Annotated in this window: 52 protein-coding genes and 3 pseudogenes (1 of these 55 running past the window's edge); 24 read left to right on the forward strand and 31 right to left on the reverse strand. The window is 71.0% G+C overall.

Annotated elements, in window-relative coordinates:
- On the forward strand, window positions 1–345 hold the 3' portion of the coding sequence (locus ABD785_RS02635) for a PLD nuclease N-terminal domain-containing protein (RefSeq protein ID WP_344821643.1). 51 nt of this gene lie to the left of the window's left edge; only the last 345 of its 396 coding nucleotides appear in the window; its start codon lies off the left edge, out of view; it ends in the stop codon at window positions 343–345.
- 13 nt (window positions 346–358) lie between these two features.
- Here the strand turns inward: ABD785_RS02635 and ABD785_RS02640 are convergent, their stop codons facing one another.
- A complete protein-coding gene (locus ABD785_RS02640) occupies window positions 359–1279 on the reverse strand; it encodes a serine hydrolase (RefSeq protein ID WP_344821646.1) in 921 nt (306 codons plus the stop codon).
- Window positions 1280–1389: 110 nt separating this feature from the next.
- Between ABD785_RS02640 and ABD785_RS02645 the strand changes: the two genes are divergently transcribed.
- Window positions 1390–2484 (forward strand): NAD(P)H-dependent amine dehydrogenase family protein, encoded by a 1095-nt coding sequence (locus ABD785_RS02645; protein ID WP_344821650.1) that lies wholly within the window; start codon window positions 1390–1392, stop codon window positions 2482–2484.
- Here the strand turns inward: ABD785_RS02645 and ABD785_RS02650 are convergent.
- Window positions 2473–3252, reverse strand: coding sequence for a tyrosine-protein phosphatase (locus ABD785_RS02650; protein ID WP_344821654.1), 780 nt, complete (start codon window positions 3250–3252; stop codon window positions 2473–2475). The genes ABD785_RS02645 and ABD785_RS02650 overlap by 12 nt on opposite strands.
- A gap of 88 nt (window positions 3253–3340) precedes the next feature.
- Between ABD785_RS02650 and ABD785_RS02655 the strand changes: the two genes are divergently transcribed.
- Complete coding sequence (locus ABD785_RS02655) at window positions 3341–3556, forward strand: DUF5302 domain-containing protein (RefSeq protein WP_344821658.1); 216 nt, start codon at window positions 3341–3343, stop codon at window positions 3554–3556.
- Between the two features lie 56 nt (window positions 3557–3612).
- On the opposite strand, the gene ABD785_RS02660 is transcribed toward ABD785_RS02655, so the two are convergent.
- The 4 genes from ABD785_RS02660 to yczR form a co-directional block, all read right to left on the reverse strand.
- Window positions 3613–4359, reverse strand: a complete 747-nt coding sequence (locus ABD785_RS02660) for a hypothetical protein (protein WP_344821661.1) — start codon at window positions 4357–4359, stop codon at window positions 3613–3615.
- Between the two features lie 19 nt (window positions 4360–4378).
- Window positions 4379–4780, reverse strand: a complete 402-nt coding sequence (locus ABD785_RS02665; protein WP_344821666.1) for a hypothetical protein — start codon at window positions 4778–4780, stop codon at window positions 4379–4381.
- Complete coding sequence (locus tag ABD785_RS02670; protein ID WP_344821668.1) at window positions 4770–5129, reverse strand: hypothetical protein; 360 nt, start codon at window positions 5127–5129, stop codon at window positions 4770–4772. Before ABD785_RS02670 ends, ABD785_RS02665 begins: the two co-directional genes overlap by 11 nt.
- Window positions 5130–5200: 71 nt before the next feature.
- Complete coding sequence (gene yczR, locus ABD785_RS02675) at window positions 5201–6640, reverse strand: MocR-like transcription factor YczR (RefSeq protein WP_344821672.1); 1440 nt, start codon at window positions 6638–6640, stop codon at window positions 5201–5203.
- A gap of 293 nt (window positions 6641–6933) precedes the next feature.
- On the opposite strand from yczR, the gene ABD785_RS02680 reads away from it, so the two are divergent.
- Window positions 6934–9282: a Tex family protein gene (locus ABD785_RS02680; protein WP_344821674.1), complete on the forward strand. Its 2349-nt coding sequence runs from the start codon at window positions 6934–6936 to the stop codon at window positions 9280–9282.
- A gap of 53 nt (window positions 9283–9335) precedes the next feature.
- Here ABD785_RS02680 and ABD785_RS02685 read toward each other — a convergent pair whose 3' ends face one another.
- A complete protein-coding gene (locus ABD785_RS02685; protein WP_344821678.1) occupies window positions 9336–10094 on the reverse strand; it encodes a hypothetical protein in 759 nt (252 codons plus the stop codon).
- Window positions 10095–10142: 48 nt separating this feature from the next.
- Window positions 10143–11342 (reverse strand): MFS transporter, encoded by a 1200-nt coding sequence (locus tag ABD785_RS02690; protein ID WP_344821680.1) that lies wholly within the window; start codon window positions 11340–11342, stop codon window positions 10143–10145.
- A 177-nt stretch (window positions 11343–11519) separates the two neighbouring features.
- On the opposite strand from ABD785_RS02690, the gene ABD785_RS02695 reads away from it, so the two are divergent.
- The 3 genes from ABD785_RS02695 (at window position 11520) to ABD785_RS02705 (ending at window position 12992) form a co-directional block, all read left to right on the forward strand.
- The gene (locus tag ABD785_RS02695) at window positions 11520–12530 is read left to right on the forward strand and encodes a CHAP domain-containing protein (protein WP_344821682.1); all 1011 of its coding nucleotides are present in this window, start codon (window positions 11520–11522) and stop codon (window positions 12528–12530) included.
- Window positions 12531–12696: 166 nt separating this feature from the next.
- Entirely contained in the window at window positions 12697–12822 is a 126-nt protein-coding gene (locus ABD785_RS02700) for a hypothetical protein (RefSeq protein WP_344821684.1), read from the forward strand.
- On the forward strand, window positions 12822–12992 hold the full coding sequence (locus ABD785_RS02705; RefSeq protein ID WP_344821687.1) for a hypothetical protein: 171 nt from the start codon (window positions 12822–12824) through the stop codon (window positions 12990–12992). Before ABD785_RS02700 ends, ABD785_RS02705 begins: the two co-directional genes overlap by 1 nt.
- Before the next feature lie 63 nt (window positions 12993–13055).
- Here ABD785_RS02705 and leuE read toward each other — a convergent pair whose 3' ends face one another.
- The 11 genes from leuE to ABD785_RS02760 are packed head-to-tail and all read right to left on the reverse strand — an operon-like array spanning window position 13056 to window position 24934.
- Entirely contained in the window at window positions 13056–13715 is a 660-nt protein-coding gene (gene leuE, locus ABD785_RS02710) for a leucine efflux protein LeuE (RefSeq protein WP_344821689.1), read from the reverse strand.
- A gap of 29 nt (window positions 13716–13744) precedes the next feature.
- Window positions 13745–15829 (reverse strand): hypothetical protein, encoded by a 2085-nt coding sequence (locus ABD785_RS02715; protein ID WP_344821691.1) that lies wholly within the window; start codon window positions 15827–15829, stop codon window positions 13745–13747.
- A 54-nt stretch (window positions 15830–15883) separates the two neighbouring features.
- Window positions 15884–16705, reverse strand: coding sequence for a hypothetical protein (locus ABD785_RS02720; RefSeq protein ID WP_344821694.1), 822 nt, complete (start codon window positions 16703–16705; stop codon window positions 15884–15886).
- Window positions 16706–16723: 18 nt separating this feature from the next.
- Window positions 16724–18022, reverse strand: a complete 1299-nt coding sequence (locus ABD785_RS02725) for an MCE family protein (protein ID WP_344821696.1) — start codon at window positions 18020–18022, stop codon at window positions 16724–16726.
- Window positions 18022–19065 carry an MlaD family protein gene (locus ABD785_RS02730; RefSeq protein ID WP_344821698.1) on the reverse strand — a complete coding sequence of 348 codons (1044 nt, stop codon included), beginning with the start codon at window positions 19063–19065 and terminating at the stop codon, window positions 18022–18024. The genes ABD785_RS02725 and ABD785_RS02730 overlap by 1 nt, the downstream gene beginning before the upstream one ends.
- Window positions 19062–20141, reverse strand: coding sequence for an MCE family protein (locus ABD785_RS02735; RefSeq protein WP_344821700.1), 1080 nt, complete (start codon window positions 20139–20141; stop codon window positions 19062–19064). The genes ABD785_RS02730 and ABD785_RS02735 overlap by 4 nt, the downstream gene beginning before the upstream one ends.
- Window positions 20138–21163, reverse strand: a complete 1026-nt coding sequence (locus ABD785_RS02740) for an MlaD family protein (RefSeq protein ID WP_344821702.1) — start codon at window positions 21161–21163, stop codon at window positions 20138–20140. The genes ABD785_RS02735 and ABD785_RS02740 overlap by 4 nt, the downstream gene beginning before the upstream one ends.
- The gene (locus tag ABD785_RS02745) at window positions 21163–22215 is read right to left on the reverse strand and encodes an MCE family protein (RefSeq protein WP_344821704.1); all 1053 of its coding nucleotides are present in this window, start codon (window positions 22213–22215) and stop codon (window positions 21163–21165) included. Before ABD785_RS02745 ends, ABD785_RS02740 begins: the two co-directional genes overlap by 1 nt.
- A gap of 2 nt (window positions 22216–22217) precedes the next feature.
- On the reverse strand, window positions 22218–23276 hold the full coding sequence (locus ABD785_RS02750) for an MlaD family protein (protein WP_344821706.1): 1059 nt from the start codon (window positions 23274–23276) through the stop codon (window positions 22218–22220).
- Complete coding sequence (locus ABD785_RS02755; protein WP_344821708.1) at window positions 23273–24136, reverse strand: ABC transporter permease; 864 nt, start codon at window positions 24134–24136, stop codon at window positions 23273–23275. Before ABD785_RS02755 ends, ABD785_RS02750 begins: the two co-directional genes overlap by 4 nt.
- 6 nt (window positions 24137–24142) lie before the next feature.
- Window positions 24143–24934, reverse strand: a complete 792-nt coding sequence (locus ABD785_RS02760; protein ID WP_344821710.1) for an MlaE family ABC transporter permease — start codon at window positions 24932–24934, stop codon at window positions 24143–24145.
- Window positions 24935–25187: 253 nt separating this feature from the next.
- Here ABD785_RS02760 and ABD785_RS02765 point away from each other — a divergent pair, with 253 nt between their 5' ends.
- From ABD785_RS02765 to ABD785_RS02775, 3 genes are read left to right on the forward strand one after another with little or no spacing between them, the layout of a single operon-like run.
- Window positions 25188–27425 (forward strand): FdhF/YdeP family oxidoreductase, encoded by a 2238-nt coding sequence (locus ABD785_RS02765; RefSeq protein ID WP_344821712.1) that lies wholly within the window; start codon window positions 25188–25190, stop codon window positions 27423–27425.
- Entirely contained in the window at window positions 27425–28219 is a 795-nt protein-coding gene (gene fdhD, locus ABD785_RS02770) for a formate dehydrogenase accessory sulfurtransferase FdhD (protein WP_344821714.1), read from the forward strand. Before ABD785_RS02765 ends, fdhD begins: the two co-directional genes overlap by 1 nt.
- A gap of 31 nt (window positions 28220–28250) precedes the next feature.
- Window positions 28251–29432, forward strand: a complete 1182-nt coding sequence (locus tag ABD785_RS02775) for an acyl-CoA dehydrogenase family protein (RefSeq protein WP_344821716.1) — start codon at window positions 28251–28253, stop codon at window positions 29430–29432.
- On the opposite strand, the gene ABD785_RS02780 is transcribed toward ABD785_RS02775, so the two are convergent.
- Window positions 29426–30142: a gamma-glutamyl-gamma-aminobutyrate hydrolase family protein gene (locus tag ABD785_RS02780; RefSeq protein WP_344821718.1), complete on the reverse strand. Its 717-nt coding sequence runs from the start codon at window positions 30140–30142 to the stop codon at window positions 29426–29428. The genes ABD785_RS02775 and ABD785_RS02780 overlap by 7 nt on opposite strands.
- Window positions 30143–30735: 593 nt before the next feature.
- On the opposite strand from ABD785_RS02780, the gene ABD785_RS02785 reads away from it, so the two are divergent.
- The gene (locus ABD785_RS02785) at window positions 30736–31866 is read left to right on the forward strand and encodes a globin domain-containing protein (RefSeq protein WP_425547717.1); all 1131 of its coding nucleotides are present in this window, start codon (window positions 30736–30738) and stop codon (window positions 31864–31866) included.
- Here ABD785_RS02785 and ABD785_RS02790 read toward each other — a convergent pair.
- The 5 genes from ABD785_RS02790 to ABD785_RS02810 all read right to left on the reverse strand — a co-directional run bounded on the left by ABD785_RS02790 (window position 31751) and on the right by ABD785_RS02810 (window position 37003).
- Window positions 31751–32842, reverse strand: a complete 1092-nt coding sequence (locus tag ABD785_RS02790; protein ID WP_344821722.1) for an MBL fold metallo-hydrolase — start codon at window positions 32840–32842, stop codon at window positions 31751–31753. The two genes, ABD785_RS02785 and ABD785_RS02790, sit on opposite strands and share 116 nt — an antisense overlap.
- A gap of 49 nt (window positions 32843–32891) precedes the next feature.
- A complete protein-coding gene (gene thyX, locus ABD785_RS02795) occupies window positions 32892–33614 on the reverse strand; it encodes an FAD-dependent thymidylate synthase (RefSeq protein ID WP_344821724.1) in 723 nt (240 codons plus the stop codon).
- A gap of 37 nt (window positions 33615–33651) precedes the next feature.
- Complete coding sequence (locus ABD785_RS02800) at window positions 33652–34446, reverse strand: putative protein N(5)-glutamine methyltransferase (protein WP_344821726.1); 795 nt, start codon at window positions 34444–34446, stop codon at window positions 33652–33654.
- Between the two features lie 188 nt (window positions 34447–34634).
- Entirely contained in the window at window positions 34635–34781 is a 147-nt protein-coding gene (locus ABD785_RS02805) for a GPGG-motif small membrane protein (RefSeq protein ID WP_344821728.1), read from the reverse strand.
- 68 nt (window positions 34782–34849) lie between these two features.
- The gene (locus ABD785_RS02810) at window positions 34850–37003 is read right to left on the reverse strand and encodes an anthranilate synthase component I (RefSeq protein ID WP_344821730.1); all 2154 of its coding nucleotides are present in this window, start codon (window positions 37001–37003) and stop codon (window positions 34850–34852) included.
- Window positions 37004–37277: 274 nt separating this feature from the next.
- On the opposite strand from ABD785_RS02810, the gene ABD785_RS02815 reads away from it, so the two are divergent.
- From ABD785_RS02815 to ABD785_RS02830, 4 genes are all read left to right on the forward strand, one after another.
- Window positions 37278–37850, forward strand: a complete 573-nt coding sequence (locus ABD785_RS02815) for a VOC family protein (protein WP_344821732.1) — start codon at window positions 37278–37280, stop codon at window positions 37848–37850.
- Window positions 37851–38495: a carboxymuconolactone decarboxylase family protein gene (locus ABD785_RS02820; RefSeq protein ID WP_344821734.1), complete on the forward strand. Its 645-nt coding sequence runs from the start codon at window positions 37851–37853 to the stop codon at window positions 38493–38495. It abuts the gene before it with no gap.
- A 71-nt stretch (window positions 38496–38566) separates the two neighbouring features.
- Window positions 38567–39088 (forward strand): hypothetical protein, encoded by a 522-nt coding sequence (locus ABD785_RS02825; RefSeq protein WP_344821736.1) that lies wholly within the window; start codon window positions 38567–38569, stop codon window positions 39086–39088.
- Window positions 39081–39743, forward strand: coding sequence for a class F sortase (locus ABD785_RS02830; protein WP_344821738.1), 663 nt, complete (start codon window positions 39081–39083; stop codon window positions 39741–39743). Before ABD785_RS02825 ends, ABD785_RS02830 begins: the two co-directional genes overlap by 8 nt.
- Here the strand turns inward: ABD785_RS02830 and ABD785_RS02835 are convergent.
- Window positions 39703–40308: a TetR family transcriptional regulator gene (locus tag ABD785_RS02835; RefSeq protein WP_344821740.1), complete on the reverse strand. Its 606-nt coding sequence runs from the start codon at window positions 40306–40308 to the stop codon at window positions 39703–39705. The genes ABD785_RS02830 and ABD785_RS02835 overlap by 41 nt on opposite strands.
- Window positions 40309–40359: 51 nt before the next feature.
- Here ABD785_RS02835 and ABD785_RS02840 point away from each other — a divergent pair, with 51 nt between their 5' ends.
- The 4 genes and pseudogenes from ABD785_RS02840 to ABD785_RS02855 form a co-directional block, all read left to right on the forward strand.
- Entirely contained in the window at window positions 40360–41169 is an 810-nt protein-coding gene (locus ABD785_RS02840) for an Fpg/Nei family DNA glycosylase (protein WP_344821742.1), read from the forward strand.
- A 10-nt stretch (window positions 41170–41179) separates the two neighbouring features.
- Complete coding sequence (gene pgm / locus ABD785_RS02845) at window positions 41180–42805, forward strand: phosphoglucomutase (alpha-D-glucose-1,6-bisphosphate-dependent) (RefSeq protein ID WP_344821744.1); 1626 nt, start codon at window positions 41180–41182, stop codon at window positions 42803–42805.
- A 5-nt stretch (window positions 42806–42810) separates the two neighbouring features.
- Window positions 42811–43071: pseudogene (locus ABD785_RS41270) on the forward strand (transposase); the annotation flags it as partial.
- A 107-nt stretch (window positions 43072–43178) separates the two neighbouring features.
- Window positions 43179–43424 (forward strand): annotated as a pseudogene (locus ABD785_RS02855) (hypothetical protein); the annotation flags it as partial.
- Window positions 43425–43768: 344 nt separating this feature from the next.
- Here the strand turns inward: ABD785_RS02855 and ABD785_RS02860 are convergent.
- The 4 genes and pseudogenes from ABD785_RS02860 to ABD785_RS02875 form a co-directional block, all read right to left on the reverse strand.
- A pseudogene (locus ABD785_RS02860) lies at window positions 43769–44437 on the reverse strand (aldo/keto reductase); the annotation flags it as partial.
- Between the two features lie 300 nt (window positions 44438–44737).
- Complete coding sequence (locus ABD785_RS02865; protein WP_344821748.1) at window positions 44738–46579, reverse strand: SpoIIE family protein phosphatase; 1842 nt, start codon at window positions 46577–46579, stop codon at window positions 44738–44740.
- Between the two features lie 58 nt (window positions 46580–46637).
- Complete coding sequence (locus ABD785_RS02870; protein WP_344821750.1) at window positions 46638–47342, reverse strand: GAF and ANTAR domain-containing protein; 705 nt, start codon at window positions 47340–47342, stop codon at window positions 46638–46640.
- 48 nt (window positions 47343–47390) lie between these two features.
- Window positions 47391–48707 (reverse strand): NAD(P)/FAD-dependent oxidoreductase, encoded by a 1317-nt coding sequence (locus ABD785_RS02875; protein ID WP_344821752.1) that lies wholly within the window; start codon window positions 48705–48707, stop codon window positions 47391–47393.
- A gap of 99 nt (window positions 48708–48806) precedes the next feature.
- On the opposite strand from ABD785_RS02875, the gene ABD785_RS02880 reads away from it, so the two are divergent.
- Window positions 48807–49100, forward strand: coding sequence for a GlsB/YeaQ/YmgE family stress response membrane protein (locus ABD785_RS02880; RefSeq protein WP_344821754.1), 294 nt, complete (start codon window positions 48807–48809; stop codon window positions 49098–49100).
- 106 nt (window positions 49101–49206) lie between these two features.
- Window positions 49207–50889, forward strand: a complete 1683-nt coding sequence (gene bluB / locus ABD785_RS02885; protein ID WP_344821756.1) for a 5,6-dimethylbenzimidazole synthase — start codon at window positions 49207–49209, stop codon at window positions 50887–50889.
- On the opposite strand, the gene ABD785_RS02890 is transcribed toward bluB, so the two are convergent.
- Window positions 50837–52072 carry a M20 metallopeptidase family protein gene (locus tag ABD785_RS02890; protein WP_344821758.1) on the reverse strand — a complete coding sequence of 412 codons (1236 nt, stop codon included), beginning with the start codon at window positions 52070–52072 and terminating at the stop codon, window positions 50837–50839. The genes bluB and ABD785_RS02890 overlap by 53 nt on opposite strands.
- A 12-nt stretch (window positions 52073–52084) precedes the next feature.
- On the opposite strand from ABD785_RS02890, the gene ABD785_RS02895 reads away from it, so the two are divergent.
- From ABD785_RS02895 to ABD785_RS02905, 3 genes are all read left to right on the forward strand, one after another.
- A complete protein-coding gene (locus tag ABD785_RS02895; protein ID WP_344821760.1) occupies window positions 52085–53425 on the forward strand; it encodes a threonine/serine exporter family protein in 1341 nt (446 codons plus the stop codon).
- Window positions 53426–53465: 40 nt separating this feature from the next.
- Complete coding sequence (locus tag ABD785_RS02900; RefSeq protein ID WP_344821762.1) at window positions 53466–54440, forward strand: aldo/keto reductase; 975 nt, start codon at window positions 53466–53468, stop codon at window positions 54438–54440.
- Window positions 54441–54530: 90 nt separating this feature from the next.
- The coding region (locus ABD785_RS02905; RefSeq protein ID WP_344821764.1) for a serine/threonine-protein kinase at window positions 54531–55324 on the forward strand (794 nt) is incomplete at its 3' end.

Consider the following 55324-nt stretch of genomic DNA (forward strand, 5'->3'; position numbering starts at 1 on the left):
GGCCTGCTCCTCCTCGGCTTGTGGATCTTCGCGCTGTTCGACGTCATCACCACGCCCGAGATCGACTGCCGGAACCTGCCGAAGACGGCGTGGATCCTGATCGTGCTGTTCCTGCCCGACATCGGGTCGATCATCTGGCTGGTCGCCGGGCGTCCCACGGCCTGGCAGCGCCAGCCGAACCTGCCCTACAAGGGCAACAGCGGCCGCTTCCCCGAGTACGACCGTCCCGGACGGGCGGTGGCGAACAACCCCGACGACGACGCGACGTTCCTGCAGGGCCTGCGCGACCGCGCCGAGGAGCAGCGCCGCAAGGCCAGGGAGCAGCCCGGCGACCAGGGCGTCTAGGACTGGAGCAGGCCTAGCAGGGCTTCTCGACGGTGGCCGACAGGGCGGGCATCCGCTTCTCGACCATGTCGGAGATGTGCTCGATCGTGGTGATGCCGCTGCCCTCGCCCGGCTGGACGTCGGTCAGGATCGAGAGCGCGTAGGTGCGGCCGGGGCCGGTGACGAGCCCGGTGCTGGTGACCGCCCACGTGTCGTGGACGAACGGGCGCGGGGTCCAGCCGTTCTTCAGCGCCACCTCGTCGCCGGGGCGGGCCGCGGCGCTGACGCCCCACTTCTGGTCCTTGACGACCTTCCGCATGAGCCCGAGGGCGTATCCGCGGTCGTCGGCGTGCAGGCCGTGGCCGTCCTCGGCGAGCGCGGTGACGAGCTTGACCCGGTCGGCCGGGCTGGTCGTGGTGCCGCCCCAGTAGATCGACGGCCCCGGGTCGGTGTCGTTCATGTGCAGCTTGCGGTAGGTCGAGGCGACCCCGGATCCGCCGCCGATCCGGCCGTAGAGCGCGTCGGCCGCCTTGTTGTCGCTCTGCGTGATCATGTCGGTGGCGAGCGAGCGTTCCGATCCCGAGAGCCCCCGGTGGTCGGCCCGCGCCTGGCGGAGCAGCGTCACCAGGATCTCGATCTTGGCTCCGCTGGCGGTGATCTGGTCGTGGGAGTTCTGGTGGTAGCCGACCGAGGCCCCCGACTCCAGGTCCACGGCGTACGCCGTGACGCGTCCCGGCCGGGACCGGGCATAACTCGCCAGGTCGTCGGTGAGGTCCCGTTTGGCCTTCGCCCTGGCCTTCTTGTCGGCCACCGGCTTCAGGCACGGGTTGAGCGACGGGCTCGCGGCCGCCGCGGGCGCGGGCACCGGGACCTGCATCTCGCTCTGCGAGGGCGCCTTCGCCGAGCAGGCGGCGGCCAGCACCAGGGGAACCACCAGGACGATCTTCGACAGCACGGGGCCGACCCTAGCGACCGGGGGTTTAATTCCGATTAAAGCCCTGTTCTCAGATCGGACGAGGACCAGTACGGTCGTTCAACAAGCGAGCGCTTGGTTGAGGAGGCGGGATGACCTACCGGGTCGGACAGTGGGCGACGGGCAACGTCGGGAAGCAGGCCCTGCGGGCGATCATCGTCCACCCCGAGCTGGAGCTGGCGGGCCTGGTGGTCAGCGACCCCGCCAAGGTCGGCAGGGACGCGGGCGAGCTCGCCGGGCTCGACCTGGTCACGGGAATCCTGGCCACCGACGATCCGGCCGCGCTGATCGCTCTGCGCCCCGACGTCGTCTCCTACACCGCGGTCGGGACGGCCGGCCGCAACGAGGTCGCCACCGGCAAGCGCCCCACCGGAGCCCTCGACGACCTGTGCGGCCTGCTCTCGGCCGGGATCGACGTGGTCTCCACCGCGCTGATCCCGATGGTCCATCCCGGCTCCGCCGACCCCGAAGGGGTCAGGAGACTCGAGGAGGCCTGCGCGGCGGGCGGCTCGTCCTGCCTCACCACGGGCCTCGACCCCGGGCTCATGAACGACGTGCTGCCGGTCATCCTCAGCGGGATCTGCCTGCGGATCGACGCCGTGAAGGTCTCCGAGGTCATGTGCTACGGCCTGTGGGACAAGCCGGAGGCCATCGTCGGGAAGTTCGGCTTCGGCAAGCCCCTCGACCACGTGCCGCCGATCCTCCAGCCCGGCGTGCTCACGATCATGTGGGGTTCGATCGTTCATCTGATCGCCGAGCAGCTCGGCGTCGCGCTGGACGAGGTGACCGAGGGCTACGAGCTCAGCCCCGCCCCCGAGACGTTCGAGATCCCCGCGGGCGTCATCGCCGAGGGCACCTCGGCGGCCATGCGATTCCGCGTCTGCGGCGTCCGGGACGGCCGCGAGGTGATCGTGGTCGAGCACGTCACCCGGCTGCGGGAGGATCTGGCCCCGCACTGGCCCGCTCCCCCGTTCGGGGAGACCGGCGGCTACCGGGTCGAGATCGCCGGCGAGCCGTCGTGGCGGATGGACATCGCCAATCCGGGCGTCACCGACCCGACGATCCCCGGCACGCTGGCGACCGCGCTGCGGCTGGTGAACGCGATCCCCGCGGTGGCCGAGGCCGGTCCCGGCCTGCACACGCCGTTCACGCTGCCGACCCTGTCGGGCCGGGGGCTACTCCAGTAGCGCGCCGCGCAGGGCGGTGATGTCGCCGCCCAGCCCGTCCTTCACGAAGGTCTCGAAGGAGCCGAACCGGCGGCCGACCTCGTCGAACGCCGCGTCGAGGTAGCCCTGCCTGACGTCCAGCAGCGGCTCGACCAGCGCGACGTCGATCTTGCTGTCCGGGCCGCGGAACATGTCGATCAGCGGGGCCTGGCGGAGGTTGGTCAGCAGGTAGTCGTTGTAGACCGTCTCGACCGGGACGTCCAGCGCCGTCAGCACGATCGCGGCCATCCAGCCGGTGCGGTCCTTTCCCGCGGTGCAGTGGAACATGACCGGCTCGCCCTCTGACAGCAGCCGGAACGTGGTCGCGAACGCGTCGCGCGGCAGCGGGTCGTTCACGAACCAGCGGTACATCTCCGTCATGATCTTCTCGGCTCCGCCGTCGCCCAGGACCCGCCGCTGGAGATCGTGGTCGTCGGTCGTGAACAGCGGGGCGAGGGTGACGTAGATGTCGTGGTCGGCGGCGAAGACCGGCAGTTCCAGGCTCTCCACCCCGGCGGGCACCCGGTCGAAGCCGCTGTAGGCGGTCTCGCCCGGACCTCGGAAGTCGACGACGGACCTCAGTCCCAGCCCCTCGAGGATCCCGAGATCGTCGTCGGTCAGCTGGTTGAGCGCCTCGGCCCGCAGCGCCCGGCCCGGCCGCACCCTGCGTCCGCTCCGGGTTCGATATCCGCCCAGGTCACGGGCGTTGGGGGCCTTCTCCAGGCCCAGTGAAGCTCCGCCGTCCACCATCGGTCCCCCGTGTGTATCGCCACGCTGGAAGCATCGCGAGCCAGCCTACAGGTCGAGATCACAGGGCGTGACATGGCAAGCTGGGCACATGTCTGATCACGAGCAGGACGAACAGATCAACGACGCGGCCGAGGTCGAAGAGACCCCGGAGGAGGAGTCCAAGCGGAAGTTCCGTGAGGCGCTGGAGCGCAAGAAGAGCGGCGCCCAGGGCGGCGTGGGCGGTGGCAAGGGCGGGTCGAAGATCCACGGCACGCACGCCCAGGCCGGCGGCAAGCGCACCTTCCGCCGCAAGGCGGGCGGCTGACACAGAGCACGTGAGGCCCCCGCCGGGGGCCTCAGTGCCGGTCCGCCCGGACGCGTTCAGCCCTGGTCGGGGCGGCCCGCGATCAGGTCCTGGAACCGGCGCTTGGCATGGTTCATCGGCCGCCTCATGCGCGACTCCCGCCGGACGGCCTTCCGCATCTTCTTCGACTCCGCCGGATACCGTTTGCGCGCCCACGGCGACTCCGGCCGGGCCAGCCGCATCGCCCCGACGATCGCGAAGATCCCCACGTAGAGGCCGAAGATCCCCGCCCACATCTTGCCCTTGAGCAGGCAGATGATCGACAGCGCGAGCGAGATCACCAGATAGATCGCCAGCCCCAGCGGGGTGTCCTCGCCCGACGAGGACGGGTCGTTCAGGCCGAGAGGGCTCAGCCCGAGCAGCGCGAGGCCCGTCAGGGCGACCGCGATGAAGACGGCGTCCACCGAGATCCGGCCCTGCTCGCTCCAGTAGACGTCCTCCAGCCGCAGGACGAGCGCGAACTCGTCCAGGACCAGCGCCGCCCCGACGCCGAACACCGCGGCGGTGAGGGCGGCCCATCCGTCGTTGATGTCCTCGACGGCCAGGCCCGCAATGCCGCCGACGCACATGAAGACCAGGCCGAACACCACGTGGTGGATGTGCGTGCCGCCCGGGGTGATGTTGCCCGGCCACCACTTCACCTGGCGGCGGATCATCCGGACGCTGAACCTGATGAACAGGAACGCGAGGATGAAGAAGACGAAGAAGCAGAACAACCGCAGCCGGTTGGTGTCCACGATGGTCTGCTGGAACCAGTCGATCATTGTGGATCGACCCTATCCGCTACTCCACGGAGCCGGTGGACGCCACACGGTCGCGGCGGAGCCAGAGCAGGCCCAGGATCGGCAGCACCAGCGGGACATAGCCGTATCCGGACCCGAACTCCGACCAGACGGTCGGCTCGGGGAACTCCTTGCCGTCCAGGACGCTGAACAGCCCGACCCCCACCACCCCGGCCAGCTCGACCGCGATCGCCGCGAGCGCGACCTTCCGGCGTGAGGTCCACAGCGCGACCGTCGCCAGCAGGTAGATCACCGCTGCCAGCGCCGACAGCAGGTAGGCGACGGGGGCGTCGCCGAAGCGCAGCGCGATCTGGACGCCCGACCGCGCGCCCGCCGCCAGGGTGAAGATCGCGTAGGTCGCGACGAGGGCCCGCCCGGGGCCGGAGGCCAGTTCAGATGCCATTCCACAGGTCCTGCATGCGAAGGATGACCACGGGGACGGTCAGGCAGGCGATGCCCGCGGCGACCGAGCCCCACTTGCTGCGCTCCCCCGCGCCGAGGAACGCGCCGACGGGAAGGACGACCAGCGAGCCGAGCAGATACCCGATGAAGGTGGCCTTCTCGGCGGGCTCCTCACCGCGTGCCATCTGCACGAACGCCGTGACGACCTGGGCCAGCAGCCCGGCTTCGACCACGGCCATGCCGATCAGGTGCACGGCCTGGACCGGCTTGTCCCGCGCGGCGGAGACCAGGCACCAGACGGCCATTCCCAGAGCCAGGACCATGAGCGTCCCGGCCAGCCAGCCCACCATTGAGCATCCCTCCCGGTGGACCACCGTACCGCCGGGCCGGCAGGGCCTGGACCCGGGTCGCACGACCCGGGTCAGACGTAGGCGGGCAGCGGGCGGGCCAGGGGCAGCGACTCGATGTCGGCATAGGCTGCGGCCAGCCGGTCGACGGTCTCTGTCAGGACGTCGGGCGTGAGCACGAAGGGGATGCGGAAGCAGTCCTCGAGGACGCCGTCGACGCCGAAGACCGGCCCGGGGACGATCCGGACGCCGCGCCGCAGGGCGGCCTCGGAGACCTGGACGGCCACCGGGGCGGGCAGCCTCACCCACAGCGACATCCCGCCGCCGGGGACGGTGAAGGTCCACTCCGGAAGCCGGAGATTGAGGGCGTCGACCAGGGCGTCCCTGCTGGCCAGCAGCAGCCGCCGGCGCTCGGCGCGGACCTCCTCGATCCGCTGGAACAGCTCGGCGACGATCAGCTGGTCGAGGATCGGGGTGCCGATGTCCATCGGCTCGCGGGCGACGGCCAGCCGGGCCGCCAGCGGGATCGAGGTCCGGATCCAGCCGACCCGCAGGCCGCCCCAGAACAGCTTGGACGCCGACCCGACCGAGATCACCCGTCCGCCGGCGTCGAAGCAGGCCATCGGCCGGACCGGCGGGACGTCGATCTCCAGCTCGGCGAAGGTCTCGTCCGAGATCACCTGTGCCTGGGCGGCGCGGGCGGCGGCGACCACGCCCTCCCTGGTCTCCTCCGCCATCAGGTGCCCGGTCGGGTTCTGGAAGTCGGGCACGGTGTAGGCCAGCCGGGCCGCCGCCTGCCGCATGGCCGCGCCCATCAGCTCGACGTCCCAGCCGTCGTGGACGCCGACGGGCACGAGCCGGGCGCCCCGGTCGCGGAGCGAGCTGAGCGCGTGCGGGTAGGTGGGCCGCTCCACCATCACGGTGTCGCCGCTGTTGGCCAGCGTCCGGAACAGCAGCGCGCACGCGTGCTGCGCGCCGGTGGTGACGACGATCTCCTCGGGCCGCGTGGGCAGGCCGCGCCGGGTGTACCGCTCGGCGATCGCCACGCGCAGGGCCATCACGCCGTTGGGTTCGTATCCGGCGCCGCAGCTGTAGCGCGGCAGCTCCCGGACGGCCGCCTCGACGCACTCGGCGAAGACCTCGGGCGCGGCGGGCGCGGCGCAGCCGAGGTCGGTCATGCCGTCGACCCGGCCGTGCTGGGCGGTGAACCGGGGGGCGCCCCCCGACAGCGGCTGGGCGAGCGGAAGGGCCGTCCAGCTTCCGGCGCCCTGGCGGCTGGTGATGTAGCCGTCCTCGCGCAGGGCGTCGTAGGCGGCGGTGACGGTGGTCCGGCTCACGCCGAGGGCCGTCGCGAGGTCGCGTTCGGCCGGCAGCCGGACGCGCAGGGCGACCTTGCCGTCCTGGATCAGCCCGCGCAGGCCGCGCGCGAGCGCCACATAGACGGGCCGCTCGTGCGGGACCTCCCCGAGCAGCCGGGCCACCTGGAGTCCACTGACGTACCGCGTCTCGCTCATACAGGCCACTTTGCCTGATTGGCTCTTAACAGGCAAGCCATTGGCATGACCTAATGAAAGTGGCCCGAGATCGACATCCCCCCAAAGGAGCCAGGCCATGATCTTCTTCCTCTTCTTCTTCGCCGCTCTGGCCGTCACGGTCCCCTTCTTCGGCGCCGACTCGCGCGACGGCCGGGACTGGTCCCTCCAGCCGTCCGGATTCCTTCCTCGCATCCGGCCGCCGGTTCGATCTGACAACGTGGGGGTCGAGCCGGAAGAATGCCGGTCGACCAAGGAGGACGAGAGAGTTGACCGTGCAGCACAGTCAGGCCACGATTCACCGGCGTATCGCGGACGAGCTCGGAGTGCGGGAGCGGCAGGTTGAGGTGACCGTCGAGCTGCTCGACGGCGGCTCGACGGTCCCGTTCATCGCCCGGTACCGCAAGGAGGTCACCGGCTCGCTCGACGACACCCAGCTGCGCACCCTCGACGAGCGCCTGCGCTACCTCCGCGAGCTGGAGGAGCGGCGCTCGGCGGTCGTGGAGTCGATCGAGTCGCAGGGCAAGCTCACCGACGAGCTCAGGGCCCAGCTGCTGTCGGCCGACTCCAAGGCCCGGCTCGAGGACCTCTACCTGCCCTACAAGCCCAAGCGCCGCACCAAGGCCCAGATCGCCCGGGAGAACGGCCTCGAGCCGCTCGCGGTCACCCTGCTCCAGGACCCCTCGCAGGACCCGCAGGCCCTGGCCGCCGGCTTCCTCGGCGAGAACGTCCCGGACGCCGCCGCCGCGCTGGAGGGGGCCAGGGCGATCCTGGTCGAGCGCTTCGGCGAGGACGGCGACCTCATCGGCGAGCTGCGCGAGCGCATGTGGACCAGGGGACGTCTCGTCTCCCGCGTCCGCGAGGGCAAGGAGGAGGCCGGGGCCAAGTTCTCCGACTACTTCTCCTTCGACGAGCCGTTCGGCAAGCTGCCCTCCCACCGGATCCTGGCGCTGTTCCGCGGCGAGAAGGAGGAGATCCTCGACCTCGTCCTGGAGCCGGAGGAGCCGGTCGAGAGCGGGCCGAGCACCTTCGAGGTGATCGTCGCCCGCAGGTTCGAGATCGCCGACCGGGGCCGCGCCGCCGACCGGTGGCTGCTCGACTGCGTCCGCTGGGCGTGGCGGACCCGGATCCTGGTCCACCTCGGCATCGACCTGCGCTCACGGCTCTGGCAGGCCGCCGAGGACGAGGGCGTGCGGGTCTTCGCCGCCAACCTGCGCGACCTGCTGCTCGCCGCGCCCGCCGGCTCCCGCGCCACGATGGGGCTCGACCCCGGCCTGCGGACGGGCGTCAAGGTCGCGGTCGTCGACGCCACCGGCAAGGTCGTCGCCACCGACACGATCTACCCCCACGAGCCCAGGCGCCAGTGGGACGCCTCCCTCGCGGTCATCGCGAAGCTGGTCGAGCGGCACGGCGTGGAACTGATCTCGATCGGCAACGGCACCGCCTCGCGCGAGACCGACAAGCTCGCCGGCGAGGTCGTGAAGCTCATGCCGGGCGTCACGAAGATCATGGTCTCGGAGGCCGGGGCGTCGGTGTACTCCGCGTCCGCCTACGCCTCGCAGGAGCTGCCCGGCATGGACGTGTCGCTGCGCGGCGCGGTCTCGATCGCCCGCCGGCTCCAGGACCCGCTGGCCGAGCTCGTGAAGATCGACCCGAAGTCGATCGGCGTCGGCCAGTACCAGCACGACCTGTCGGAGGTGAAGCTGTCCCGCTCACTCGACGCGGTCGTCGAGGACTGCGTGAACGGCGTCGGCGTGGACGTGAACACCGCCTCGGTGCCGCTGCTCACCCGGGTGTCGGGCATCGGTCCCGGCCTCGCCGAGTCGATCGTCTCCCACCGGGACGCCAACGGGCCCTTCCGCAACCGCCGGTCGCTGAAGGACGTCGCACGGCTCGGGCCGAAGGCGTTCGAGCAGTGCGCGGGCTTCCTGCGCATCCCCGGCGGCGACGACCCGCTCGACGCCTCCGCGGTCCACCCCGAGGCCTACCCGGTGGTCCGGCGGATCCTCGACAGCACCTCGGCCGACCTCAAGAACCTGATCGGCAGCCAGGCGCTGAAGACCCTGAAGCCGCAGGACTTCGTGGACGAGAAGTTCGGGCTGCCGACCGTCACCGACATCCTCGCCGAGCTCGAGAAGCCCGGCCGCGACCCGCGTCCGGCGTTCAAGACCGCCGCCTTCAAGGACGGGGTCGAGAAGCTCACCGACCTCAAGCCGGGGATGCTGCTCGAAGGGGTCGTCACGAACGTCGCGGCGTTCGGGGCGTTCATCGACATCGGCGTCCACCAGGACGGGCTCGCGCACGTCAGCCAGCTGTCGAACACCTTCGTCAGCGACCCGCGCGAGGTCGTCAAGCCGGGCGACGTCGTCCGCGTCAAGGTCCTGGAGATCGACCTCCAGCGCAAGCGCATCTCCCTCACCCTGCGGCTCGAGGACGAGGCGCCCCGCCCCCGCCAGGGCGACCAGGGCGGCGGCGGCCGTCAGGGCGGCAACCGCAACCAGCAGGGCAACCGGGGCCGCGGCGGCCAGGGCGGCGGGGCCAAGGGCGGCGGCCAGCGCCCCCGCAACGAGCCCCCCGCGAGCGGCGCCATCGCCGACGCCCTGCGCCGGGCCGGGCTCGCCTAGCCGTACCGGGTCTTCTGAATCGAGGAGGCGGGCCGGTCACGGCCCGCCGCTCGTCAGGGGGTGCGGACCCCGGTGACGGCGAAGCGCTCGACCTCGGCCAGGTGGCCGCCGGTGGAGGCGACGATCGTGAGGACGGCCTTCGGCGGGGCGTTCCGGAAGGTGAGGCGGGCGGTCCACGGGAACCGTTCGCCGCCCGCGGGAAGGCAGCAGAAGCCGCCCAGCGGGGTGTCCGAGGCGAGGCCGCGGACGCGGATCCGGATGCTCTCGTCGACGCCGCTGATCCGGCCGCCGACCCGCACCGGAGACGTCGCCTTCGAACCGTAGGACGGCGTGGTGAGCGTGAAGGTGGTGTCGTCGGTGCCGACCACCTCCCAGGGCGCGTCCTCCTCCGCGCCGACCCGGAACAGGTGGACGATCGCCGCGGTGCCGTCGGCGTTCCTCTCGGCCCGGTAACCGACTCCGATATGCGCCTCCGTGCGGCCTATGACGGGCTTGGTGACACGGTCGATGCCCGGCAGCCCCAGATAGCCGGAGGCGAACGACAGGGCCGTCTGGGCGGCGTCCAGGTGCCAGGGAGAGTGGCCGCCCGAGCGGTGGGAGCGCTGCCAGGCGGCGACCTCCCCCGCCGAGGCGAACGGCCACAGCGGAACGTAGCCGTCCGGCAGCATCTTCGTGACCGCCGCGGGGCTCGCGGGAACCGTCGGGGACGCGGGAGCCGTCAGGCTCACCGGCGGCTCACCGGTGGTGGCCGAGGAGCAGGCGGCGGCCAGCGGCGCCACCGCGACCGCGGCGATGAGGTGTCGTGTTCTCACGGCTCGCACCCGCCCTTCTCGCCGGAACCCTGCCCAGCGGGGGGCGCTTCACGCCGCGACGGGCTCGCGCTCTCCCTCGGGTTCGAGCACCCGGGCGGTGCGCCAGGCGGGCAGCGCCAGCAGGACCATGACGACGCCGAGCGTCCCGGCCAGGGCGAAGCCCCAGCCGGCGCCGTGGGCGTCGATGACCGAGCCCGCGGTCGGCCCCGAGGCCGCGACGCCGAGCGTCAGGGCGGTGCCGTGCAGGCCCATCGCCTCGCCCCTCGCCGAGGAGGGCACCCAGCGGCTGAGGGTGTCGATCGTGCTCGACAGGGCGGGCGAGCACAGCAGACCGGCCGGGACCAGCGCCACCGCCAGCCAGGGCCAGCCGCCGACCAGGCCGACCGGCGCGGTCAGCGCGCCCATCAGCGCCACCATGACCAGCGGCGAGACGGCGCGCGGCAAAGCCCCGTAGACGAAGCCGCCGACCAGCGACCACAGGCACCAGACCGCGATGAACAGCCCGGTCCAGGTCTCGGCGCCGTCGGCCTTGAGCGCCGCGACGATGCCGAGCTCGGTCGCCGACAGGATGAACGTGGTCGCGAAGACCACGCCGAACAGGCCGAACGTCGCCGGAGTCAGCCACACCCGGCGGGGCACCGGCCTGCCGCCCGTCTCCTCCTCGTCCTCGGCGCGTGTCGGCGGGTTCAGCATCAGCAGCCCGGCCCCGGCGGCGAGCAGGCCGACGGCGATGGCCCCCATCGTCCAGAGGCCGCCGGCACCCGTGACGCCCGCGACGGCCGCCGCGGGCCCGACCATGTAGGAGACCTCGACCAGCATGCTGTCGAGGGCGAAGGCGGGACGCCGCTGGTCGGCCGGGACCATCGCGGCGATGCACTGCCGCACCACGCCGAACACGGGCAGCGACAGCGCGCCTCCGACGAGTGCCCCCGCGACGAGCGGCCAGTAGGACAGGTGCGGGGCGGTGAACCAGAAACCGACCTGCGCGACGGTCGTCACGACGAGGACCGGACGCAGCCCGTACCGGTCGACGAAGCGCCCGGCCACCGGCGACCCCAGCGCGACGCCCAGCGTCGAGGCGGCACCGACGATTCCCGCGCGGAAGAAGCCCAGCTGGAGCTCATGAACCACATGCAGGGTCAGGGTCAGCCCGGCCGCGGTGATCGGGATGCGGGCCAGCAGCCCGACGAACAGCAGCACCCGGACGCCGGGCAGGGCGAGGACCTTCCTGTAAGGCTCGACAGTCATCTGGTTCATTACCTCCGACCGGCCATCATGCCAGCCGTCCCACCCATCCCGTCCAGGCATTTAGTCTGTGCCGACCGATCTGCCGGATCCGCTTGCCGTGGCGCGTTACGTTCAGTACATTCATCCGAGATCAACCCGTGATCAACCCCCGAGGGTTGCGGACAGGAGAAGTACCCAGTGGATCCCGTTGGCCAGAAGCTGCTCGAGCTCGCGAAGAAAGAGCTCGGCTACAGCGAGCGGTCGGACGGTACGACCAAGTTCGGCGAGTGGTGGACCAAGAACATCGACGCCGACCACGATTCGTACTTCAACGACGCGCCGTGGTGCGACATGTTCATCTCCTACCTGTCCGACCAGGCGGGGACCACCTCCAGCACCGGCCTGTTCGCCTCGACCCCCAAGCACGCGCAGTGGTTCAAGGACCAGAAGGCGACGGCCTCCAAGCCCGAGCCCGGCGCGATCGTCTTCTACGACTGGTCGGGCGGCAAGGACGTCGACGGCGTCTCGCACGTCGGCATCATCACCAAGGTCTACTCCGACGGCACCTTCCAGGCGCTCGAGGGCAATGCCGACGACCAGGTGATGTACAAGACCCGCAGCACCGACCAGGTCGCGGTCTACGGCCTGCCCGGCAAGGTGAAGGTCGCCCCCGTCCGCACGGAGACCTCCTACACGCCCAAGCACGCCGCCCCCGCCCCGACGCCGCAGCAGTACATGACGGACTCCCAGTCCGTGCTGACGACCTCGGGCCAGGCGCAGGACGTCTCGGAGCCCTCGCCGCACGAGCTGCCCATCAAGGAGGCGGCGCTGACCGGCGCGATCGGCATCGCGGTGCTCGCGGTCCTCGCGCTCGGCGTCGCCAAGGCCGCCGCCGTCCGGGTCCCGGCCGCCGTGGCCGCCGCCCCCGAGGTGCGCGTCCGCAAGAAGGGGCGCCACCACCGCACCTCCGGCGCGCCGCCCGTCGAGCTGCCGGCCGGCATGAACCACTACGACTTCGAGGAGGCGGAGCAGGGCACCATGATGATGCCCGCGCTGTCCGCCGCCGTCGCCGCCGAGGTCGAGGACCGCGAGTTCTGGGGACGCATCCAGCACCTCAAGGACGACGAGGACTTCGCCTTCTGGACCGACATGCACACCGCGGTGACCGCCACCCACGAGACCAACGCGGAGCTGACCTCGTCGCGGTAGCGCACAGACCCTGGGGATGAGGGAGAGAACGGAAGAGGTGCGGTGCCTACAGGCCCCGCACCTCTTTCGTGTTCTCGATCACCAAGCCCGACACTTCTGAATACAAGCCGATTTTCCGGGCACCTAGCGGTCCATGAAGTGGCTGAAGAAGTTCCAGGGACGTCGGGTGACCCAACGAGAGAAGGCGGCCGCCGCGCGGACCGCCGCCGCGGAGGCGAGGCTCAAGGAGACGGAGGCCAAGATCCATGAGCTGGCCGATCAGGCTCGCAAGGACCTGAAGGCGGGCCGCTGATGGCCCGCCCGGGCCGGTGGGCCCTGCGCGGCGGCCCCGCGGCCGTCCGGCGCGGACGGTGGTCGGTGCGCAGCGTGTGGAACCCCGACCACACCGGCGAGATGCGCACCCTCGCCCCGGCCGAACCGATCGAGGACGACCAGGACGGCCTGGTTTCCACGGAGCGCTAGCCCATCGGCCCGGCCGGCCGGAGACGCGGCCGCCCGGCGCCGATCAGTACCGGCCGATGAACGTCAGCCGACCGATGAGGTCGCGAGCTTGGCGGCGAAGCCCAGGAAGCCCGCGCCGACGGCGGTCGTCGCGGTGGCCGACAGGCGGCGGCGCCGCTTGAAGGCGTTCGCGAGCCGTGTCCCGCTGAAGATCAGCATGGTCAGGTACAGGACGCTGAAGAACTGCAGGATGACGCCGAGAGCCAGGAACGACAGCGCGGGCGCCGGGTAACCGGGGTCGACGAACTGCACGAAGAACGAGATGAAGAACAGGATCGCCTTGGGGTTCAGCAGGCTGATCAGCAGCGCCCGCCGGAAGGGCCGCTCCTCGGCGGGCTCCTCCTCGGCCACGGCCTCTCCCCCGCCGGCCGGGCGCCGCCGCTCCCGCCACATGGTGAGCGCGCTCCTGATCATGCCGAACGCCAGCCAGGCCAGGTAGGCCGCCCCCGCGTACTTCACGATGCCGAACACGAAGGCGTTGGTCTTCAGCAGCGAGGCCGCGCCCAGCGCGGCCGCCGCCATCAGCAGCGAGTCCCCCAGGAACACCCCGCCCGCCGCCCGGTAGCCGCGGCGCACGCCGCGCCGGGCCGCCGTCGACAGCACATAGAGCGAGTTCGGCCCCGGCAGGAGCACGATCAGTACGGTGCCGATGACGTACGTCGGCAGGTCGGTGATCCCCAGCATGGTGCAAGTGTGCCATTTGTTGCGATATGTCACGTACCAATATCCAGGCACCGCTGGAAGGCGCTGGTGGTGAGCCGCTCGCTGACCGCGGTGGCCAGCGCGTCGTCCGCGACCAGGCCGAGACCGTTGAGACGCCGGACGATCTTGCCGTGGAGCTCGGCGTAGTAGCCGTCCCACAGGCCGGTGGAGCGCAGCCGCTCCACTTCCGCCTTCACCGACGGGCCGTAGCTCTCCGAGCCGACGATCTGGGTCCGCCCGCCGCTGCCCGCGGCCTGGAGCGCCGAGAGCGCCTCCAGCAGGTCGTTGAAGCCCGGGTCGACGCCGGGTCCCTCGGCCCCCGGCTTCCCGACGAGGACGCAGCGCCTGGCGTGCACCGCGCCGAGCAGGAGATCACCATCGGTGATCCGTTCCGCGCGGTCCACGATCAGCACGTCGTAGGGGCCGGGCGGCACCGCGTCGGGGGTGGTGCAGATCACCGAGGCCGCGGCGGCGGGATCGGCGGTCAGCAGCTCCATCCGGCGGGCGGCCCGCTCGCGGAACTCCGGCTCGGCCTCCTCCCCGAGGATCGCGGCGATCCGCTCGCCGCTGCGCTCCACCGTCTCCATCGCGGCGGCCAGGTCGGCCCTGCCGTTCTCCGCCGCGGCGGCCGCGCGCTCCTCCTGCTCGGTGAGGGCGGTCTCGGCCTCACCGAGCCGGGCGACGGCCTGCTCCTCCTCGCCCTTCAGCCGCTCCGTCGCGGCCTTGGCCGCCTCCAGGGCGGCCCTGGCGCGGGTCAGCGCGGCCTCGGCCGCGATGCCCGTCCGCCGGGCCTCCTCCGCCGGTTCCGCGGCCCGGTTGGCGGCGGCGACGGCCTCGGTGGCCAGCCCCGCGTGCGTCGCGTGATCGGTCCTGGCCAGGGACAGCTCGTTCTCCAGCGCCGGGATCTCCTCGGTGTGGCGCCGCTGGGCCTCCTGAGCGGCGGCCAGGTCACGGCCGCCGCTCTCCAGGAACGCGGCCATCCCGGCCCGCTCCCCCTCGGCGAGCCTGCGCTGCTCGTCGAGCAGGACCGCCCGCTCGACGGCCTGCTCCGCCTCCCGCCGCTTCTGGGCCAGGTCGTCGCGCTTGGCCCTGATCTCGGGATTGGCCTGGGTGACATGCAGGCGCTGCCCCCAGTTCTGCTTCTTGCGCTCGGCCGCCAGCGCCGACTCCGCGGACGCCACCCGGTAGACCGTGTGGTGGCGCAGCGCCTCGGCCTCGTTGGCGGCCTCCTTGAGCCGTTCGGCCTCGGCGGTGGCACCGGGCAGCGCCCCCCTGGCCTGCTCCAGCCTCTGCTCGAGGTCGGCCTCGACCTGCCGGGCCCGGGAGATCTCGTTCCGCGCCCCGGCGATGCGCTGCTCCAGATCGCGGCAGCGGGCGGCCGACCCGTTGGCCGTGGTCACGGCGGCCTCGGCCTTGCGCGCCGCGCCGTCGGCGAGGTCGCGGGCCTCGGTGAACACCGTCAGGCACCGGGCGGCCTCCGCCGTGGCGTCCTTCTCCTCCTCGAACGCCGCGATCTGGGCGGCGACGGCCGCCTCCGCCGCCCCGGCGGTGCGCTCCACCTCCGCCTCGGCCTGGACGATCCCCACCCGCAGCCGCTCGGTCAGGGCGGCGTCGACGGTCGTCCGGTTGGCGTTGCCGGCCTCCACCGACCGCAGGGCGGCACGGTCGGCCGGGCCCTGGTCGAGGATGAGCAGATCATGCCGGAGCGACCGAAGCTCCTCCTCCCACCGCGCTCCGACCGGGCGCAGCAGGCCGTCCACCGCCAGGAGCCCGGCGGGGACCCGGCCCGGATCCGCGAACAGCAGCACCCGCTCGCCGAAGCGAAGGGCCTCGGCGACGAGATCACCGAGGCGTTCGGGCCGGGTGGAGACCGCGACGTGCCGCACGTCCCGGTCCGCGGGGTCGAGCAGGGCCGTGACGAGCGCGTCCGCGTCGCCGGGGGTCGCCCCTTCGCGCAGGACGCGCAGCGCCGTCAGCCGGGCCGCCCAGTCCGTGCGCTCCGCCGGACGCCCCGGCTCGTGGGCCCGGGCGTCCAGCAACTGGTAGAGGGCGACCAGCGGCGCGTATCCGACGGAGATCCGCTGCGGCAGTTCCATCCCGCTAAGTTCTCACACAGCCGCGTACCACCGCGAACCTTCACCCCGGGAAGATCAGGGCTTGGCCGAGGCGGAGGGCGAGGGCACCACCGACTGGTCGGCGGTGATCGGGTTGCCGTTGGGGTCGGTCGCCTGCTGGCTGTCGAGCCCCTGGAAGCCCATGCCGTTGACCAGCCACGCGCCCTTCTTCTTGATCAGCTCGAGGTAGGTGCGCATCCCGGCCTGGGTGGAGGTGCCCGCGGTGCTCTTGACCTCGTGGTCGGAGACGACGATGGCCTTGGCCGTAGTGCCGTCGATCTCGGCGATGAACACGTCGCGGACGGTCGTGGTCGCGACCGCCTTGCTCTGGAGGATGATCGGCTTCTGCTCGGCGAGGGCGCCGCCCATGGCCTTGCGGTAGTCGGGAGAGGACATCTCCTCCATCCGCTTCTGCCAGCCGTCGAGATCGTTGTAGTCGTAGGTCAGGAAGGTGTTGGCGTACTCGCCGGCCTTGGTGCGGACGTCCTTCTGGGCGTCCAGGTCGGACTTCGCTCCGTCCCAGGCCCGCCACATGAACGCCGCCGTGACGATCGAGGCGGTCAGCGCCAGCAGCACCGCGACCGCGACGAACCGGTCGTCGAGGCTGATCCTGCGCGCCTTCCGCTCCTCCTTCACGGCCTTCTCCGCCGTGGCGGCCTTCCCTGCGGGGGCCGCCTCCGCCTCGGCGGGCTCGTCCTTCTCCGGGACGGCGGCGTCCGCCTCGTCCTTCTCGAAGACGGGCTCCTCGGTGGACTCCGCCGCAGTGCCCTCCACCGCAGTGGACTCCGCCGCAGGGGCCTCCTCGGTGACCTCCGCGTCGGTGGTCTCGACGTCGGCGCCGGTTGCCTTGCTGGTCATGATCGTCTCCAAAGGGGGTTAGCGGCCGGAGCGGCGGCGCGCGACTCGAAGGGTACGCCGGGCCGTCAAGCTCAGCACGATCGCGGCGAGGGCGATCGGCAGGACCGGCAGCCACCTGCCCACCGGCGAGGATTCCGAGGCCTGCTCGGTCTCGGTGGTCGTCGGGGCCTTCACCGCGGTGAACTGGCCGGGCTGGGCGGCGGCAGGAGCCGGCTGCGCCGCCTCCTGCTCGGCGTCCTTCTTCTTCTTGTCCTTGGCGGTGACCGGATTGGCCTTGCAGTAGTACAGGTCGGGCGTCGACGGCCCGGAGATCGGCCTGATGAACTCCTTGGCCGCCTCGACGGGGCCCGCGACGGTGAGAGCGATGGTGACGTTGGCGTAGATGTTGCCCGTCTTGGGCTCCTTGCGGACCACGTCGTGCGCGACCTGCGGCAGTTCGTTGTTGAGCAGGCCGAGAGCGTGCTGGAGCTCCTTGGCGGCGTCCCTGTTGAACACCGACGGCGCCTGCCAGGCGAGCGCGGAGAACAGGCAGCGGAAGCTCGGACGGGCGTTGTTCAGCAGTTCCTGGACGTTGCCGAGGAACTGGGGACCGCGGGCCAGCACCCCGTCGAGGTCCTGCCGGGACGCCTTGAGCGCGTCCATGAAGGTCGCGAGGCCGTCCAGGCCACCGGCGAGGGCGGGTCCCCCGCTGGACAGGACCCTGGTGAGCTGGGTGAGCTGGACCGACAGGTCGTCGAGGACCTTCGCGTTCGCGGCGAGGGTCCCGGTCAGCTGGTGGGCGTCGCCGACCAGGTCGCGGAAGGTCTGGTCGCGGCCCTCCAGGCCGAGCGCCAGCTCGTGGGTGAGGACCCGGGCGTCCTCGGGATCGACGGCCTTGAGCAGGTCGCCGACCCGGTTGAACAGCTCCTTGTACTCGACCGCGACATGGGTGCGGGCGATCGGGATGAGGTCGCCGCCCTTCAGCGGACGCTCGGGAGCGCCCTGGGGCGGGTCCATCTCGATGTAGGGCTCGCCGACGGCCGACTTGCGCAGCACCGAGGCGTCCACGTTGGACGGCACCCGCACCCCGCGGTCCAGGTGCATCCGCACGATGACCTTGCCGGTGGCGAGTTTGACGTCGTGGACCGAGCCGACCTTGACGCCCAGGTAGGCGACCTCGAGGTCGGGCCGCAACCCGGGCGAGTTCTCGAATTCGGCGCTGACCGTGAACGGCTTCCTGATCGCGTCGACCGTCACGATGCTGGTCAGCGCCCAGATGATCAGGACGATGCCGAGGACCACGAAGGCCCCGAGGTTGAGGAGGATCCGGGGACGCATCAGTCCTCCTGGTTCTGCAGGCCGAGGCTGCGCCGCACGGAGTCGTTCAGCGCCGGGATGGTCTCGCCCCGGCCGCCGTTGGCGGTGATGTGCTTGGCGTTGGTTTCGAAGGGCAGGAACCCGGCCAGCCAGGCCTGCATGAGGCCCTCGCCCTGGTAGGTCATGGACGGGGCGGCGAGCATGCCGGTGTACAGGTCCTTGGTGAGGGTCTTCAGTTCCTGCCGGCCGCGGACCATCGACTTGAGGACCCGGTCGAGCTTGTGCAGGAGGTTCTGCATCCGGGTCGCGTGCTCGTCGTGGACCTTGGAGTTGAAGGACTCGCCCAGGTGGACCAGCGACTGGACGGCCGCCTTCAGCTCCTTCTTGTCGGCCTGGATCCGCTGGGTCGCGAGCTCCAGGCGGCCGGGCAGCCGGTCGAGCTGGTCGCCGCTCTTGGCCAGCGAGCTGCCGAGCCGGGCCAGGCCCACGATGACGGCGTCGATGTCGTCGTCGGCCTTGGCGTAGCTGTCGGTCGTCTCCCTGAGCTTGCGGATCAGCGCGTTCAGGTCGGGGCCCTTGTCCTTCAGGGCGGTCGCGAGCGAGTCGACGATCGTGTGCAGGTCGTCGCCGCCGATCGCGGCGAGGATCGGCCCGACCTTCTCGGTGATCGACTCCAGGTCGGGCTGGACCCCGGTGTCCTTGATGTCGAAGTGCTCGGGCATGAACGGCCCGGACTCCATGTTCGCGCCCGCCGGCAGCCCGATCTTCACGTAGTTCTCGCCGAGCAGCGAGGTCTTCGCGATCGTCGCGGTCACCCCCTGGGGGAGCTTGCGCCCGGGCGAGAGCTGCATCGTCACGTGCGCGTGGAACTGCGGATCGACCTTGATCGAGATGACGGTGCCGATGCGGACGTCGGAGACCTGGACGCTGTGCCCGACGACGAGGTTCTGGACGTCGTCGAACTCGGCGGTGAACTCGAAGCCGCCCTTGGGGGCGCCGAGCGTCTGGACCGAGCACGCGGAGGTCGAGACCGCGATCAGCCCTACGGCGAGAAGCTTCTTCACGGCGCTCCCGCCTTCTTGTTCTTGCCCTGGTTCTTGCCGGTCGAGGACTTCTTGATCGTCCCCTTGCAGTTTCCGAACGGCTTGCCGGTGCAGGGGACGGGGCCCCAGTTCATCGCGTCGAAGATCGGCTGGAGCCAGGCTCGGGTGATCGCGTTCAGCTGGAGCCGGACGGTGATCACGTGCCGCCGCTGGTCGTAGGCCTTGACCACGGTGTCGGTGAAGGTGGAGAAGCTCTTGATGGCCAGGGCCACCGAGGCGCTGTTGGCCTTGAGCGTCATCACGATCTCCGAGACGTTCGCGATCGTGCTCGGCAGTTTCTCGTTGTAGTTCTGCACCAGGACGTCGCCCTGGGTGATGATCGACTCGAGGCCGCTGAGGAAGGCCTGCATCCGGTTGCGCTCGTCGGCGAGCTGGCCGCCGACGGAGTTGAAGGCGTTGAACAGGGCCTTCAGCTTCTGGTCCCGCCGGTTCAGCGATCCGGCCAGGTCGTTCAGCTTGGTCGCGAGGTTCACGATCCGCTGGTCCTGGGCGGCGAGCTTGTCGGTGAACGTGCCGAGGGTCTGGACGGCGTGGTTGATGTCCTTGCCGTTGTCCCGCAGCAGGTCGGCGCCGCCCTTGAAGGTGTCGCGCAGCCGGGTCGGGTCGACGTTCTTGGCGAGGCTGGTGAAGGCCGCCAGGGCGTCGTCGATCTCGACCGGCAGATCGGTCTGGTCCTGCTGGATCACGTGCCCGTCGTTCGCCTTGGCCATGCCCGGCTTCCACGGCGGGTACAGGATGATGTTCCGCTCGCCGATGGTGCTGGCCGACAGGATCGCGGCGTGCACGTCGTTCGGGACCGGGACGCTGTCCTTCACGCTGAGGGTGACCTTGACCCGGTTGTTCGGCTCGTCGATGTCGATCTTGTCGATGGTGCCGACGTTGGCGCCGAGGACCTTCACCCGGGACTGCTCGTAGAGGGAGGGCGTCTTGGCGAAGTAGACCGTCAGCTTGTAGGTCCCGCCGCCGCCGACGACCGAGCAGCCGCCCGAAGCGGTCACCACGAGGAGCGCGGCCGCGGCCGCGACCAGGCGCTTCATTTCTTCCCTCCGAGCTGCTCTGCCAGTTTGCCGAGGTCGGACGGGGAGAGCTGACCCATCTGCGAGAAGATCGTGTCGAGGTAGTTGCCCTGGTCGGCGATGCCGGCGAAGGACTGGAGCGAGGGCCCCGCCCAGGCCAGCGCCGTGTTGAGCTGGGCGATGTTCGGATCGATCGTCTTCAGCGTGTGGTCGAGGTCGGCGATGATGTCGTTCAGGGCCTTCTGCTTGGTGGTGATCAGCTTGGTGAGGCTCTGGACCGCTTCACCGCCCCCGCCCAGCAGGGTGGTCAGGTAGGCGCGCCGCTCCTTGAGCTGGTCGATGAGCGTCATCGCGTTGTTGACCAGCTCGGAGAGCTTCGCGTCCTTGTCCGAGACGATCTTGAGCACCTTGTCGCTGTTGTCCAGCAGCTCGGTGACCTTGCCGTCGGTGTCGCTGAACTCGTCGGCGAGCTTGGTGACCTGGGAGAAGGCGTGCGCGATCTTGTCGCGGTCCTCGGGGGTGAAGGCGGCGAGCTGGTCCAGGACCTTGCTGAAGGTCTTGGTGTCCAGGCCCTGGAGCGCCTTCGTGCCCTCCTTGAGCACCTCGTTGACCGTGGTGGGCACCTTGGTGCGGTCGACCGGGATGCGCCGCTGGGACTTCGGCACGTCCTCCATGTAGGGCTTGGTGACCGGGCCCGACAGCCGCAGGAACCGGCCGCCGAGGATGTTGGCCATCCTGATCTCGGCGCGGGTGCTCGGGCCGAGGTCGATGCCGGTGTCGACCTTCCACTTCACCAGCACCTCGCCCTTCTTGAAGTCGGGCTCGACGCTGGTGATCTGGCCGACCCGGACGCCCGCCACCAGCACGTCGTTGCCGTTGCGCAGGTTGCCGGTGTCGGTGAAGACCCCGCTCATCTCGTAGCGGGACTTCAGCAGGCCCATCGTGCCGGTGAGGAACGTCGCGCCGATCACCACGGCGATGACGGCGAGGGAGACCAGGCCGACCAGGATCGGCGGGCGGTCGCGGAAGGACTTGAGCGCCATCAGTTCCCTCCCGTGAGCATCTTCTTCATGGTCTGGCCGCTCTGCGGGTTGCCCGAGTAGCTCTTCAGGACCACCGGGTAGGGGCACTTGCCGTCGATGAGGGTCAGGCAGGGCACCGCGCCCCGGACGTAGTTGCCGCCGTTCATGATGCTCATCAGGCGCTGGAGCTTGGGTCCCGCCAGCTTGAGCACGTCCTGGATGCTGCCGACGTTCTTGTCGATGCCCCGGGTCATGACCGCGAGGCCCGCGACGACCTGGACGAGCTGGTCGCCGTCCTTGCCGATCAGCTTGTCGGCGGTCTTGAACATCTTCGCCAGCTGGACGATCGCCTGGTCGAGGAGCTGCCGGTTGTTGACGAAGCCGCCGGACAGCTCGGCGATGTCGTCGACGACCTTGCGGATCTGGGTGTCGCGCCGGGCGATCACCCCGGTGACCGTCGAGTAGTCGGCGAGGAGCTGCTTCAGGGTCGTCCGGCGGGCCGAGATGGTCGAGGCCAGCTGGTCGACGTTGCTGATCAGGTGGGTGACGTTGGCCTTGTTGCCGTCGAGGGCCTGGTAGATCGCCATGAGGATCTGGTTGAGCTGCTCGGGGTTGAGGCTCTTGGCCAGCGGGGCGAGCTGGTCGACGAGCTGGCCGATGTCGACGACGGAGTGGGTGCGGGTGATGACCGCGCCGTCGCGGATCTTCTCGGTGCTGGTGCCCGGGATCAGGTAGACCACCCGCTGGCCGACCGCGCTGCGCCAGCGGATGGCGACCTCGCTGTCGGCCGGTACCCGGTACTTGTCCTGGACGGTCAGGCCGACCACGGCCTTGCCGTTCTTCACCTTGATCGAGTTCACCTGGCCGACGGGAGCGCCGGCGATCTTCAGGACGTCGCCGTCGATGAGGCCGTTGGCGTCGTCGAAGACCGCTGTGATCTTGTAGCCGCCACCGAACGACACCCGGGCGATCTGGGTGCCGATCAGGAAGGTGAGCGTCCCGGTGACCGCGAAGAAGGCGATCAGCTTCAGGAAGGTCGCGCGCCGCTGCCGCGCCTGTTCTGTGAGGGCCACCGCTAGTTGCCCTTCTTCTTGGCGTTCTTGTCCGCGGCCGGGGTGGTCGCGTACCACTGCTGGCACGCCGGGAGGCCGAGAAGGATGTGACACGGGTTCGAGGGGATGAGGACCTTCACCGCGAGCAGCCGGTGCCCGGGGTCGCCACCGGACGGCCAGCCGACGGCCTTGTAGGTCGGGAGCAGGTCGATGATCGTCGGGATGGAGGTGCCGACCAGCCCGAGCTGGGCGGCGATCACGGCGACCGCCCGCTCCCCCGAGCGGAAGCCCTGCTTGAGACCGTCACCGTGGTGGTCGAAGCCCCCCGCGACGATGCCGGACACCCCGTTGACGCCGTCCGCGAAGCCGCGCAGCCGGCCGTTCCCGCTCGCGGCGGTGTCGATGACCGCGTTGGCGCCGCTGACGATCGACCCGATGTCGTCGCCCGCGCCCTGGATCCGGGCGAGCCTGGCGAGGTCGCGGAGGAAGACCTCGGCGTTCTTGCGGTTCACGTGGGCGACGTCGACGATCTTGTTGACGTTGTCGATCAGCTCGCGGATGTCCCCGCCCTCGCCGTCCAGGCCCTCGGAGAGGGTGTGGACGATCACGGCGAGGTCCTTCGGGTCGAGCTGGGCGAGGGTGGCGTTGGCGTCGTTCAGCAGGTCGTTCAGGTCACGCGGGTCGGTGGTCTTCTCGAGCCTGGTGCCGGCCTTCACGTAGGGGCCGGTGGCCTCGTGCTCGCCGGGGATCAGGTTGATGAACTTCGGGCCGAAGACCGACGCGGGCTCGAGCGAGGCGACGACCGTGTCGGCGATCTTGTGACCGTCGCTGATGCTCATCGTGATCAGCGCCCGGCCGTTCGGCAGCAGATCGATCTCGTTGACCCGGCCGACCTGCATGCCGCGGATCTTCACCGGGGAGGACTTGCCGAGGCCCTGGCCGGCCTGGCCGAACTCGGCGGTCAGCGTCATGCCCTTGGACTCGTACGGCTTGGTGATCAGCACATAGAGGGTCGCGGAGGTGAGGACGATGGTGGCGACCGCGATCGCGAACCTCGTGCCGAGGGAGAGCTCGGTGTTCATCCGGACAACCTCACCGTTCCGCCCTGGCCCCAGAAGACGTAGGACAGCAGCAGGTTCAGGGTCACGATCATGACGATGGACAACCGGATCGCCCGGCCCGCAGCGGTGCCCACGCCGACCGGGCCGCCGCTGGCGTAGTAGCCGTAGTAGCAGTGGATCGAGATGACCGCGACGGAGAAGACGGCCACCTTGATGCAGCTGAAGACGAGGTCCTTCAGCGGCAGGTAGAGGTGGAAGTAGTAGTCGTAGACGCCGGGCGCGAGGCCGAAGAACTCGGTGGAGACGAACCGGGTGGCGAAGAAGCTGGCGAAAAGGGCGATGAGGTAGAGCGGCACGAGGGCGATCAGAGCGGCGACGACGCGGGTGCAGATGAGGTAGGCGAAGGAGTTGATGCCCATGACCTCGAGGGCGTCGATCTCCTCGGAGATCCGCATGGCGCCCAGCTCGGCGGTGAACGCCGAGCCGCACTGGGCGGCCAGGGCGATCGAGGCGATGATCGGCGTGATCTCGCGGACGTTGATGAAGCTGCCCACCAGGCCCATGAACGACTCGGCCCCGATGACCTGGAGGCCGGTGAAGACCTGAAGGCCGACCTCGGTGCCGACGAACAGCGACATGGTGAACGTCACGAAGATCATGCCGCCGCCGACGACCGTGCCGCCGACACCGATGACGATGTCGCTGACCTGCTGGCCGACGGTCTTGGCGTACTTGAAGCGGAAGATGATGTCGCGGACGGAGTACAGGAGGACCTTCGCGAGGAAGATCGGCCAGCCGGAGACATCGGCGACCTTCTTCACGGCGTTGGTACTGCCCCTGGACGCGCCGAGTGCCGCCTTGCGGGGAGCGTTGGTCAGCATGCGGTCTCAGATCTTGGGGGGGTAGGCGATGACGTAGATGGTGGTGATCACGTAGTTGAAACCGAACACGAGCAGCAGCGCGACGACCGTCGCCTGGTTGACCGCGCGGCCCACCCCGACCGGGCTCTGTTCGCAGGTCATGCCCTTGTAGCAGGCGACCATCGCGGCGATGAAGCCGAAGAGCCAGGCCTTGAACAGGGTGACCACCAGGTCGGACACCCGCAGGAGAGAGAGGGCCCCGTCGAAGTAGGCGCCGGGGGTGACATCCTGCAGGAGAACGTTGAAGAAGAACCCGCCGATCGCGCCCGACAGGATCACGAGTGAGGCCAGCATCGTGGAGACGAGGCTGGCCGCCCACATGCGCGGGGTGACGAGGCGGTGAATGGGGTTCACGGCCATCACCTCCATCGCGCTCAGTTCGTCACGGATGCGCCGGGCACCCATGTCCGAGGTCATGGCCGAACCGCCCGCACCGGCGATGATCAGCGCGGCGGCGATGGGTGCGACCTCACGGACGAGGCCGACCACGACCGCGCCACCGGTGGCCGACTGCGCGCCGAGCTGACCGGCGAGATCGCCGACCTGGAGGGCGACCGTCGCACCGAGCGGCAGCGCGATGAGGATGACGGGCATCGTGGTGACACGTGCGAGGAACCAGCACTGTTCCACGAACTCCCAGAACCAGTTGCGAACATCCCATGTTCGTCGCAGCCCTTCCAGGGCGATGATGAACAACTCGCCGATCTGGGTGAGGAGCCCGCGCACCCGGCTGGTGACCAGGACCGGAACGCTTGCCATCGGCAGCCCCTCCTCGTAGTAACGAAGCATTTACAAACCAAGCGCTTGGTACCGTAACGCGGGTCACACGACGTCCACAAGCCCCTGCTAGACAACGTTTGCGTCAATGGGAGCGGGAAAACCGGCCCCACTGCTACCAAACTCAATCTTGATCACTCTCAGTTTTCGCAGTGCGCGGCCACCCCCGGCCAAACGGACAACCCAGGCGCCTAGTGTTGATCTGAACAGCACCGCAGCAGTCAGGAGCCGCGTCATGGCCTCGCGCAAGCGTCCGACCGAACCCCGCGTGACCGCCCCGAAGGACCACGCCGCCGGATTGCCGGCCGTGGGGATCGCGCTGCGGATGGCCGTCGAGCAGATGGGCGTGACCCGGACGGCGAAGACCCTGCTGAGGGTGAACCAGAAGTCCGGCTTCGACTGCCCCGGCTGCGCCTGGCCCGAGGGCGACCACCGCCATGTCGCGGAATTCTGCGAGAACGGGGCCAAGGCCGTGGCCGAGGAGGCGACGATCCGCCGGGTCACCCCGGAGTTCTTCGCCCGGCAGTCGGCCGCCCAGATCGCCCGGGGCTCGGACTACTGGCTCGGGCAGCAGGGCAGGCTGACCTCCCCCATGCTCCTGCGCGAGGGCGCCACCCACTACGAACCGGTCTCCTGGGCCGAGGCGATCGGGCTGACCGCCAGGACCCTGCGCGGGCTCGCCTCCCCCGACGAGGCCGTCTTCTACACCTCGGGCCGCACCAGCAACGAGGCCGCCTTCGCCTACCAGCTCTTCGTCCGCGCCTTCGGCACCAACAACCTGCCGGACTGCTCGAACATGTGCCACGAGTCGTCGGGGTCGGCGCTGATCCAGACGATCGGCATCGGCAAGGGGTCGGTGCACCTGACCGACCTGCCCGAGGCCGACCTCGTCTTCGTGGTCGGGCAGAACCCCGGCACCAACCATCCGCGCATGCTCTCGGCGCTGGAGGAGGCCAAGAAGCGGGGCGCGCGGATCGTCACGGTCAACCCGCTGCCCGAGGCGGGGCTGATGCGGTTCGACAACCCGCAGAAGCCGGCCGGGCTGGCCGGGCACGGGACCCGGCTGACCGACCTGTTCCTCCAGATCCGGCTCAACGGGGACCTGGCCTTCTTCCAGGCCCTCAACCATCTGATCATCGACGACGACGCGGTCGACCACGAGTTCGTCGCCGCCCACACCGCGGGCTACCCCGAGTTCGCCGCGGCGGCCGCGAAGCTCGACTGGGCCGAGGTCCTGGAGGCGACCGGCCTCGAGCGGGCGGAGATCGAGCAGGTCCACCAGGAGGTCCTGCGCTCCTCGAAGATCATCGTCTGCTGGGCGATGGGCCTCACCCAGCACAAGAACTCGGTGGCGACCATCCGCGAGATCGTCGACTTCCTGCTGCTGCGCGGCAACATCGGCAGGCCCGGCGCGGGGGTCTGCCCGGTCCGCGGGCACTCCAACGTCCAGGGCGACCGCACCATGGGCATCTACGAGAAGCCCTCCCCCGCCTTCCTGGACGCCCTCGGGGCCGAGTTCGGGTTCACTCCCCCGCGCGAGCACGGCCACGACACCGTCGAGTCCATCCGGGCGATGCGCGACGGACGGGTGAAGGTCTTCTTCGGGATGGGCGGCAACTTCGTGCGCGCCACCCCCGACTCCGCCGTCACCGAGGCGGCCCTGCGCGGCTGCGACCTGACCGTCCAGGTCTCCACCAAACTGAACCGCTCGCACGGCGTGACGGGCCGGCAGGCGCTGATCCTTCCCGCGCTCGGCCGCACCGACGACGACGCGGGCCGCTTCGTGACCGTCGAGGACTCGATGAGCGCCGTCCACGCCTCGCGCGGCACCCTCACCCCGCTGTCGAAGCTGATGCGCTCCGAGGTCGACATCGTCTGCGACCTGGCCGCCGCCACCCTCGACCTCGACCTCGGCTGGAAGGAGATGGCGGCCGACTACGACGTGATCCGGGACCACATCTCGCGGGTCGTCCCGGGGTTCGCCGACTTCAACGCGCGGGTCCGCGAGCCGGGCGGGTTCGTCCTGCCGCACGGCCCGCGCGACTCCCGCACCTTCGCCACCGCCTCGGGGAGGGCCAACTTCACGGTCAACCCGCTGGAGGTGCTGCGGGTGCCGGAGGGCCGGCTGATCCTGCAGACCGTCCGCAGCCACGACCAGTACAACACCACGATCTACGGCCTCGACGACCGCTACCGGGGCATCAGGGGCGGCCGCAAGGTCGTGTTCGTGAACCCCGCCGACCTCGGGGCCCTCGGCCTGGCCGACGGGGAGACCGTCGACCTGGTCAGCGAGTGGTCCGACGGGGAACGGATCGCGCACGGCTTCCGGACCGTGTCCTACCCGACGGCCAGGGGCTGCTGCGCGGCCTACTTCCCCGAGACGAACGTCCTCGTCCCGCTGGACAGCACCGCCGACACCAGCAACACGCCGACCTCGAAGTCCGTCGTGGTCCGCCTCGTGAAGAGCGCGTAGTGGGACGGGTCACGGTCAGGCGCCCGGTCGAGCGGTGGACCGGCGCCGCCAGCGTGAGCCGGGTCGACACGCTGGCGGTCGAGGAGCCGCTCCAGATCAGGGTCGGCGGCCGGGAGCTGACCGTCACCATGCGGACCCCCGGCGCGGACTTCGACCTCGTCGCCGGGTTCCTGCTCGCCGAGGGGATCATCGGCGGCCGCGACGACCTGGTGGCGATGAAGCACTGCGGAGACGACGACTACAACGTCGTGGACGCGGGCCTCGCCCGGGAGGTCGCCTTCAAGGCGCGGGCCTTCCCCACCTCCAGCGCCTGCGGGGTGTGCGGGACGGAGAGCATCGCCGACCTCGCCCACCGGGCGCGCTGGGACGTCGCCGCCGACGAGACGCGGGTGCCCGCCGAGGTCCTCGGATCGCTGCCCGGGCTGCTGCGCGAGGCGCAGGCGGTGTTCTCCAGGACCGGCGGGCTCCACGCGGCCGGGCTGTTCACGGCCGAGGGGCAGCTGCGCTGCCTGCGCGAGGACGTGGGACGGCACAACGCGGTCGACAAGGTCGTCGGCCACGCCCTGCGCGAGGGGCTGCTGCCGCTGAGCGGGCACGTCCTGCTCGTCAGCGGGCGGGCGTCCTTCGAGCTCACCCAGAAGACGTGGGCGGCGGGGATCCCCGTGCTGGCGGCCGTGTCGGCGCCGTCCTCACTGGCGGTGTCGCTGGCCGAGAAGGCCGGGATCACCCTCGTGGGCTTCCTGAGACCGCCGACCATGAACGTCTACACCGCTACCCGAAGGGTCAGTCAGTAGTCACTTACTAGGATCGGCTATCGTCTGGGGCATGGACTTCGACCTGCCCGACAGCGCGCTGGCCGTCCGCGAGGGCATCACGGCCGTGACCGCGAAATACGGATACGACTACTGGGACCGCTGCGACGCCGAGCACCGGTGGCCCGAGGAGGTCTGGCGCGATCTGGGCGCGGGCGGCTGGCTCGGCCTCGCGGTGCCCGAGGAGTACGGCGGCGGCGGCCAGGGCCTGCTGGAGCTCGCCGTGGCGCTGGAGACCCTGTCGCGGTCCGGCGCCGGAGCCGCCGCCTCCTTCATCTACCTGCTGACACCCGGCTTCGGGGCGCTGACGCTGTCGCGGCACGGCAGCGAGGAGCAGAAGAAGCGGTTCCTCCCGGCGCTGGCGCGTGGCGAGCTCGAGACCTGCTTCGCGCTGACCGAGCCCGACGCCGGCAGCAACGCCATCAACATCACGACCCATGCCCGCAGGGACGGCGACGGCTGGCTCGTGAAGGGCCAGAAGATCTGGATCTCCGGGGTCGAGCGGGCCGACCACATGATGCTGGTGACCAGGACCGTCCCCGCGGCGGAGGCCAAGCCCCGCGCCAGCGGCTTCACCGTCTTCCTCGTGGACGTGAAGCGCGCCGTGGCCGAGGGCACCCTCACCTTCCAGCCCATTCCCAAGCTCGGCACCAACACCGTCGCCTCCTCGATGGTCTTCCTCGACGACGTCCGTGTCACGCAGGAGGACGTGGTCGGGCAGGTCGACGCCGGATTCGCCGTGCTGTGGGACATCCTCAACCCCGAGCGCATCCTGGCGGCGGCCTCGGGCGTCGGCGGGTCGGAGGCGGCACTGCGGGTCGCGGTCGACTACGCCAAGGACCGGGCCCCCTTCGGCAAGCCCATCGGCACCAACCAGTCGCTGGCCTTCCCGCTGGCGAAGATCAAGGCGCAGACCGAGCTGGCCCGGCTGATGACCTACAAGGCCGCGTGGCTGTGGGACCGGGGCGAGCCGTGCGGCTCCGAGGCCAACATCGCCAAGCTGACGGCGTCCGAGGCGGCCTGGCAGGCGGCCGACCGCGCGTTCCAGGTGCACGGCGGGATGGCCTACTCCCTGGAGTACCCCGTCGCGCGCATGTTCCGCGACGCCCGGATCGGCAAGAACATCCCGGTGGCGGAGGAACTGGTCCTCGCGCACATCGCCCAGCACGACCTGGGCCTGCCGAAGTCCTACTGACCCGGCGACGGAGCCGAGGCCGCTTCCACGAGGGCCTGGAAGATGCGGAGGTCGTCGCCCTCCTCGGGGTGCCACTGGACACCGATGCCGAACCGGTGCCCCTGGAGCTCGACGGCCTCCACCACCTGGTCCTTGGCCCACGCGACCGGCACCAGGCCCTTGCCCAGCCGGTCGACGGCCTGATGGTGGTAGGTCGGGACGTCCACGTACTCGCCGAGGACCTTCCCCACCGAGCTCGCGAGGCCCACCTGGACCTTGTGCCTGGAGAACTTGCCCAGCACCGGGGCGTGCCCCTCGTGACCCACCGAGTCGGGCAGGTGCTGGATGAGCGTGCCGCCACGGCAGACGTTGAGCAGCTGCATCCCCCGGCAGACGCCCAGGAACGGCTTGTCCTGGTCGATGGCGGCGCGCAGCACGGCCAGCTCCCAGCGGTCCCGGACGACGCTGGGCGTCCCGGTGCGCTCGTGGGGCTGGGCCCCGTACCGCGAGGGCTCCACGTCGGGGCCTCCCGCGATGATGATCCCGTCGAGCCGTCCGACCACGGTCTCCACCGAACTCAGGTCGTCCAGGGGCGGCAGCAGGACGGGGATCCCGCCCGAACGCTCCACCGACCTGACATAGGAGGTGGCGAGCAGGGCGGCCTCACGCACCCAGACGCTCCAGCGAGCGGGCTCCTGGTACGTCGTCACGCCGATGAGCGGCTGTGGCATTGACGTTCACTCCTTCTTCCCGCGTGTAGCTTGCCGCAACTCGGCGCTCCCCGTACCGGGTTCGGGACGCAGATCACACTTCGATCCTGCCCGCAACCGTCCTCTTCACGCGGGTAAGAGCTTTGTCACACCGGGTATCAGGTTTTTACACCCCCCTCGATACCATCCAGAATTTCAGGTTCCGAATAGGCGGGAAAATGGCGGTCACAGCCCCCCTCCCGACCGATACCGAGCAGTATTCACCATCGGGCCACCACTACGGAGAACCATCAAACGACTACCCAACGTAGATAGTCGGACGTCTTGGCGCGAACCGGTTGAGGTTGTCTACCTCGGATGTAACACTCCGAGCTAAGCGAGATGCACCGCGAGTACCGGGATCGGGCCGCTGTGGGGGGTGGGCGGGAACGGTGTTCGGCAGCGCATTCGAAACCTGATTCGCCAGGGGGGCGGATTGACACATGTCCTTGAATCCCCGCATCGTCAAAGAGAGTTTTGCGCTTATAGAACCGCACACGGAGAGGGCTTCCGCATATTTCTACGGACGGCTTTTCGCGGAGAGCCCGAGACTTCGCGCCCTGTTCCCGCCGGCGATGGACCTCCAGCGCGACCGGCTGTTCAGGGCGCTCACGACGGTCGTCTGGAGCCTCGACAGCCCTGACGCACTCGCGTCCTACCTGAGCCAGCTGGGCCGCGACCACCGGAAGTACGGCGTCTTCGACGAGCACTACGCGGCCGTGGGGGGCGCGCTGCTCGCGACGATCCGGAAGTTCCTCGGCGACGCCTGGAACGCCGAGGTGGAGGAGGCGTGGACGGCCGCCTACACCGCGGCGGCCGGGATGATGACGAGCGCCGCCCACGCCGACGCCGAGATCTCGCCGCCCTGGTGGATCGCTGAGGTCGTCGACCACGAGCGGCGGACCCCCGACGTCGCGGTGCTGACCGTCCGGCCGGGCCAGCCGCTGCCCTACACCGCCGGCCAGCACGTGACCGTGCAGACCTCGCGCTGGCCGCGGGTCTGGCGCCCGTACTCGATCGCCAACGCCCCGCGTGAGGACGGCCTGCTGCGGTTCCACGTCCGGGCGACCCCCGGCGGCTGGGTGAGCGGTTCGCTCGTCCGGCACACCGAGGTCGGCCACTCGGTCCTGCTCGGTCCCGCGCTGGGGACCATGGGCCTGGACCCCGATTCCGACCGCGACATCCTCTGCGTGGCCGGCGGCACCGGGCTCGCGCCGCTCAAGGCCATCATCGAGCAGGTCATCTCGATGCGGCAGCGGCGCCACATCCATCTGGTCGTGGGCGCGCGGACCCGGCGCGACCTCTACGACCTGGACGACCTCCGCCTGCTGGAGTCCACCTACCCCTGGCTGCGGGTGATCCCCGTCGTCTCGGAGGAGCCCGACTTCGAGGGCGTCCAGGGGATGGTCTCGGAGGTTCTCGGCAGGCTCCGCGACTGGAGCGACCACGACGCCTACGTCGCCGGACCCACCGGGATGATCGCCGAGACCGTCTCCCGGCTGGGCCGCCTCGGGGTTCCGCCCGACCGGGTGCACCATGACGCGCTCCACGCCGAGCTGCGGCGGGGCTGCCCGCACAACCCCGGATACATCAACGCGGGACCGGTCGAGCACTCCCCTGCGCAGCCGGACCCGGAACCCACCGGACCGGTCCCCGCCGCGCGCCACCATCGTGTTTCGCGACCCGTCCGGCGGCCTCCAGCATGACCAGGTGGGCGAGCGTCTCCAGCATGGCGGTCCTGCGCATGAACGGCTGGATCTGCTCCCACGGCCTCGACCAGGTCAGCCGGGTGGCCAGCTCCCACGCCGTCGGGCCCTCGGCGGCCCGCCCGACCGCGCCCTCGATCTCCGTCAGGCGCTCCTCGTGGTGGTCCAGCAGCTCCGCGACCCGGGCGTCCAGGCCGGCGAACCTGTACTCATGGGCCGGCAGCACCTCCTCGACCCGCAGGCCGCGCACCTTCTCCAGGGAGGCGAAGAAGTCGCCGAGCGCGTCGCCCGGCTGCTGCGGGTGCACCACGACCGCCGGGCTGATCCTCGGCAGCACGTGGTCCCCCGACAGCAGCAGCCCGCCCCGCACGTCGTGGAAGCAGACGTGGCCGGGTGAGTGCCCCGGCGTCCAGACCGTCCGCAGCTCCCATCCCGGGACGGGCGCGAGCTTCCCATCCTCGAGGATCACCTCGGGCTCGGTGTGGCGCACCAGCGGCAGGATCGACTTCGAGGCGTCCGCGAGCTGCCCCGCGTCCTCCTCCGGCACCCCGTGCTCGCGCATCTGCCGCCGGATGGCCTCGATCAGGCCCGTGTAGTCCCGGTACCGGTCGCGCAGCAGCCGGGCGTCGGCGCTGTGCAACGCCACCCAGGCCCCTGACGCCTCCCGCACCCGCCCGGCGAGCCCGTAGTGGTCGGGATGCAGATGCGTGACCAGCACCCCGAGCACATCGGTGATCGCGTAGCCGGCGACCGCGAGGCCGTCGTTCAGGGCCGCCCAGGCCTCCGCGGTGTCCCACCCGGCGTCGACCAGCACGACCCCGCCCGGCGCCTCGAGCACGTAGACGAGCACGTAGCGCAGGGGATTGTCCGGCAGCGGGACGGGCACCGACCACAGGCCGTCCCTGACCCGCTCCACCGGCGGCAGCACCTTGTCCAGCCACGCCTGCTTCTGAACGACCCCGGTCACCTCGATCATCCGAACCCCCAAGACTAGAATGAGATTCGGTAATTCTGGCATAGGAGGCTCAGGGCGAGACGCGGCCGTTGGCGACGAACGCCGCGTGGGTCAGCGGCATGAGCTCCGCCCAGGCCGCCTCGAGCTTCTCGGCGACCATCTCGATCTCGCGCTGCGGGAACGACGGGACGGCCGCGTCCTCGTTCTTCGTGCGCAGCGACAGGAAGTGCATCAGCGCACGGGAGTTGCAGGTGGCGTACATGGAGGAGAACAGCCCGACCGGCAGGACGGCCCGGGCCACCTCGCGGGCGACCCCGGCCTCCAGCATCTCCAGGTAGGAGGCGTAGGACTGCCGGTAGGACTGCTCCATCGACTCGGTGACCAGCTTGTGCTGCTCGGGCGTGCCCGGCAGGAAGTTGTACTGGCCGGGCCGCCCCTCCTGCACGAGGTTCCGGTCGGTGCCCGGCACGTAGAAGACCGGCTCCAGCTGCCGGTAGCGGCCGCTCTCCTCGTTGTAGCTCCACACGCGGTGCCGGTGGAACTCGCGGAAGACGAAGATCGGGGCGCTGACGAAGAAGGTCATCGAGTTGTGCTCGAAGGGGCTGCCGTGCCGGTCGCGCATCAGGTAGTTGATGAGGCCCTTGGAGCGCTCGGGATCCTTCTGGAGCTCGTCCAGGGACTGCTCCCCCGCCGTCGAGACCCGGGCGGCCCACAGGACGTCGCGGTCCGAGGCGTTGTGCTTGACCAGTTCGACGGTGACGTCGCTGCGGAACCGCGGTTCGGTCTCGGTCACGTGGTTTCCCCCTGAGATCGGTGCTGGATTGCGGGTCCTAGGAAACCAGCTGGGAACGCGGATCGCGACCCGGGCGCGTGCCGACGACGATGGTGGCGCCGAGGGCCTCGTCCTCCATGATCCGCGAGGTCAGGCCGTTTCCGGCGAAGAAGGCCGCGGTCACGGGGGCCTGGGCGAGGCTGGTCTCGACCAGGAGATGACCGCCGGGGGCCAGCCACACCGGGGCCTCGGCGGCGACCCTGCGCTGGAGGTCGAGGCCGTCGGGGCCGCCGTCGAGGGCGGAGCGCGGTTCGTGGTCGCGGGCCTCGGGCGGCAGGAAGGGGATCTCACCCGTCGGCACGTAGGGCGTGTTCGCGATGAGGGTGGCCAGGCGTCCCCTCAGCGAGGCCGGGAGCGGGGCGAAGAGGTCGCCGGTGTGGATCGTGGCGCCGGGGAGGTTGCCGCGGGCGCAGGCCGTGGCGGCGGGGTCGAGGTCGCAGGCGTGGACCTCCAGCCCGGGGACGGCCGCGGCGAGGGCCACGGCCACCGCGCCCGAGCCGCAGCACAGGTCGAGGACCGTCGCGCCGGGGGGCGTCAGGGAGATGGCCGTCGCGGCGAGGAACTCGGTGCGCCTGCGGGGGACGAAGACGCCGGGTGCGAGCGCGATGCGGTGGCCGAGAAAGCCGGCCCAGCCCAGGACCTGCTCCAGCGGGTGCCCGCCGGCCCTGCGGGCGACCATCGCGGTCAGGGCGGCGGGAGAGCCCGCGGCGGCGATGAGGAGATCGGCCTCGTCCTCGGCGAAGACGCAGCCGGCTGCGCGCAGGGTCGTGGTGATGGTGGCGTGGGTGAGCATGGAAAGCCTTCCGGAAGATCAGAAGGGGCTCTCGGGTCGCCTACGCGGGGAGCGACCGGTTCGAGGAGAGCGCCCGGAACCGTACAGCGGTGATGGGACTCGCCTCCTTCCGGCCGTCGTCGATGATCAGGATAGAGCAATCGACGCCGCCCGCGCCTGGGTGGCGGGGCGGCGCCGAGTCGGGGATGTCAATGGAAGATGCTGACGCCACCGGGGCCGACCAGGAGGCCGACGACGATGAGGACGATGCCCCAGAGCAGGTCCCGGCGGGCCAGGATGGTGTAGATACCGGCGATCACGAGGACCACCGCGATGAGCCAGAGAATGGTGTACATGTCGAACCGGATGCCCGGCACATCAGGGGTTTAACTCGCCATTTACCCCAAAGTGCCTAATCCGCCGGTCAGCGCCTTGCCAGCCGCAGGATATTGGTGACGATCCGGTGTCCGTGGCCGCCCTTCGCCGTGAGGATCGACTCGGGGTGGAACTGGACGGCCCATCGCCTGCGCTCGGGGTCCTCGATGGCCATCGCCACACCGTCCTCGGTGACGGCCGTGATCGTGAAGCCGTTGTCGCCCAGCAGCTCCCGGGTGGTGTGCAGGGAGTGGTAGCGCGCCGCGGTGAAGGTCTCGGGCAGGCCCGCCAGGACCTCGCCGCCGCTCGTGGTGACCTGGCCCGGCTTGCCGTGCTGCGGGTAGGACAGCGTGGCCAGCTCGCCGCCCGCGTGCTCCACCATCGCCTGGAGACCCAGGCAGACGCCGAACGCGGCGGTCTCCCTGATGTCGAGCGCCTTGAGCAGCGAGGTCGTGTCGAAGTCCGCAGGACGGCCGGGGCCAGGCGACAGGACCACGAGGTCGGGGCGGAGCTCGTCGAGGACCGTCTCGGGGAAGCCGAAGCGCAGCGTGGTGACCTCGGCGCCCTGCTGGCGGAAGTAGTCGGCGAGGGTGTTGACGAAGGAGTCCTGATGGTCGACGACCAGGACCTTCATGCCCGCGCCCACCATCTCGGGCTCCGGCTCGGGGACGGCCGGCGGAGCGGTGGACTGCGAGGAGGACAGGGCCTCCAGCAGGGCGCGCGCCTTGAGGAGCGTCTCGCTCTCCTCGGCGTCGGGGTCGCTGTCGTACAGGAGGGTCGCGCCCGCCCGGACGGCCGCGACGCCGTCGGAGATCTGCGCGGTGCGCAGGGTGAGACCGGTGTTCATCGAGCCGTCGAAGCCGACGTAGCCGACGGCCCCGCCGTACCAGCGGCGCGGGGTCTCCTCGTGGTCCTCGATGAACTGCATCGCCCAGGTCTTGGGCGCGCCGGTGACGGTCACGGCCCACATGTGGGTGAGGAAGGCGTCGAGGGCGTCCATGCCGGGGCGCAGCCGCCCCTCGATGTGGTCGACGGTGTGGATCAGGCGGGAGTACATCTCGATCTGCCGGCGTCCGATGACCTTGACGGTCCCGGGGACGCAGACCCGCGACTTGTCGTTGCGGTCGACGTCGGTGCACATGGTCAGCTCCGACTCCTCCTTGAGGGAGGTGAGGAGCGTGCGGATGTTCTCGGCGTCCTCGAGGGGGTCGCCGCCGCGCTTGATCGTGCCGGAGATCGGGCAGGTCTCGACGCGGTCGCCGGTCACCCGGACGAACATCTCCGGTGACGCCCCGACCAGGTACTCACCGTCGCCGAGGTTGAAGAAGAACTCGTACGGCGCGGGGTTGGTGTCGCGCAGCCGGTCGAAGAAGCGGGCGGGCGACGCGCACGGCCCGTACATCACGTGGCCCGGCACGACCTCGAACAGGTCGCCGCGGACGAACTTCTCCTTGGCCTTGTGGACCACCTCGGCGTACCGTCCGGGCACGGGCTGGGCGGGGACCTCGCGCGGCACCGGCACCGGGGTCGGCTCGGTCGCCCGCGGCAGCCCCTCGGTGGAGGCGCCGTCGACGGCGAACTCGTAGGTGAAACGGGTGGAGGACTCGCGCTTGCGGTCGATGACCAGGACCTCGTCGGCCAGGTGCAGCACGAGGTCGCGCTGGTCGTCCTCGCGCGGGATGGCCAGCCTGATCGGCTCGAACTGGAACGACAGGTCGTAGCCGAACGCCCCGTACAGGCCGAGATGGGGATCGGCGTCCTCGGGCGAGGCGGGCTTGAACAGGCCGGCGACGGCCCGCAGCGCGGTGAAGACGGTGGGCTGGCGGCTGCGGTCCTCCTCGGCGAAGACGGCCTCGCCCTGCGGGACGAGGACCACGATCCGGCCGGGCTCGTCGGCCCTGACCTCACCGGTCCCCCGCATCACCGCGGCGACCGCGGGCAGCAGCACCAGGCCGCGCCCGTTCAGCGCCCTGGCCTCGATCCGCCGGCCCCGCGCGACCAGCTCGATGGCCGGGTCGACGTAGCCCATCGCCCAGCGGCTGTACCGGCCCGGATACTCCATGCCCGAGCTGAGCACCCCGCCGCGGCGCGTTTCGACGGCCGTGACGAGCCTGGCCAGGAGCTCGGCCTCGCTCTCGGCGGCGACGGCCGTGGCGGTGCGGGTGACGGTGATGCCGCCCGCCGTCTGGTACTGCGTGTCCACCCTGATCTCCTTCGGCCCACATGGTTCGTCGCTCAGAGCGGAAACGCGAAACGACCGCCCCGAGGACGGTCGCTGGTCAGATCACATGCTGAACCCGCGCCGCCTCAGCGACGCCACCACCACTGGGCGTTCGTACGAATTCGCATGATGGCGACAGGTTAACCGTTCGCCGCGGGTAACGCCAAGCAACCTGCGGCGCCGTAAGGGTTCCGTTAGATACCGAAACACGACAAGATGGGATGAAAGCGATCACTTACTCTCCGAGGTGAAGGCCGTGGAAAGGATCAACAGCGAGTTCGAGCTGCGCGGCGTCAACCACCTGGCGCTCGTCTGCTCCGACATGGCACGGACGGTCGACTTCTACCAGGGCGTGCTCGGCATGCCGCTGATCAAGACGATCGAGCTGCCCATGGGCTGGGGCCAGCACTTCTTCTTCGACGCGGGAGGGGGCAACGCGCTCGCCTTCTTCTGGTTCCCCGATGCCCCCGAGGCGGTGCCGGGCGTCAGCGCCCCGAAGGAACTGCCCGAGCGCGGAGAGCTGGTGTCGGCGGTGGGCTCGATGAACCACATCGCCTTCGACATAGCCCCGGAGAAGATCGAGGAGTACCGCGACAAGCTCGTCGCCAAGGGCGTCGAGGTCGGCATGATCCTCAACCACGACGACAGCGAGTTCGGCGTCGCCCGCGACTGGGTCTCCGAGGAGAACAGGCGCGGCGTCTTCGTGCGCTCGCTGTACTTCAAGGACCCCGACGGGATCCTGGTCGAGTTCGCGGGCTGGACCCGCGAGCTGGACCGGCCCGAGGACGTCCGCCACACCCCCAAGACCGCCGCCGATAGGACGATCTAAGTGCCCCGTCTCCGCCAGGTCCGCCGCAAGGAAACCCAGGACAAACTCGTCAGGTTCTTCTACGACAAGCTGTTCGGCGAGGACGTCGACCCCGTCGACTCGCCCGGCACGGCCACCGGCTCCCCCGGTACCTGGTGGACCGTCTTCGCGCTCGACCCGAAGATCTTCAAGCACTGCGTGCAGGGCTTCCAGGTCTACCGCGAGACCTCGGTCGACCCGGTGCTGCGCGAGCTCGGCCAGATCAGGGCCGGGTGGGCGCGCGGCAGCCAGTTCGTCTACTCCCAGCACTGCAAGCAGATGCGGGCGCTGGGCGTGCCGGAGGAGAAGATCGAGGCCGTCGCGAGCTGGGAGGTGGCGGACTGCTTCAGCGAGGTCGAGCGCGCCGTCCTCGCCTACACCGACGCCCTGGTCCTGGGCGGCGGCCGGGTCCATGACGGAGTCTTCGCGGCCCTGAAGAAGCATCTGCCGGACGAGCAGATCCTCGAACTGACCTACACGACGTGCCTGTACGAGATGCACGCGACGATGTCCAAGGCGCTGCGCGTCGAGTTCGACGACCGCGACGATCCGATCGTCGAGGTGGCCGCGCCCGAGGGCTACGGCGCCCGCGACATCGCGGCCGACATCACCGGTGGTCAAGGGTAGCTAAAGTCAGGAGTCACGCTCCGTAGCCGGGGAATGACCCGAAGCAGTCCCGTCGGATTGCGGAGGTGTTCATGCGCGGCGTTGCCCTGATCATGGCGGTCGGAGGGGTTCTCCTCGCGACGGCCGGTCCCGCACTGGCGGACGGCGGTCTGGAGGTGAACCCCAGCACGGCCTACCGTGGGCAGACCATCGGCATCTCGACCGGCGACAACTGCCGGGACAACGACGGCACCGCGACGGTCTACAGCAAGGCCTTCGGCAAGGTCCAGACGACCGTGCGGGAGGGCGAGGCGGACGTCTCGGTCACGATCCGGTCCAACGTCGAGTACGACGTGTACTCGATCACCCTGACCTGCCATCCGTCCAACCGCAAGATCAGCGGCGCGGTGACCGTCAAGAAGGCGACGCCCAAGCGCTGCTGGCAGGACAGCTACGGCAAGTGGCACGGCAAGTGCTACCACCGCGGCCCCGAGACCGGCTTCGGCGGATCGCTGACCGACGGCCCGACGCCCATGGCGCTGGCCGGGTTCGGGCTGCTCGGCACCGCCTCGATCGTCGCCGCCACGGCGTGGATGCGCCGCGGCCGTGTCTAGGACGCTGCTCGTCGCGGGCGGCCTCGCGGTCGTCGGCCTCGCGGCGGTCTCACGCGGCTGGGAGCACAAGGAGCCGCCCAAGTACCGGGTCTTCGGCGGCCCCGAGGCCATCTGGAACATCCCCGACGGCCGCTCGATGGGGTCGTCGGCGCCGGTCAGGCTGCGGATCCCGACCGCGGGCGTCAACGCCAGGATCGGTGAGATCGGTGAGAACGCCGACGGCGGCATCGCCGTGCCCGCGGCGGCGAAGGCCCGCGAGGCCGCCTGGTTCCGCAGCAGCCCGACCCCCGGAACCCGGGGGTCGTCGATCATCGTCGGCCACTACGACGACGACAAGGGCGGCGCGGTCTTCTACAACGCCTACAAGATCAAGAAGAACGACAAGGTCATGGTCGACCGGGCCGACGGCACCGTGGCGACCTTCGCCGTCGACGCCATGGAGCAGATCAACAAGTCCATGTTCCCGACCCGCCGGGTCTACGGCCGGGTCGGCTACGCCGGGCTCCGCCTGATCACCTGCGGCGGCAAGTTCAACAAGGACCGCCGCCACTTCAGCGACAACGTCATCGTCTACGCCCACCTCACACCGAGGGCGGGCACGGCCGGGAAGCCGGTCAGGTCGACACCGCACCCGCCGCGGCCGGCAGGCCGCTGAGCAGCAGGTCGGTCAGGCTCTCCACCACGGTCTCGCGCGGGACGTCCTGGTTGTCGAGCCACCAGTCACCGGCGTTCTGGACCATCCCGACGATGGCGTGCCCCCACACCTGGCCGCGCGCCTCGTCGTGGAGCCGCCCCTCGTCGATCATCAGCGCGGCGATCTCCTTGCCCAGACCGTGGATCATCGTGCCCATGGCGCTGTGCGTCGCGGTGTCCTCCGCGCTGGCCCGGTGCATGAGGAACCGGTAGAGGTTCAGGTTGGCCGAGATCGTCGCCAGGTAGGTGTCGATGCTGCCGTACACCCTGCCGCGGATGCTCCCCTCGGCCTGGAACCGCTCCCTGATGACCTTGGCGAGCTTCCGGGTGTGGCGCTCCGCGAGCGTCTGGTAGAGCCCGCTCTTGTCGCCGAAGTGCCGGTAGAGGATCGGCTTGCTGACCCCGGCCTCGGCGGCGATCTCCGCCATCGACGCCCCCGGGCCCTCCCTGAGGATCACCGCGTCGGCGGCCTCGAGCAGCGCGCGGCGACGGTCGGGGTCCCTCTGGTGGGTCCGGGTCTCGTTCACACCGACCACCGTACGGCCACCGGCTTCCGGCGGCGGCGGTAGGGTCGTCCCGTGCCCGAAGGTCATGTCATCCATCGTCTCGCGCGGGAGTACGACCGGGCCTTCGGCGGCCGTCCGGTCGCCGCCTCCAGCCCGCAGGGCCGGTTCGCCGAGGGTGCCGCCCTGATCGACGGCCAGCCCGTGACGGGCCACGACGCCCACGGCAAGCACCTCTTCCTCGCCTTCCCCGCCGGATGGCTGCACGTCCATCTCGGCCTGTACGGGGGCGTGTGGTGGGGCGTGCCGCCGGTGCCCGCCCCGGTCGGCCAGATCCGGCTGCGGCTGGCGAACGCCGGGCACTACGCCGACCTGCGCGGGCCGACCACGTGCGAGCTCCTGTCCGAGGGCGAGAAGGCCCTGATCCACGCCCGCCTCGGCCCCGATCCGCTGCGGCCGGGCGCCGACGGCGACCTCGCCTGGAAGCGGATCTCCCGCAGCAGGACCTCGATCGCGGCCCTGCTGATGGACCAGAAGGTGCTGGCCGGGGTCGGGAACGTCTACCGGGCCGAGGTCCTGTTCCGGCACGGCATCGACCCGCGGCTGCCCGGCACGGCCCTGACCGAGCTCGAGTGGAAGGCCGTCTGGAGCGACCTGATCGACCTGATGGCCGAGGGCGTCCGGCTGGGGCGGATCGACACCGTCCGGCCCGAGCACACCCCCGAGGCCATGGGACGCCCGCCGCGCGACGACGACCACGGCGGCGAGGTCTACGTCTACCGCCGGGCCGGAATGCCGTGTTTGGTCTGCGGCTCAGAGGTAAGGACGGAGTCCCTGGTGGCCCGGAACCTGTTCTGGTGCCCGGAGTGCCAGGCCCCTCGATAGGATCAAGTACATGCTTCATGAGCGTGCCGGCCAGCCCGCGCGGCCTTCCGACCTCGTCGACGTCGCCCGTCTCGTGACGGCCTACTACGCGCTGGTGCCCGATCCCGAGGACGTGGCCCAGCGGGTGGCGTTCGGGACCTCGGGGCACCGCGGGTCGGCGCTGAAGTCCTCCTTCAACGAGGCGCACATCCTGGCCACGACCCAGGCGATCTGCGAGTACCGCGCGGGCCAGGGCACCGACGGGCCGCTCTACCTGGGGGCCGACACCCACGCGCTGTCCGAGCCCGCCCGGGTCACCGCGCTGGAGGTCTGCGTCGCCAACGACGTGACCGTCCGCCTCCAGGACGGCTACACCCCGACCCCGGCGGTCTCGCACGCGATCCTGGCCTTCAACAAGGACCGCACCGATCATCTGGCGGACGGCATCGTCGTGACGCCGTCGCACAACCCGCCCGGCGACGGCGGCTTCAAGTACAACCCGCCGCACGGCGGCCCCGCCGACACCGACGCCACCCGGTGGATCCAGGACCGCGCCAACGCGATCATCGCGGGCGGCCTGCGCGAGGTGAAGCGGATCCCCTACGAGCGGGCGCTGGCCTCGGCCGAACGGTACGACTTCCTCGGCACCTACGTGGCCGACCTGCCGAACGTCCTCGACATCGACGCCATCCGCGAGGCGGGCGTCCGGATCGGCGCCGACCCCCTGGGCGGGGCCAGCCTCGAGTACTGGGGCGCGATCGCCGAGCGCCACCGCCTCGACCTGACGGTCGTCAACCCGGTCGCCGACCCCACCTGGCGGTTCATGACCCTCGACTGGGACGGCAAGATCCGGATGGACTGCTCGTCGCCGCACGCGATGGCCTCGCTGATCGCCAGGCGGAGCGCCTTCGACGTGTCCACCGGCAACGACGCCGACTCCGACCGGCACGGCATCGTCACCCCCGACGCCGGGCTGATGAACCCCAACCACTACCTGGCCACGGCCATCTCCTACCTGTACGCCAACCGTCCCGGCTGGCCCGGTCTCGCGGGGGTCGGCAAGACCCTGGTGAGCAGCAGCATGATCGACCGGGTGGCCGACGGGCTCGGCCGCGAACTGGTCGAGGTCCCGGTCGGGTTCAAGTGGTTCGTTCCCGGCCTGCTCGACGGGGCGCTCGGCTTCGGCGGCGAGGAGAGCGCGGGAGCCTCCTTCCTGCGCCGCGACGGCTCGGTCTGGACGACCGACAAGGACGGCATCATCCTCGCCCTCCTGGCCGCCGAGATCATCGCGGTCACCGGGGACTCCCCCAGCGTCCGGTACGCCGGGCTGACCGAGCGCTACGGAGCGCCCAGCTACGCCCGGGTCGACGCCGCCGCGACACGGGAGCAGAAGGCCGTCCTCGGCGCCCTCTCCCCCGAGCAGGTCACGGCCAAGGAGCTGGCGGGCGAGCCGATCACCGCGATCCTCACCGAGGCCCCCGGCAACCACGCCGCGATCGGCGGCCTCAAGGTCACCACCGAGAACGCCTGGTTCGCCGCCCGTCCCTCGGGCACCGAGGACGTCTACAAGATCTACGCCGAGTCCTTCCTCGGCGACCAGCACCTCGCCCAGGTCCAGGAGGAGGCCAGGGCCGTCGTCTCCGCGGCCCTCGGCTGAGGCCCGTGTTCGGCACCGCCGCCGCCGATCTGTGCGCACCGCTGTTCGCCCTGCTGCCGCGCAGTGACCAGCGCAGGGCGGCGGCGCTCTACGTCCAGGGGCTCCTCGAGGTCGAGGGCCGCCGGTCGATCCGGAACATCGCCGCGCTGACCGGCGGCTCGGCGGTGGAGCAGAGCCTGCACCACTTCGTGGCCAAGTCCACCTGGGACTGGCGGCCGCTGATGAAGGCGCTGGCGCGGCGGGTGGAGAGCGAGCTCGGGCCGTCCGCCCTGGTGCTGGCGCCGATGGTCGTCGAGAAGGAGGGCGACCAGTCGGTGGGGGTCGTCTCCGACGTCGTCCCGTGCCTGGACGGGGCCTCAACCACCAGCACGCGATGTCTCTGTGGACGGCCGACGGCACCCGCGGCTTCCCCATCGGCTGGCGGCTCGCCCTGCCAGACCGGTGGGAGGACGATCCGGAGCTGCGCCGCAAGGTCGGGGTGCCCGGCCATCTCGGCCGGGAGAGCATCACCGACTGCGCGATCGCCCTCGTCGAGGAGGCCCGTCCCGAACGGCCCGTCGTCGCCTCCGCGCCCCATCTCGACGTTCCCGTCCTGCTCGGCGCGCTCGCCCGCCGGGGGATCCCGTTCTTGGTCAGGGCGGGCGGCGGCCTCCGGGTCCACCCCACGGGCGAGACCGCGGCCCGGTTCGGCTCCGGGCCCCGCCCGGCCGAGCGGCTCGCCGCCCTGCTGCGTGGGCTGAGCCGTCCGGCCGGTGGCGTTCCGGTGCTGCGGATCCCCGTCCTCCTGGGCCCGCTCCCCATGGATCTCCTGACGATCTGGGCGGACCCCGGCGCGCCGCCGCAGGTGTGGCTCACCGACCTCGCCGCCGGCCGCGCCGATCTCGTTTCGCTGGCCGGGTATCCGGCGGAGCGGCGCAGCAGCCAGGCCAGCGCGGTCTGCGCCGGGGTGGCTCCGAGCTCCGCCGCGACCTCCGCGAGCGCTCCCCCGGCCCTGGCGTGCTCACCTGTGGCGATGGGGAAGAACGGCATGAACGCGATCCCGGCGGCGTCGGCCGCGTCCAGGACGGGCTCGTGGTGGCGGGCCGACAGGTTGTACAGGTTCTGCACGGCGCTGATCGGAGCGACCTCCCGGGCCCTGGCCAGGTCCGCCTCGGTCGCCTCCGACAGCCCGATGTGCCGCACCTTCCCCTCGGCCCGCAGCTGCTCCAGGGCGCCGATCTGGTCCTCGAGCGGGACGGCCGGATCGATGCGGTGCAGCAGGAACAGGTCGATCCGGTCGAGGCGCAGCCGGCGGAGACTGAGCTCGGCCTGCTGGCGCAGGTACTCGGGACGGCCGAGCGGGATCCATTCGGCCGCCGACGGTCCCGGCCTGGCCACTCCCGCCTTGGTGACGATCACGAGGTCGCCGGCGTACGGGTGGAGCGCCTCGGCGATCAGCTCCTCGTTGGCGCCGAGCGCGTAGGCGTCGGCGGTGTCGATCAGGTTGACGCCGAGGTCCACGGCCCGGCGCAGCAGCGCGATCGCCCGGTCCCGGTCCGCGGGGCCCCGCCAGACCTCCCCGTCGCCCAGGCGCATCGCGCCGAAGCCGATCCGGTTGACCTTGAGGTCGCCGCCGATGGTGAGAACGCTCATCTTCTTGCCCTTCGTCCTGGGGAGGTCGCGATCACACGGTCCCTCAGGGCGGCGGAAGGCGACAGCGCGGCGACGGCACCTCGTCACCTCCGCCGGACTATGTCAGGTCTGACGGCTCTGTCAGGCCGGGCGGGAGCTAGGGGCTGTTTCAAAGTCGGCGCCCGTGGCGAGCGGCGTCCAGGTGCGTGCCTCGCGGGGGCGGAGGAGGGAGTCGACCTGGTTGGGTCGGCGACCGACGACAACCTCGCGAGGTGCGTGCCTGGGCGCCGCGCAGTAGGGCAGTTGACTTTGAAACAGCCCCTAGTCGAGGGTCTGGGGCAGGACGCGGAGGGCGAGCATCGAGACGTCGTCGCCCATGTCGTCGCCGCAGAAGTCCAGGAGGGCGCGCTCGATGGCGGCGAGGAGTTCGGGGAGGGGGGCGGTGGCCTGGCCGGCGAGGACCTCCATGAGCCGTTCCTCGCCGAAGCGCTGGCGCATGTCGTCGCAGGCGTCGAGGACGCCGTCGGAGTGGAGCAGGAGGGTGTCGCCCTCCTCGAGGAGCACCGACTCGGCCGCGGGTTCGAAGTCCTCGAACAGGCCGAGCGGGACGCCGCCGCCCTCGGTGGTGCGGACCATGCCGTCGGCCTTGATCACGATGATCGGCGGATGACCCGCCGTGGCCACCCGGAGCTCGTTGGCCTCGGTCAGCACCGCGTAAACCCCGGTGACGTACCGCTCCTCTTCGAGAAGGGTCTCGTTGATCATGCTGAGGACCTCGCCGGGCTCGGCCTTCCAGCGGCCGAGCTGCCGGATCCCGTGCCGGGCCGCCGCCGTGACGGCCGCGGCCTCCTCGCCCTTGCCGCAGACGTCGCCGAGCACGAGGCCCCAGCCGTCCTTGGCCTTGAACACGTCGTAGAAGTCGCCGCCGACCTCGACGCCCCGCGTGGCCGCCACGTACTTGGCGGCGACCCTGGCGCCGGGCACCTCGGGCAGCGCCCGGGGCAGCAGGCTGGTCTGGAGGGCCTGGTTGACCTCCGCGCTGCGCCGGTACATCCGGGCGGCGCGGATCACCAGCGCGAGATGCCGGGCGACGCGCTGGACGACGCCCAGGTCGGTGAGGTCGAAGTAGCCCGAGTCCGCCCCGGACGCCAGGGTGATCACGCCCAGGCAGTTCTGGCCGTCCTCGATCGGCACGCACAGCACGGAGGTCGCCCCGAGCATCGCGCAGACCGAGATCCCCTCGGCGGTCTTGCCCAGCAGGCTCAGGTCCTCGACGTGCGGGTGGAGCGTCGACTGCCGGCTCTGATGGACCTCACGGGCCACCGGGCCCGGCTCCAGCCCCTCGACGAGATGGGCCACGGGACGGTCGGCGGGCGGCCCGAACGCCACCTGGCGGCGGAGCTCCGTCCCGTCGAGGACGTCCACGAACGCCCAGTCGGCCAGCTCGTTGGCCAGCAGCCGGGCGCAGCGCCGGACCGCGACGGCCTCGTTGAACACCGGCTCGTCCAGCAGGAGCTCGGTGGCCATGGCCAGGACGTCCATCCGGTGCAGGACGGCCGCGACGGCGGCGTCGCCCTCCTCGGTGTAGCCCGGCACCGGCAGCTTGCCGCCCTTGGGCAGCGCGGCGGCCACGACCAGGGCGTCCATGCCGTCCTTGGCCTCGGCCGAGACCAGGGTCACCACGGCGTCGACCGGCTTCTTGCCCGACAGGAACCGCACCTCGACCTCGGCGCGCTCACCGGTCCTGACCACGGCGGCCAGCTGGGAGCGGAGCGCGGCCCTGGTCTTCAGGTCGCAGAACACCGAGAAGGGACGGCCCGCGACGTACCCCGAGGAGGTGCCCAGGAGCTGGGCCGCCTGGGCGTTGACCCGCCGGACGTCGCCCTCCCTGTCGAGCAGGAACAGCGGAACCGGGGCCGCCTGGAACAGGGTCCGCAGGACGCGGCGCTCCTCGTCGGAGGCGACGCCGCCGTCACCCGTCGCCCGGCCGCCGCCCAGCAGGCGCAGCGAGGTGAGCGCGAGATCGAGCTCGAGGAGCGCGGCGTCGAGCGTGGCCTTGAGGTCGGTCGCGGGCACCGCGGCGGCCTGGCGCAGCTCGCCGATCCGGGTCTCGAGCTCGATGATCTCACGCAGGACGGAATCCTGCGCGGACGGTTCTGGCAATACGGGCTCCGGTGGTGCGTCGGCTGTTCTGCGGGTCTTACGGGGGGACTGCCCGGAGCTAATCAGACGCCGGTGTCTGTCCCGCAACGATACGCCGGGCCAGGACGGTGAGCTTCACGTGCCGGGTCTGGGAGATCCGGCGCAGTTCCTGGAACGCCCGGTCGGCGTCGTAGCCGAAACGGTTCATCAGGATGCCCTTGGCCTGGTCGACGATCGCCCTTGACTCTACTGCGTTCTGCAACTGGACGACGGTCCTCTGGACGCCGCCGTAGTGCTCGGTGTTGGCGATCGCGGTGCCGCCGATCGCCGCCAGCAGGGCGCCCATCGAGGTCTCCGCCGGGTCGAGGACGCCCGGCTGGACGGCGTAGAGCGTCAGGGTGATGATCGTGTCGTCGCGCTCGTAGACCGTGGTGTGGAACGACCGGACCCCCCGCCGGAGCATCGCGGCGCAGTAGCGCGGCCAGCGGGTCTCGGTGAGCGTGTCCTCCGAGCGGACGGTCCTGCGGGTGCGGACGGCGTCCAGCAGCGGGCCCTCGGCGTGGTCGAGCTGGACGTCGATGAGCTCGGCCAGCTCGGGATGGCTCGCGGCGCGCTGCTCGGTGTCCAGATGGCCGTCGAGGCTCCAGCGGGAGCAGGTGGCTCCGGCGCAGCCGGGGACCGCGCGGGCCGACAGCTCGGTGAGCCGCCGCAGCGCGCGGGCCGTCGACCACTCGCGTACCAGGCCGAGCCGGACGACCTCGACCGCGATCTCATCGGAAAGCACGGGGTCCACGGTATCCGCGGTACCCGCTCCCCCGAACCTATTCGCCGATCATGAGGCTTTTCTCTGACCCGTGGCGAGTTCGAACTCCTCGTAGGGATGCTGGAGGGCGCCCAGAGCGACGAGATCGCGCCGGAAGAACAGCGCGAGGGTCCAGTCAAGGGCGACCCTGACCTTGCGGTTGAAGGTCGGCACCCGCGACAGGTGGTAGGTCCGGTGCATCAGCCAGGCGGGCAGCCCGCGCAGCTTGACCCCGTAGATCTGGGCGACGCCCTTGTGCAGCCCCAGGCTGGCCACGGAGCCCGCGTAGGCGTGCTTGTAGGGCTTCAGCCCCTTGCCGTGGAGGGCGGCGTGCACATTGCCGGCCAGGGTGCTCGCCTGCCGGACGGCGTGCTGGGCGTTGGGCGCGGTGAACTCGCCCGGCTTGGTGAGATCGGGCACGGCGGCGTTGTCCCCCGCCGCGAAGACCAGAGGGTGGCCCTCGACGGTCAGCTCGGCGGTCGCCTTGAGGCGGCCCTTGTCGTCCAGGGGGAGATCGGTCTTCTGGAGCAGGGGGTGGGGCTTGACGCCCGCGGTCCAGACGAGGGTGGCGGCGTCGAAGGACTCGCCGTTGCTCAGCACGATGTGGCACTTCTCGGCGGATTCGAGCCGGGTGTTCAGGTAGACCTCGATGCCGCGCTCGCGCAGCCGTTCCACGGTGTAGACGCCCAGTTCGGGGCCCACCTCGGGCAGGATCTTCTCCGTGGCCTCGACCATGACCCAGCGGGGCTTGTCCGTCAGCTCCGGATAGAGCTTGAGGGCGTCCTTGGTCATGTCCTCCATCTCGGCGAGCGCCTCGACGCCCGCGAAACCGCCGCCGACGACCACGAAGGTCAGGGAGCGCCGCCGCTCCTCGGGATCAAGGGTGGCCGCGGCCCGGTCGAGATGGCCGAGCACCTGGTTGCGCAGCAGAATGGCCTCTTCGACGGTCTTGAACCCCACCCCGTGCTCGGCCAGGCCCGGGATCGGCAGGGTCCGGGAGATCGAGCCGACGGCCACCACGAGGACCTCGTAGGAGATCTCGCGGAACTCCGTGGCCGTCACCTGGACCGTGGCCGTCTTCGCGGCCTGTTCGATGCCGGTCACCCGGCCGGTGATCACCTCGCAGCGCTTCAGGACCTTCCGCAGCGGCACGACCACGTGGCGGGGCTCCAGGTTCCCGGCCGCGGCCTCCGGCAGGAACGGCTGGTAGGTCATGTAGGACTCGGGTTCGACCACTGTGATCTTGTATTCACCGCGCTTGAGCGGGCCTCTGAGCTTCCGCTGGAGCTTCAGGGCCGTATAGAGACCGACATATCCGCCGCCAACGATCAAAATGCGCTTCGTCATGTACGGAACGGTGCCCAGCCCCACCGGATCCATGTTCATGATGTTTAGTTCCCGTACATCGGGCACATCCGAGACGACTTGAGAGGGGTGGTCGTCGCAATGACACTCGCAACCGTCGTCTGGTTCATCCTCATCGGCGCCGTGATCGGCGTCCTCGCCCGGCTGATCGTTCCCGGCCGCAACCCCATCGGCGTGATCATGACCGTCCTGGTCGGCATCGCCGGTGCCCTGCTCGGCGGGTTCATCGCCGACGCCATGGGCTCCGGAAGGGCCGTGGCGTTCGTTTTCGCGCTGATCATCGCCGCGGTCGGTGTGGCGGTGCTCACGGGCGTGCAGCCGCGGACCGCCTCGGGCCGCACCACGACCCGACGCAGGCGCGGCCGGTTCTTCTGAACCGTCCTCCCTGAGGATCCGTCTCCCCTGAGGGGCCCGGTGCCGCGCGGTGCGCCGGGCCCTCACGCCTGTCCGGTCCGTACCCCGGTGGGCTTATGTTCGTATGGTGTCGCCTCTCAGCAGCCCCTATCCCCGGCCGGTCCCCCTGATCGGGGACGCCTCGGCCGCCGCTGAACGGGCGGCCGACCCGGCCGCGTGGGCCTTCCCCGGCCCCGCCCGCGAGGCCTTCTACGACGTCGTCGGGGCCCGGCGCGACATCCGCCGCTTCCGCCCCGACCCGGTACCGCCCGAGACCCTCGAGCGGGTCCTGGCCGCCGCGCACGCCGCCCCGTCCGTCGGGCACAGCCAGCCGTGGCGGTTCCTCGTCGTCCGGGACGCCGCCCGGCGCGACGCCGCGGCGCTGATGGCCGAGCGGGAGAAGCTGGCCCAGGCCGACCTGATGGACGAGGAGTCCGGCCGCCAGCTCCGCGATCTCAGCCTGGAGGGGATCCGGGCCGCCCCGCTGGGCGTGGTGGTCTGCTGCGACCGCAGGACCCCGGCGACCGGGGTGCTGGGCCGGGCCACCTTCCCCGACGCCGATCTCTGGTCGTGCGCGTGCGCCATCCAGAACCTGTGGCTGGCGGCCCGGGCGGAGGGACTCGGCCTGGGCTGGGTCACCCTGTTCCGGCCCGAGGAGCTGGCCGCCCTGCTCGGCCTGCCCGACGGGGTGGTGACCCTCGGCTGGCTCTGCCTGGGCTGGCCCGACGAGCGGCCGCCCGAGCCCGGCCTCCAGCGGCGCGGCTGGTCCCGGCGGGCCCCGCTCAGCGAGGTCGTCTTCACCGACTCCTGGCCGGGGAGCGCCCCTCCCCCGCCGCCCTCACGGCTGGCGGCCCCCGACCAGCGGGCCGTGGTGACCGCCCGCGACTCCGGTGACGACCTGCTGACCGTCCCGACCTCGCTCGGGGTCCTGGACACCGTGCTGGACCGGATCCTCGCCGTCCGGCCCGAGGGGGCGGCCGGAGGCACCCTGGTGCTGGCCGCCGCCGCGCACCCGGTCACCCGGCACGGCGTCTCGGCCTACCCGCCCTCGGTCACCGGGGACGTCCTGGCCGCCGCCCGCGAGGGGACCTCCCAGTCGGCGACGGCCGCCCGCGCCGCGGGGCTGGACCTCCACGCGGTCGACACCGGCACCGGCGACGGCGACCTGCTCACCCGCGACGCCCTGACGCCCGCCTCCGCCGCCGCCCTCGTGGAGCGCGGCCGGGCGACGGGCCTCGGCCTGGCCCCGGCGGGCCTGGTGGCCCTCGGCGAGGTCGGCATCGGCAACACCACCCCGGCCGCGGCCCTGGCCGCCGCCCTCCTGGGCCTGCCCGCCGCCGACACCGTGGGCCTCGGCGCGGGCGCGGACTCGGCGATGCTCGACCGCAAGCGCGAGGTCGTCGAGGCCGCCCTGGCCCGGCTGGACGGCCGGGCCGATCCCCTCGCGGTCTGCGGGGGGCCCGAGTTCGCCTTCCTGGCCGGGGTGGTCCTCGGCACCGCCGAGGCCGGCGGGATCGTGGTCCTGGACGGCCTGGCCACGTCGGTGGCGGCGCTGGCGGCCGTCCGGCGCTCGCCCGGGGTGGTCGCCCATCTGGTCGCCGGTCAGCGCAGCCGCGAGCGCGCCCACGGGCTCGTCCTGCGCGAACTGGGCCTGGAACCGCTGCTGGACCTGCGGTTGCGGGCCGGTGAGGGGGTCGGGGCGTGCCTGGCGGCCGGCCTCATCCTGGACGGGCTGCGGATGCGGCGGGAGACCGCGCGGACATCCGCCTGAGCGCCAGGGCCGTGTAGAGGGCGGCGCCGTCGGCGATGACGTCCTCGTCGTAGGCCACGTCGGCGCTGTGGTTGGCGGGGGCCGTCAGCGGGTCCCTGCCGGGCGGGCAGCCGCCGATCGCCGCCAGGGCGCCGGGCACGTCTCCCAGCACGTAGGAGAAGTCCTCCGACCCCGGATAGGGCCTGGCCAGGGTCTCGAACCGGCCGTCGCCCAGGGTCCGCTCGACGGTCTCGCCGAGCAGGGCGGCCTCCGCCGGGTCGTTCTCCGTGACGGGGTAGCCGGGGGCGATCCTCGCGTCGACCGTCAGGTGGTGGGCGGCGGCGATGTTCTCCAGCAGATGGACCACGCCCGCCGTCGCCCTGGCCCTGGCCCGCGGGGAGAAGCTCCGGATCGTCGCCTCGAAGCGGGCCTCGGCCGGGATGACGTTGACGGCCGTCCCTGCGTTGAAGCGCCCGACGGTCACGACCACCGGATCGAAGACGTCGAAGGAGCGGGTGACGAAGGTCTGCAGGGCGGTCACCATCTCGCAGGCCGCCGGCACGGGATCGAGGGCGTGGTGGGGCATCGAGCCATGGCCGCCCCGCCCGCGGACGGTCACCGAGAGGGAATCCGAGGCCGCCAGCATCGGCCCGCCCCTGGTCGTCACCCGGCCCGCGGGGAGCAGCGAGCCGAACACGTGGAGGGCGTAGGCGGCGACCGGGCGGCGCCCCGCGGCGTCCAGGACCCCCTCGGCCAGCATCAGCCGGGCCCCGTGGTCCTGCTCCTCGCCCGGCTGGAACATGAACACGACCGTCCCGGGCAGATCGCGGGCGCTCAGCAGCCGGGCCGCGCCCACGAGCATCGCGGTGTGCAGATCGTGCCCGCAGGCGTGCATGATCCCGTGGAAGCGGGAGGCGAAGGGGATCTCGGCCGTCTCGGTGACCGGAAGGGCGTCCATGTCCGCGCGCAGGAGCACGACCGGTCCCGGACCGCCCTCCAGGACGGCCACGACCGAGCTCAGCGCCCTGCCGGTGGTGATCCGCAGGGGCAGGCCCTCCAGGGCGGCGAGGACCTTCTCCTGCGTCCTGGGGAGCGCCAGCCCGATCTCGGGTTCGGCGTGGAGATCACGTCGCAGCGCGATGAGCTCGTCCGGGTACGGACTAAAATCGGGCGTTCCAAAAGCTGATTCCGACCAGTATTTCATTACGGAGTGTTCTTGTCGCGGCACAATGTGCATGGTCAAGGTCCCGCCTCGCGGGCGCAACCGGCACCGGCGGGTAACCTGCGAAAGTTCCGCGGCAGGACGACCGAGGCGGACGTCGCCCAGATCCTGCTGGTCGCCTCGCGTGCCGGGGAGATGCTGTTGCGCAGCGGCGCGTCGGCCGCCGACACCGTCGCGACCACCCGCAGGATCACCGAGGCGCTGGGCCTGCGCGACTGCCTCGTCGACGTGACCCTCACGGCCCTGTACCTCTCCCACCGCAGCGGGCCCAGGTCCGCGCCGATGACCGAACTGCGGATCATCCGGGGCGCCTCGGTCTCCTACGACCGGATCCAGCGGGTGCACGGCTTCCTGGACGACGTCGAGGCCGGCCGGGTCCCGCTCGGGTCCGCGCTGCGCAGGCTCGACGACCTCGACCGCGAGGGCCCGCTCTACCCCGCCTGGACCGAGACCGTCGCGTGGGCGGCCCTCTCGGGATTCTTCACCGTGATCCTGCGCGGCGGCTGGGTCGTCTTCGTCGCGGCCTGCCTCGCCGCCGCCGTGGTCGACCGGGCCAACCGGTGGCTGTCGGCCCGCGGGGTCCCGGTCTTCCACCGGGCCGTCCTCAGCGGGGCCGCGGCCACGGCCATGGCGACCGGGCTGTTCCTGGCCGGGGTGACCGGCCAGGCGGCCCTGATCGTCGCGGGGGGCATCGCGGTGATGCTGCCGGGGCTCGCCTTCACCGGCGGCGTCCAGGACGCCATCGAGGGCTACCTCGTGACGGCCGCCGCCCGCACCTTCGACGCCGCACTCGTCACCGCCGCCCTGGTGGCGGGGGTCGGCGCGGTGCTCTACCCGGCCGTCCGGATGGGGCTGCGGGTCCCCCAGGTCCAGCCGGGCGGGCTCGACCTCGGCGGCTGGTCCCAGCTCCCGCTCCAGCTCGCCGCCGCCGGGATGGTCTGCGCCTGCCTGGCCCTGTGCTTCCAGGCCAGGGCCTCGGGCCTGGTCACCGCGTTCGGCTCCGGGGCGCTCGGCTGGGGCCTGTTCCTCGTGCTCTGGCAGCACCTGGACGTCCCCATGACGATCGCGGCGGCGCTGGCCTCGGTCGTCATCGGGATCTACGCCCGCCTCCTCGACCGGTTCGCCGGTCTCCCCGGCCCCCTGACGGTCGTCGCCGGGATCGCGCCGATGGCCCCCGGCTACGTGATCTACCAGGGGATGCTGCACCTCAGCCACGGCGACACCGCTCCGGGCGTCCAGGCCATCGGCCAGGCCGTCACCGTCGGCCTGGCCCTCGCGGCGGGCGTCACCTTCGGCCAGATGACCGCTGGACTGGGAGTGCGCTCCAAGATCTAGGCTGGTCCCGCGAGTCCGACCGATATCTGGGGGTTCAGTCATGCACAAGGTCACGCTGGGAAGCCAGGGCCTCACCGTTTCCGCTCAGGGCCTCGGCTGTATGGGGATGAGCCAGTCCTACGGGCCGGCGGATGACACGACCTCGATCGCCACGCTGCACCGGGCGATCGAGCTGGGGGTGACACTGCTGGACACCGCCGACATCTACGGGGCGACCGGGATCTACGGGTTCGGGGCGAACGAGAAGCTGCTCGGGTACGCGCTCGACGGCCGGCGCGACGAGGTGCAGATCGCCACGAAGTGCGGCATCCAGGACATCAACCCGGAGCAGAGCTCGAAGTTCACCCTCGGCGCCGCCCCCGCCTATGTGAAGCAGGCCTGCGAGGCCTCGCTGAAGCGGCTGCGGACCGACCACATCGACCTCTATTACCTGCACCGGGTCGACCCGGCCACCCCGATCGAGGACACGATCGGGGCCATGGCCGAGCTGGTGGCCGAGGGCAAGGTCCGCTACCTGGGCGTCTCGGAGACCACCGCCGAGCAGCTCGAGCGGGCCCACGCGGTGCACCCGATCAGCGCGATCCAGTCGGAGTACTCGCTGTGGACGCGCGGCATCGAGGACGAGGTGCTGCCCGCCGCGCGCCGCCTCGGCATCGGGATCGTGCCGTTCTCCCCGCTCGGCCGGGGCTTCCTGACCGGATCGCTCGGCGCGGACGCCACCTTCGGCAAGGGCGACTTCCGGGCGAGCAACCCGCGCTTCAGGGCCGAGAACGCCGACGCCAACCAGTCGCTGGTCGAGGTGATCCGCGAGGTCGCCGCCGCCCACGAGGTCCTCCCCGGCCAGGTCGCCCTCGCCTGGGTCCACTCGCGCGGCGACGACATCGTCCCGATCCCCGGCACCAAGCGCAGCACCTACCTGGAGCAGAACGCCGCCGCGGCGGAGCTCAAGCTCACCGGGGACGACCTGGCCCGCCTCGCCACCCTCGCCGACGCGGTCTCCGGGGCACGCTACTGATCGATTTCCGATAACCGTCGGGTCACGGGTCCAACCGGAGGCCTTACGAGCGCGTCGAACCGGGCAGAGTGAACGGGAAGGAGCCGTCGCATGCCTGAGGTCGCACCGCTGCAGCCAGGAGATCCCGCCTCGATCGGCGGGTACCGGCTGACGGGCCGCCTGGGCGAGGGCGGCCAGGGGGTGGTGTACCTCGGTACGGGCCCGAACCTCGAGACGGTGGCCGTCAAGCTGCTGAGCGCCCATCTCGACGGGATGGCGCGGCAGCGCTTCGTCCGCGAGGCGGCGGCCACCAAGCGGGTCGCCCGGTTCTGCACCGTGCAGGTCCTCGACGCCGACCTCGAGGGCGACCGGCCCTACATCGTCAGCGAGTACATCCCGGGGCCGTCGCTCGCCGAGTACGTGACGGCCGACGGGGTGATGAGCGGCGGAGCGCTGGAACGCCTGGCCATCGGCACCCTGACGGCCCTCGCGGCGATCCACACCGCCGGGGTCGTCCACCGGGACTTCAAGCCGCACAACGTGATCCTCGGCCCGGACGGCCCCCGGGTGATCGACTTCGGGATCGCCAAGGCCCTCGACACGGCCGCCTCCAGCACCGTGCCGAGCGGAGTGATCGGTACCCCTGCCTACATGGCCCCCGAGCAGATCAGGGGGATGGCGCTCGGCACCCCCGCCGACGTCTGGGCCTGGGCGTCGACGATCGTGTTCGCCGCGACGGGCGTGCCGCCCTTCGGCACCGACAGCATCCCCACCGTGGTCGGCCGGATCCTGCACGCCGATCCGAACCTCGGCTCGCTCGCCGCGCCCGTCCGCGACCAGGTCGCGGACGCCCTCGGCAAGGGGCCCGCGCAGCGGCCGTCCCCGCACGACCTGCTCATGCCGCT

Source organism: Actinocorallia longicatena (assembly GCF_039534125.1).
In the GTDB taxonomy this organism is placed as follows: domain Bacteria; phylum Actinomycetota; class Actinomycetes; order Streptosporangiales; family Streptosporangiaceae; genus Actinocorallia; species Actinocorallia longicatena.

Excerpts from the sequence above, each read along its gene's own strand:
- ABD785_RS02650 (WP_344821654.1), bottom strand. The coding sequence starts at position 3,252 with ATGGTGGACGGCGGAGCTTCACTGGGCCTGGAGAAGGCCCCCAACGCC.
- ABD785_RS02665 (WP_344821666.1), bottom strand. The coding sequence starts at position 4,780 with ATGGCATCTGAACTGGCCTCCGGCCCCGGGCGGGCCCTCGTCGCGACC.
- ABD785_RS02800 (WP_344821726.1), bottom strand. The coding sequence starts at position 34,446 with ATGCTCACCCACGCCACCATCACCACGACCCTGCGCGCAGCCGGCTGC.
- ABD785_RS02875 (WP_344821752.1), bottom strand. The coding sequence starts at position 48,707 with ATGACGAAGCGCATTTTGATCGTTGGCGGCGGATATGTCGGTCTCTAT.
- leuE (WP_344821689.1), bottom strand. The coding sequence starts at position 13,715 with ATGCTGGGGATCACCGACCTGCCGACGTACGTCATCGGCACCGTACTG.
- ABD785_RS02900 (WP_344821762.1), top strand. The coding sequence starts at position 53,466 with ATGCACAAGGTCACGCTGGGAAGCCAGGGCCTCACCGTTTCCGCTCAG.
- ABD785_RS02720 (WP_344821694.1), bottom strand. The coding sequence starts at position 16,705 with ATGACCAGCAAGGCAACCGGCGCCGACGTCGAGACCACCGACGCGGAG.
- ABD785_RS02760 (WP_344821710.1), bottom strand. The coding sequence starts at position 24,934 with ATGGCAAGCGTTCCGGTCCTGGTCACCAGCCGGGTGCGCGGGCTCCTC.
- ABD785_RS02780 (WP_344821718.1), bottom strand. The coding sequence starts at position 30,142 with ATGCCACAGCCGCTCATCGGCGTGACGACGTACCAGGAGCCCGCTCGC.
- ABD785_RS02880 (WP_344821754.1), top strand. The coding sequence starts at position 48,807 with ATGACACTCGCAACCGTCGTCTGGTTCATCCTCATCGGCGCCGTGATC.
- ABD785_RS02805 (WP_344821728.1), bottom strand. The coding sequence starts at position 34,781 with ATGTACACCATTCTCTGGCTCATCGCGGTGGTCCTCGTGATCGCCGGT.
- ABD785_RS02645 (WP_344821650.1), top strand. The coding sequence starts at position 1,390 with ATGACCTACCGGGTCGGACAGTGGGCGACGGGCAACGTCGGGAAGCAG.
- ABD785_RS02785 (WP_425547717.1), top strand. The coding sequence starts at position 30,736 with ATGGACCTCCAGCGCGACCGGCTGTTCAGGGCGCTCACGACGGTCGTC.
- ABD785_RS02660 (WP_344821661.1), bottom strand. The coding sequence starts at position 4,359 with ATGATCGACTGGTTCCAGCAGACCATCGTGGACACCAACCGGCTGCGG.
- pgm (WP_344821744.1), top strand. The coding sequence starts at position 41,180 with ATGCTTCATGAGCGTGCCGGCCAGCCCGCGCGGCCTTCCGACCTCGTC.
- ABD785_RS02750 (WP_344821706.1), bottom strand. The coding sequence starts at position 23,276 with ATGAACACCGAGCTCTCCCTCGGCACGAGGTTCGCGATCGCGGTCGCC.
- ABD785_RS02755 (WP_344821708.1), bottom strand. The coding sequence starts at position 24,136 with ATGCTGACCAACGCTCCCCGCAAGGCGGCACTCGGCGCGTCCAGGGGC.
- ABD785_RS02705 (WP_344821687.1), top strand. The coding sequence starts at position 12,822 with ATGGCCCGCCCGGGCCGGTGGGCCCTGCGCGGCGGCCCCGCGGCCGTC.
- ABD785_RS02740 (WP_344821702.1), bottom strand. The coding sequence starts at position 21,163 with ATGGCGCTCAAGTCCTTCCGCGACCGCCCGCCGATCCTGGTCGGCCTG.
- ABD785_RS02655 (WP_344821658.1), top strand. The coding sequence starts at position 3,341 with ATGTCTGATCACGAGCAGGACGAACAGATCAACGACGCGGCCGAGGTC.
- yczR (WP_344821672.1), bottom strand. The coding sequence starts at position 6,640 with ATGAGCGAGACGCGGTACGTCAGTGGACTCCAGGTGGCCCGGCTGCTC.
- ABD785_RS02775 (WP_344821716.1), top strand. The coding sequence starts at position 28,251 with ATGGACTTCGACCTGCCCGACAGCGCGCTGGCCGTCCGCGAGGGCATC.
- ABD785_RS02670 (WP_344821668.1), bottom strand. The coding sequence starts at position 5,129 with ATGGTGGGCTGGCTGGCCGGGACGCTCATGGTCCTGGCTCTGGGAATG.
- ABD785_RS02790 (WP_344821722.1), bottom strand. The coding sequence starts at position 32,842 with ATGATCGAGGTGACCGGGGTCGTTCAGAAGCAGGCGTGGCTGGACAAG.
- ABD785_RS02690 (WP_344821680.1), bottom strand. The coding sequence starts at position 11,342 with ATGACTGTCGAGCCTTACAGGAAGGTCCTCGCCCTGCCCGGCGTCCGG.
- ABD785_RS02725 (WP_344821696.1), bottom strand. The coding sequence starts at position 18,022 with ATGCGTCCCCGGATCCTCCTCAACCTCGGGGCCTTCGTGGTCCTCGGC.
- ABD785_RS02765 (WP_344821712.1), top strand. The coding sequence starts at position 25,188 with ATGGCCTCGCGCAAGCGTCCGACCGAACCCCGCGTGACCGCCCCGAAG.
- ABD785_RS02735 (WP_344821700.1), bottom strand. The coding sequence starts at position 20,141 with ATGAAGCGCCTGGTCGCGGCCGCGGCCGCGCTCCTCGTGGTGACCGCT.
- ABD785_RS02715 (WP_344821691.1), bottom strand. The coding sequence starts at position 15,829 with ATGGAACTGCCGCAGCGGATCTCCGTCGGATACGCGCCGCTGGTCGCC.
- ABD785_RS02825 (WP_344821736.1), top strand. The coding sequence starts at position 38,567 with ATGCGCGGCGTTGCCCTGATCATGGCGGTCGGAGGGGTTCTCCTCGCG.
- ABD785_RS02890 (WP_344821758.1), bottom strand. The coding sequence starts at position 52,072 with ATGAAATACTGGTCGGAATCAGCTTTTGGAACGCCCGATTTTAGTCCG.